Source organism: Butyrivibrio sp. WCD2001 (assembly GCF_000424485.1).
GTDB lineage: Bacteria > Bacillota > Clostridia > Lachnospirales > Lachnospiraceae > Butyrivibrio.
The window spans coordinates 115,343-173,013 of the sequence record NZ_AUJZ01000006.1; the positions used below are offsets into that span (position 1 = coordinate 115,343).

The following is a 57,671-nucleotide window of genomic DNA, read 5'->3' on the forward strand; positions in this document are numbered from 1 at the left end:
GCGATGAGCTTGTTAATACGGGTATGCCGGAGCCTCCGACTGATCTTGATCTTATCCCCGACAGGGATCTCATTCACAATTACAGGAAGATGGTGGGGCACATGACCATCTGGCCTCAGGTTCATGCCTCAAGGGGCTGCCCGCACAACTGCGATTACTGCGCTCTTGTGAGACACTTTGGCCATTGCGTCAGGAAAAGATCCCCGGAAAATGTCGTAGAGGACATCAAATACTCGATCGACTTCTTTCACAAGGGAAAGCTCAGACTTTTAAAGGATCTGTGGATTACGGATGACAATTTCTTTGCTGACAGAGAATGGGCGATAGCTGTTTTAAACAAGATAATCGACAGCGGAATAAAATACCGCTTCAACATACAGGCGAGGTACGAGGTCGGATTTGACGATGAGATGCTTGAACTTCTAAAGAAAGCGGGTTTTTTCGAGCTTGATATGGGAATTGAGTTCATAGACGACGATTCCTTTAAGACATATCACAAGAAGTCGACGAAGACAGAGATAGAAGAGTCGATCAGGAATATTCAGAGACACGGAATGAGCGTCAGAGGACTTTTTATTCTGGGATCTGATAATCAGAAGGTCGGCTGCGGCAAGGAGCTTGCGGATTTTGTTATAAAAAATCATATCCAGGGCGTCCTTATCCAATGCATGTACTTTGTGCCGGGCACTCCGGTCTATGAGAAGAATAAAGACAAGCTTCTTCATACAAGGTGGGATAAGTACAACGGAAATGCGGTACACAGACCAAAGAACATGACTCCGTACGAGCTTCAGCTTGAAAATATCGATGCCAGCAGAAGGATATATTCTCCCAAAAGGCTGTTACAGGCGATATTATTTGAGGATTTTGTTCATAAAATACTTTTTATCGGTGAGTTCTTCTGGCACTGGAGCGTAAGGAGTGACATGAAGAAGGAGCTGCCGTATTTAAAACAGGTGTCGCAGACATCGGTTATGTCGAATTCGGACAATAAAAAATTAGTGGTTTCTTGAAAATAAATCTTATGAAGAAGGGGGAAAGATAAGAAACATGGCTATAGCGGGTAATATCAGCGAGAAAGAGCTCTATGATGCGATTCTCGCCTTTGATGAAAGTGAGGAGGCGCAGGACTTCTATTACAAGATAATGGATACGCCTACCGGTCGAAAAAACAAAAGCGGAAGTGATGAAACAGTAAGGGATAGGATTTTAAAGGCCTATGCAATGCTGTTCTGCGAAGAAGCGGGGCTGGCGCCCGGTGAAAAGGCGGGAGTTGATGAGGTTGCCGATACGGCTGACAGACTCTACATTGGTTCTCTTGGCTATGATCCACAGCACTGGTACCGGATGAAATATCATTTTCCGGTGATTGACGAGGACAACTACGACAGATTTGCAGCACTTGTTCTTTCCGATATGAATGCGGGACCTTTACACGATGCGGCACTAAATGATGGCGAAACACTGGTGGTTGGAGAGGCAGATCCTCTTCATATGACTGCAGAGCAGAGGAAGAGCCAGAGTGTAAAATCGGTTTCAATGACATTGGGGGGTCAGTGATGAACATATTAGCTGTGGATGAGGACAAGGAGTCCCTGAAAAAAATAAAGAAGATTATTGAGACAGTGTCTCCGGATGCGACGCTGTTTTCAAGTGACAGTTCGCTGGCCGCACTCGCTACGGCTCGTGAGACGGAGATGGATGTAGCGGTTTTGGAGACAGAAATGTCTGAACTTGGGGGAATAGATCTTGGCGGATACTTAAAGGAATTGAATCCTTATATCAATCTTATCTATCTCACTAATCACACAGAACAGGCCTATGAAGCCATGAAGCTTCATGCCAGCGGATATATCAAAAAGCCGGGCACTAAGGATCAGGTGAAGAGTGAGCTCGAATCCCTCAGATACCCTGAGATACGAAAGAAATATAAGAGAGTTTTTGCTCAGACTTTTGGCAATTTTGAGTTATTTGTTGACGGGGAACCTGTTGAATTCAAATACAAAAGAACCAAAGAGATAGTAGCGCTTCTCATAAATAACAAGGGTGCGCAGACTACAAATGGAGAAATAATCGCATCCCTTTGGGAGGATGACGGAGATCCCGAAAAGAAGCTGTCCTACCTGTGTAACCTTCGTCAGGACCTTCAGAACACCTTCAAGAAGCTTAAGCTTGACGGAATTATCCTGAAACAGCGAGGAAGCCTTGCCATAGCAAAGGACAGGATTGAATGTGACCTCTATGACTGGCTTGAAAAGAAGAAGGATTCCAAGTATAAGTACATGGGCGACTATATGAACCAGTACAGCTGGTGCGAGTTCTTCCATGCAGAGCTCGATGAGATAAGCTATGACATGGAAGAGGATGAGTAAAAACTGATTAATCCTGTAAAATTGCGGAGAGTTTTCCGTTTGACAGAATCGACAGATGCTGCGTTGCGCGAGACATTGCTGTATAGAGGCAGTGTCTGCCGGATTCGTCATCGGGATACGACTCCGAATCGGCGTCGGGCAGAATTACATGGTCGAATTCCAGACCTTTGGCAAGCGCAAGCTCCAAAAGAAAAGCACCACTTTTAGGCAGGGCATCGTGCCCTGTTATTATTTGCGGAGAATTATCCTTTAGCATAGCTGAAATTTGTTCAAGCCTATATTCGTTTCTGCAGATTATGGCCGTAAGGCCTTCTTTTTTTTCATATTCACTGAGAAGAGCTGTCAGTTCTTTCAGGTATTCCTTATCCGAACTGCATACCTTTACCGAAACCGGCTCGCCGGGGCGTTTTACGGAGGAAATCATCATTTTTTTCTCCGGAGGCAGAATGGAAGCGAACATATCGGTGATCTCGGGTGAGCTTCGATAGCTCGTCATGAGAGGAAGCTCTGTGAAGCGCTTTTTATCTGCTTCTGCCATCTCCTTAAGCTCGGCAAAAGTAACCGTACCTTCACGAATTGCCTGGAATTCATCTCCAAGGAGCATGAAGCGGGCATTCGGGAAATACTTTGCAAAGACCATCATCTGTGCCCTTGTGTAATCCTGCACCTCATCAACCATAACATAACGCATGTTACGATCGCATATGCCGGTAAGTTCCATTCTTGTATAGAGCCATTCTGCGGCTGTTACACGGGTTTTGCCCAGGATGCGTCTCGCAACATGGAGGGCGTTTACCCACCTGCAGCGTCTGATATTGGAGAGTGCTCCGCCAAAATCGTTCTCTGCGCGGTTATCCTCTGCCTGATCGGACTTTGCCATGCTTCCGGAGGCATTTTCGTTATCATTTTTTTCAAGGTGGCGAAGAGAGTTCTTGACCTTGTGCTCAAGTTCATCGGATACGGTCTGGATAAGGCGTATTCCCATGGGGAATTTCCTGAATTTATTTACTACGGACAGGACTTCCTTTTTGGACATAACAAGATTGCCCTTGTGCGTTATTTCATAAAAATCCGCAGCCTCGGGCGTCAGTGTCGGAAGTACGTCGTGTATCTTCTGAAGATTCTCCGCTTCGGTATAGTCGTATTCATCATCGGAAAAAGGAACATGCACCATCTGAAGAAATTCGCGCCAGGTAAGTGTCAGAGGGTTTGTCTCGCCCATATCCGGGAGAACATTGTCAATATACTCACGAAATACCGGGTTCAGTGTCATAAGGCATACCTGGTCGGGGCGGAGAGTGTTTCTTTTTTGATAGAACAGATACGCAATTCTCTGCAGCAAAACAGAGGTCTTTCCGCTTCCGGCGATACCGTTTACAAGGAGCACGGGCACATCGGGATAGCGGATGACGGTATTTTGTTCCTTCTGAATGGTTGCAGTAATAGCCTGCATCTTGTCGGAGTGCGTCTGGGAGAGCGACTGCAGGAGCATGGGGTCCTCAATCGCAATCTGCGTATCAAAATAGGCCAGAAGCTTATTTTTGTGCAGATCAAACTGGCGACGAAGCTTCAGATCAACAGGGATTTCCCTGTCTTCAACGGTGTAGTGAGTGTGGCCGCTCTCCTGATTGTAGTAAACCTCGGCAATTGGAGATCTCCAGTCAACCACCATCTGGTCATAGCCGTTTTCGGAGATGGCAGCACGGCCGATGTAATAGTTTTCAGGTTCCTCGGATGGATCAAACTGCAGCTGGATTTTTGCAAAATAAGGAGACTCAAGGAGCTTGTTCACGCTTGTGAGACGATTTCCAAGAGAATTGCTCTCTACGTTGTAAGTATCGATATAGCGGTTCCATACCTCGATCTCGGCCAGGGTTTCCATCGTGGTCTCGATGTCCGCGTAATCGAAACGTATGTTATCGCGGATATCATTCTTGTCGTCCAGCGCCTTTTCATCGAGGGCTGCGATCTGCTCCTCGAGATCGTTTTTCATCTTGAGAAGCTTGTCGTAGGTCTCCTGTAAATGCTGTTGTTCTTTGTCAAAAATCTCTTTTTCCATTCGTGTTACCTTTAAAATTCATTCAAAATTCTTTATATTTCTGTTTTCGCCTTTTCAATTGCGGCTATTATTTTATCACAAAAAGTGTCAAATTCCGGATCTTCCTCGTATTCCTCAGGATGAGAGAGGACGTAATCAACTGCCAGACGAACTCCCTTATGGAAGGGAATAGTGGTAGTCATTTGCGGAACGAGTCTTTTTAGCTTGCTGTTGTCAAAAACAACGGATACGGCTTTGTCTCCGAGAAGACTTCCTTCGAAATCCATGTCGTATTTTTCACCTACATCACTTAAGAAATCGGATGAAACATGGTAAGCCTTTAGTTCTACGCCCAGAGCATCAGCAATAGTCTGATATATCTGATCCCAGCTAAGGATTTCGTCACCTGTTATCTGGAAAGCCTCGCCTATGGCATGTCTGTTGCCCATGAGACCGGTAAAGCCGATCGCGAAATCGCTGTTAAAGGTAACAGCCCACAGAGATGATCCGTCGCCCTGAATTATGACGGGTTTTCCCTGCTGCATGCGCTTTATAACCTGGTAGAATCCTTTTTTGCCATGCACACCGAGCGGAATATGTCTCTCGTCGTAGGTGTGGCTGGGTCTTACTATGGTTACGGGGAAGCCCTCTTCGCGGTATTTTTTCATGAGAAATTCTTCGCAGGCGATCTTGTTTCTGGAGTATTCCCAATACGGATTCGCCAGAGTTGTTCCTTCGGTTATGATATAGCCTGCTGCGGGTTTATTGTAGGCAGAAGCAGAGCTGATGAAGATGTACTGCTTTGTTTTATCCTTAAAGAGTCTGTAGTCTCGCTCCACGGCCTTAACATCAAAGGCGATGAAATCGCTTACCACATCGAAATCCATGCCGGAGAGCTTCTCTGCGACATCGCTTTCATTATATATATCAGCTGTTATTTGTTTTACTGAAGAAGGGACATCGCTCTTGCGATTTCCCCTGTTTAAGAGGTATACCTCCCATTGAGGATCCTCCGACAGTCTTCTTACTATTCCCATACTGATGGTTCCCGTACCACCGATAAAAAGTGCTTTCATGCTGTAACCCTCCTTTTTATTCATATGAATAGTATAAAACATTTTTGAGGAAAACAAAAAATAATTACCGAATGACAAAATATTTATAGTTTTATGATTGGCATAGTGGTTAAATAACAACTAACGTTTCTATGAAAGGTTGGACTTTAAAGTGAAAAATGCAGATAAAGACTGGCAGTTTCCAAGAACCAGACTTGAGTGGCTCTGGGATAACATGGAGGGATATAAGGCGCTGTATATCGTTTCCGTTGCCGGTACATTTTTATACAACATGATGCAGCTGACGGTTCCGTATTTTTCATCACAGATAGTAGACAAATTCCTCTCGGGACCTGAGGCGAGAGCCAATTTCAGTGCTCATTCCGATGAGTTTTACAGGCTTATTTTCATGATGATATTCTTCACAATTCTAAGGTGTATCATCGTGTACGCGGATTGCGTGGGATACGAAGTGGTGTCCCAGGGAGTCCTTTTCAGAGTGCGAAATTTCATTTATGACAAGATTCAGAGACAGGACATGAAGTTCTACAGCACCTACAGGACCGGTGACCTCATGACCAGAGTTACCGGTGATCTGGATGCCGTAAGGCACATGATCGCCTGGGTTGTGAGAATGCTGGTTGAGGCGTTTTCGCTTATTTTGGCCGTCGGAATCTATTTTGTGTTCATGAACTGGAAAATGGCGCTCTGTCTTCTCGCAGTAGCTCCGCTGATTTTCATTATAATAATGGCTTTTAAACTGCAGGTTGCGCCTATGCATGCGCTCCTTAGGGAAAAACTGGCCAAAATGAACACAATGGCGCAGGAGAATATCTCCGGAAATCGCGTGGTTAAGGCTTTTGCCAGGGAAGACTATGAGATAGAGTCTTTTGATGAATGCAACAGGGACTACCGTGACACCAATAAGAAGACAGCTATGATCTGGCTTAGATATTTCCCGATAGTTGAGACCTTTGCAAACCTGCTTCCCATTATTCTGCTGCTAGTAGGCGGACTTTTCCTTATGGGCAATCAGATGACAATGGGTGAATATGTGGCTTTTTCCGGACTTATCTGGGCCATCGCCAATCCCATGAGACAGCTTGGAAATATCATGAACGAGTTCCAGAGATTTTCGGCGGCGTCTGTAAAGGTCATGGAAATCTACTACTCAGAGCCGGAGATTGTGGACAAGGAATACACGGCCCTTATGCCCAACAGATTTGAGGGCAAGGTCGAGTTCAGGGATGTGAGCTTCCAGTATTCGGACGGTAAGCTTCCTGTTTTGAAAAATATATCATTTACCGCTGAGCCGGGGCAGACTGTGGCCATTATGGGAGAGACGGGCTGCGGAAAAACATCGCTTATACATCTTATTCCCAGATTCTACGAACCGACGGGAGGCCGCGTGCTTGTTGACAGCGTGGATGTGCAGGATATTGCACTTCATCAGCTTCGAAGAAATATCGGACTTGCGACGCAGGATGTTTTGCTCTACTCAGACACTATTGATGGAAATATCGCCTACGGAGATCAGCTGCTAAGTAAAGAGGATGTCATGAAGTACGCGAAATATTCTCAGGCTTCCGATTTTATTGCAAAGATGCCTGAGGGCTATGAGACGATTGTCGGAGAGAGGGGAGTCGGATTGTCGGGCGGACAAAAGCAGAGAATTTCTCTTGCCAGAGCACTGGCGGTGAGACCCTCGATACTTATACTTGATGATACGACCTCGGCGGTTGATCTTGAGACCGAGAAGGCAATTCAGGATAGCTTACGGGATCTTGATTTTAAATGTACGAAGATAATCATTGCCCAAAGAATATCCACGACAAAGGATGCGGATCAGATTCTAATCATGCAAAACGGTGAGATTACTGAGCGGGGCACACATGAGGAACTGATAAAACTTGGCGGATACTACGCGGAGCTTGTAAAGCTTCAGATGGGGGCATAACAGATGGCCAGAAATACATATAAACAGGATGAATTATTAGAGGAGCCTTTTGATATAAAGCATCTCCTTAGGGCATCGGGATATATTAAAAAGCATATTGGTGTGATGCTTGTGGCGTTTTTGCTGTCGGCGATTGCCGGGGTCACAGCCCTTGTGAATCCCGTTATTGTTCGTAATGCACTGGATGTGGCGATTCCTGACGGGAACAGAGTGCTGCTCTTTAGGCTGGTTATAATATCGGCTGCTTTGTATGCACTTAGCATCTTCTTTTCACTGGTGCGCTCAAAAATAATGGTTAATGTGAGCCAGGATATCATCTATCAGATAAGGAGCGATCTGTTTGAGCACCTGCAAAAGCTTCCTTTTCAGTATTACGATGACAGACCGCACGGGAAAATACTGGTAAGGGTGGTCAATTACGTAAATTCGGTTTCGGACATGCTAAGTAACGGTCTTATCAATATCGTACTTGAGATTCTGAACCTCATATTTATTGTAATTTTCATGTTTTACGTCGATGTTCAGCTTAGTCTCGTGGTACTGGCGGGCATTCCGGTGCTCATGATTTTCATGTTCTGGATCAAGAATAAGCAGCGCCGGGCATGGCAGATGGTTTCCAATAAAAACTCGAATCTGAATGCGTATCTTCAGGAAAATATCGTTGGTGCCAGAATTACACAGATATTCGCCAGAGAGGACGAAAATGCAAAGATTTTCAGGGACCTTTCGGATGACTGCAGAAAAACCTGGATGAAGGCCATATACTACAGTACATCAGTATGGCCCGGAATAGATACCATCTCGGTATTTGTAAGAGCAGCCATCTACTTCTTCGGACTTGTGATATTTGCAAACGGTCACCAGAGTCTCGGAACGATTGTTGCCATATCAAGCTATGCGTCCAGATTCTGGCAGCCGATCATGAACCTTGGAAACATTTTTAACGGCTTCATCAATAATATCGCGTATCTGGAGAGAATCTTTGAGACTATGGATGAGCCCGTGACTATTACGGATGAGCCCGGAGCAATCGAGCTTGCGCCTGTAACGGGCAGGGTAGAATTTCAGAATGTCTCATTTTCCTATGAAGAAGGAAAAGAAGTTCTGCATAATGTGTCCTTTACTGTGGAGCCCGGGGAATCCATCGCACTTGTGGGGCCAACCGGCGCAGGCAAGAGCACTATCGTAAGTCTTATATCGAGATTTTATAATGTTGATAGCGGCAGGATTCTTATCGACGGACAGGACATTTCCAAGGTGACATTAAAATCTCTCAGGGAACAGATGGGTATAATGCTGCAGGATAGCTTCATTTTCTCGGGAACTATCGAGGATAACATACGTTACGGAAAACTTGATGCATCTAAGGAAGAGATAATAAAAGCATCGAAGACTGTCTGTGCACACACATTTATCAGCGGCATGAGCCGGGGATATCGCACAGAGGTTAAGGAGAGAGGAGCACTTCTGTCTCAGGGGCAAAAACAGCTTATCTCCTTTGCGCGGACACTTATCTCGGATCCGAGAATTATGGTACTGGATGAGGCCACGTCCAGTATCGATGTTCAGACGGAAAAAGACCTTCAGAGAGGCTTGAATGCTATGCTGGCCGGCAGAACCAGCTTTATAATAGCGCACCGCTTATCGACCATTACAGGTTGTGACAAGATAATGTATATCAATGATGGCGGTATCACCGAGTGCGGTACACATGAGGAACTTATGAAGAAAAAGGGTGATTACTATCACCTGTATACGGCTCAGATACTCTCTGATGCCCGCCCTGCATAGGGCTATTTTGATGGAGTAGGATATTATGAAAAGTAACATAACAGATATGACGACAGGGAATCCGGCAAGACACATCCTAGTGTTTGCCCTCCCTACACTGATTGGAAACATTTTCCAGCAGATATATAATCTCGCCGATTCGATAATTGTCGGAAGATTTGTCGGAGCAGATGCATTTGCCGCTGTCGGTGCCACAAGCTCCATAACTTTCCTGTTTTTTGCGCTTTGCAACGGTATCGGAGGTGGCGGCGGTATTGTTGTGTCACAGTATTACGGAGCCCACATAGACAGCAAGGTGAAAAAATGTATAGTTAACACAGGCCTTATTATGCTCTTGGTTCCGATATTTTTCGGAGCGCTGGGATTCCTTCTTGCACCTCATCTGCTTAAACTTCTGGGAACACCGGAGCTTATCATAGGAGATGCCATATTATATGTGCGCTTTATGTGTATCGGACTTTTGTTTGTATCCTTGTACAACTATTTGTCTTCAATGCTGCGTGCGCTCGGAGACTCCAGAACACCACTGTATTTCCTGATAATATCAACTGTTATAAATATCGTGCTTGATATTGTGTTTGTGTGCGTTTTCAGGCTTGGAATCAAGGGCGCGGCTCTTGCCACTGTTGTGGCGCAGTTTATTTCTGTGGTACTAAGTGCAATATATGCATACAAAACCAACAGATATTTCCGCTTTGAGAAGGAAGACTTCGAGATATCAATGCATATGACCTACAAGATTATTCGCCTTGGAGTGCCCATGTCGATCCAGTTCGGACTCATTGCGATTTCAGCCATGGCGGTTCAGCGAATAGTCAATTCCTACGGAACGACTGTAGTGGCAGCTTTTACAGCCACAAACAGGATAGAGCAGCTTATTCATCAGCCCTATGCAACGCTGGGAGCATCCCTTGCGACCTACAGCGGACAGAACTTCGGAGCAAAAAGAAACGACCGCGTCTATTCGGGTTACAAGAGCGGTCTTGTTATTATGGCCGTATTCACAGCTATTCTGGTATTTACAATGCAATTGTTCGGAAGAGCTATTTGCAGTATGTTTGTGACTGATACGGAGGTTATAACTCTTGGTGCTGACGGACTTAAGATTACAAGTCTGTTCTATCTTGCGCTCGGATTAATTTATGTTGTTCGCGGAGTCCTGACCGGCATAGGAGATGCGTTCTTCTCCCTGTTCAACGGTGTCATAGAGGTCATCGGAAGATTCACCATACCGCTCCTTCTGACCTCATACCTCGGCTTCGGAGCGACCGGTATCTGGCTTTCCTCCGGAATCGTCTGGCTTATCAGCGGCGTCACCGCCTGGCTCCGCTACTACACCTATTTCCAGAGAAAACGTCTCCACACCCACGCCAGCATCCAAACCACCTGAGGTAAATAACTTCGCACGGCAGCCCCCTGGGCCCGGGCCCAAACCATATGCTCAGATGAATCGTCATCTTGGCGAAATTCATCACGCTCTTTGTTTGTCATCATGCGTGGGGCAACATGTTTGAAAGATGTTTGCTTAAAGCCACTAACGTTCTTAAGACTTTTTGCTGCTATATCCATTCGCTTGAATTTTCTAATGCTCACGCAGATTTCTTTTATTGTGCATGCTCGCTATAATCGCTTTTTCAAAGCTCGCTATCTCGCATGCACTTAAAATCTGCCATGTGAGCATAAGAAAATTCAAAGCTCAGAATAAATTGCTAAAAAGTCTTAAGAACGTTAGTGGCTTTTGCAAACAGCCTTGAGTTTTGACCCACGTATGAATTAAAGAAAACAAAGAGCGTGATGAATGTTCTTCGCCAACTGACGATGAAAATGAGCATATGGTTTGGGTCCGGGCCATGGGGTCTGCCGTGCGAAGTTATTGCAGCAGTTTTAGGGAGTATTCGTAGGCGAAGAGGGCGTCCTTGTCATCTAGGCGTATGTCGAAGAGCTGTTTCATCTTGTCGAAGCGGTAGAAGAGGGTGGACTTGTGTATGAAAAGCGCATTTGCTGTGGCAGGTGCGCTTCTATTATTGTCGAAATAAGTTTCCAGAGTGCTGATGTAGTTCGTTCCGTGCTCCTCGTCATGTTTTTTCATGAACTTGATGGAGGGGTGGATTGAGGCACGGACCATTGATTCTTTGTTCACGGAGCTAAGTATGTGTTTTAAGTAGTAATTACGGTAATAAATAATGGGTGATTCGTTAAAAACAGGGAGTCTCTGCGACAAAAGTCCCTGGCACTGGCTGAAATAGGCGGAGCTTTCACTCAATTTGTCATAAAGATAGCTTACGGTTCCTATCATGTGATTCATTGTAAGGAAGGTTTTCAGCCTTTTTTCAGTCTTTGGAGTTATGGCTTCCATTTTTGATGTGGAAACAAGAGTTATAAAACGGTTACCGAAGATACCGGTCACACTGTTTGAAAAGATGGTGGAAAGCTGCTGGATATAGATATGGTAAGCCATAAGCCTTCTGGAGGTGGCGGTAAAGCTGCTGGCAATGATGTAGTAGTATTCCTTCGGCTTTATTCCCAGAAGCGACAGCTGGTTCACAGCGGTTTCTTCATCATAGTGGCGCCCGAAAAGATCCCGCAGGAACATATCATATTTGATGCCCTGGGGATTTCGGTAACTGTCGTCCTTTTGCAGCTGTATTGATACCATCTGGGCGAGGGAGTGAATGAGGTCAAGATCACTTTCTGTGTGTTCGCGTTCATTACATCTTATGCAAATATAGCCCACAACTGCATGTTTTATTCTTATGCTTTCAAATATCCAGTCAAAATCGCTTTCTTCAAGCTTCACGGCGAAGGGATATACCGAGTGGTAGATTCTTTCGGTAACTTTCTTTTGTTCCATATCCTCGGAGTATTTAGCTTTGACGGATAGTCTGTTGTTCTTTATTTCCAGGTTCTTATCCTCGGAAACATCGGGGAAGGATGCCAGAATTCCATAACTACTGTCACAGACCACGACGGGATTATTGAGGTATTTGTATGCCGTCTGAAGGAGGGCGTCGATACCGTAGCCGTTGTGCAGGATACTGAAAAGACTTCGCTTTTGCACATCTATGTTTTGATATGCCAGAATTACATCCTCCATAAGGTTGTACAACTCTAATATGTTCAGCTCTTCTTCTATATAAAGGGAGTCCGAGGCAGGAGTGTTCTGACCGGTTCCTATGAAAAGGATATCGCCGTAAACCTCCGCCTTTCCAAAGGTTTTGTAATCTGCAAGATACAAAATATTCGGCATCAGATGCTCAATGTTGGCATCATTTTCGTTAAAAAAGCGTATTCCGTCAATTGAATGCCTTTTTTGATAGTTTCCATGCACTTTTAAATCGTACTTTTTCTCTATTGCATCCAGAATATCTGAAATATAAGCCATTTTACTGCTATCTCCCGTTTTTTAAGTAAATTTTCGTTGCATCCGACAAACGTCGGAAAAAGTATACATTATTTTGAGATTTTACTCAATGGCTGTTGGATGTAAAGGGAAACTCTGAATGATAAATTCTTAACTATCAGAGCGAATTCTGAATTAAAAGGAAAAAGGGAGAATTTTTATGAGTATCAAAGTAATGGGCGTTACAGCCGGAAGAAAGAACAGCAACAGTGAGATCCTTTTAAAGGAAGCACTCATTGCATGTGAGGAAGCCGGCGCAGAAGTAACTATGATCAATCTTAGGGATTACAACATTCTGGATTGTACCGGATGCACATCCTGCACCATCGGTATGTCACAGGGCAAGAACGTAGGATGCGTACTTGATGATAAGGACGATAAGAAAAAGATCATGGATGTCCTTCTTAGTCAGGATGCGGTTATCTATTCAGTTCCTACATATGATCTTATGCCATCCGCCAATTATCTGACATTTGCACAGAGAAGTCTTAGCTACGAGACAGCATTCCTTGAGACAATCGGTGCCATCGAGCACAGAGACAGGGTTGCAGGTCTTATCTCAGTAGGTGGATCAACAAGAGCATGGCAGTCAATGGCTCTCGAGGGACTTCAGGCAACAATGTTCACAACTGACATGAAGGTTGTAGACATGATCCTTGCAACAAGAGTTCCGGGCCCGGCACAGTGCCTGCTGGATGACGAGCTCATCGCAAGAGCACACAAGATGGGTGAGAACATCATCGAAGCTGTTAAGACTCCCGTAGAGGAGAGAAAATGGCTCGGCGACGAGAACATGGGATGGTGCCCGAACTGCCACTCAAATGCACTTGTTCTCGGTGAACCTCAGTGGGACGGCCTTCACTATCCTATCGAGTGCCAGGTTTGCGGCGCAGGCGGAAACCTCGAGCAGACAGAGGATGGCAAGTGGAAGTTTGTTATTCAGGAGGATGGCCTCTTGAAGGATCGTACAACTGTTGAGGGAAGAGCAAGACACCTTGAGGAGATCGGACATACTCAGGGCGGATTCTTCGGAAATCCCGAGAACAGAGAGATTGTAGGTAAAAAGATCATCAGATATAAAGAGAAGAATTTCAAGGGAATCTAATACTTTTCGGAGGATATGGCAATGAAAAAGAGTTTTAAATATCGCGCAGTGAATGCGCTTATTATGAACATTCCGATAGCACTTGCTATTTCACTTACAGCACAGCTGCTTGCGATTCACACGGTTATACCGCAGTTGCTTTTAATCAATTTCCTTATTGCTTATGTAGTGTCTTTTGTGGTTGGCGTGACACTTCCCTGTGTCGGATGGGGAATCGGATTTGCGAATTTCTGCAAGACAAAGCCGAATACACTTCCCTTTGGTCTTTGCATCAACGCAGTTGTGAACCTTACATATGTTGTGATCAACAGCCTGATTCTTACATATTTTAATGTGGTTATTCTGAATCATGCACCTATCATTGCATATTTTATCGGAATGGCAACGACATTCATTCCGATCTATATCGTCGGATACATTGTTTCCTTCCTTTGGAACCGTCCGGCAGAAAAAATGACAGAAAGTATTTGTGGCAACGAATAATTATTTGGAGGTAAGTAAAAATGAAACAGTTACAGTCAGATGTAATCGTAGTAGCAGCAGGCCTTTCAGGACTTGCAGCAAGTATTGCGGCAGCCGAGAACGGCGCAAGCGTAATCACTTTTGAGAAGTCATCCACCACAGGTGGTGCAGCAAACATGGGTATGGGCCCTCTCGGCGTAGGCTCCAGAATTCAGAAGGATCACATGATTGCTCTTACACCCGGTGAAGCTTTCAGAAAGCACATGTATTTCACTCACTATCGTGTAGACGCAAGAATGGTAAGAGATTACTACTTCAAGTCAGGTGACACAATCGACTGGCTCATGGATATGGGCGTTGAGTTCGTAGGCGTTCAGAGAGCATTCAGTGCTCCTGAGGCTACAAGAGCTTACTCAGACGGTGAGTTCACATGGCACGTTGTAAAGCCTGAGGATGGCGGAATGCCCGGCCCTCGCTGTGCAACAGCTATGACAAAGAAGATGACAGAGAGAGCAAAGGAACTTGGCGTAGACTTCCAGTTCGAGACTCCCGTTAAGAAGATCATCATGGAGGACGGCGCAGCTGTAGGTGTAATCGCAGTTGACAAGAACGGTGAAGAGATCGAAGCAAGAGCAAATGCAGTAATCATCTGCACAGGTGGTTTCGGTGATAACCCGGAGATGATCAAGGAGCAGACAGAGTTCGAGTATGGCAACACAATCTACAACTTCGCTGTTCCCGGAATGAAGGGCGATGGTATCAAGATGGCATGGGAAGCAGGCGCAGGCCACGAGCCTTGCATCATGGAGCTTATGTATCAGCTTCCCGACAACATGAACCACTTCATCCTTGACGGTGCTTTCCGTCAGCCTTGCCTCTGGGTAAACAGAAACGGACAGAGATTCATGCCCGAGGATCAGATTGCAAACACAACCTTCACAGGTAACGCAATCGCAGCACAGCCCGGCAAGGTTGCTTATTCAATCTTCGATAGCAAGATGCTTAAAAAGTATAAGAAAAAGGGTCCCGATATCGTTTCTCACGTACATCCTCATGATCTTTTCGATCACTTCGATGAGCAGTGGAACGCAGACCTTGCAAACGGTTATGAGCCTATCGTACAGGCAGATACAATCGAGGAGCTGGCTGAGAAGGCAGGCATCGATGTAGAGGGCCTTGTAGCACAGATTGAAGAGTACAACGAGATGTGCGCAAACGGCTTTGATGAGATCTTTGAGAAGGATCGTGCATATATGCAGCCCATCGAGAAGGCACCTTTCTATCTTTGCAGAGAGAACGTTGGTGCATACGGCTCACTCGGCGGCGTAAAGATCAACCACAAGACACAAGTTCTCACACAGGATGCAAAGGTTATTCCCGGCCTTTATGCAGCAGGAACAGATGCATGCAACATCTTCGGAGACAGCTATCCCTTCATCCTTTCAGGAAACACAATGGGATTCTGCCTTAACAGTGGACGTATCGCAGGTGAGAATGCATCAGCAGGTTCCGAGAACTTTGATGATTTTGAATAAAAACAGAGGTTACAGGTAGATGAAGATTTTTATTGACGGAAAAGAAATTGAGGCAAGAGAAGGCGCATCCGTTCTTGATGCCGCCCTTGAAGCAGGCGTTTTTATTCCGCACCTTTGCTCCCATCCTGATTTGGAAGCAAAGGGAGGTTGTCGCCTCTGCTCTGTTGAGATTGACGGAGTGGAGGGGGCTGTGCCCTCTTGTAAAACAACTGTGACTGATGGCATGAAGGTCACAGTAAATGGCCCTGAGGCCGAAAAGGTAAGAAAAACTGCCATGGAGCTGATTCTTGCCACTCATCCCGCTGATTGTACAGGATGTCCCAAGTACGGAAAATGTGAGCTTCAGTCAATGTATCAGTACATGGGAGTAAGCCCGGAGCGCTGGAGAAAGAAATCGAGAGCAGTTCCGAATGATGAGAGCAATCCGCTGATTTCGCATCTCTTCACAAGATGCGTAAGATGCGGACGCTGCATCAGAGCATGCCAGGATATGCGTGGTGTTAAGGTTCTTGATTACATCAAGACCGACATGGGTATCAGAGCGGGAATCCCGGAGGGCAAGTCCCTCAAGGAAGCCGGCTGCAGATTCTGCGGCGCATGTATTGAGGTTTGTCCCACAGGTTCAATTGTGGATGCATTCCATTTGATGAAACCCGAGAGAACCTATGATGAAAACGTTGTACCTTGCAGAAGTACCTGCCCTGCACACATCGATATTCCTGAGTATATAAGAGCTGTGAAGGAAGGCAATTTTGATAAGGCGACAGCCATTATTCGTGAAAAGGTGCCTTTCCCGGAGACTCTCGGATCTGTCTGCACAAGAAACTGCGAGAGCCAGTGTAAGAGAGGAGAGCTCAATTCTCCTGTATCTATCTGCAGACTTAAGAGAGCAGCTGCTACGAATGAGAGCGGTGAGTGGAAAAAGAACGTCAGAAAGGATGCTCCCACAGGCAAGAAGGTTGCCGTTATCGGAGCAGGCCCTTCCGGACTTACAGCTGCTTACTACCTTGCAAAGAAAGGCCACGAGGTCACTGTTTTTGAGAAAAATGAGAAGGCAGGCGGACAGTGTCGCTACGGCATCCCCGCATACAGACTTCCCGATGAGCTCTTAGACAGAGAGATTGATACGATTCTTGAAGCAGGAATTACCTTAAAGACAGGCGAAGCCTGTGAAGAGCCCGCAAAGCTTCTTCAGAGCGGTTTTGATGCGGTTCTGGTATCCATAGGAACACATCAGGGAACCAAGCTTCCGATCGAAGGAAATGACCTTGAGGGCGTATATGTGAATGCAGACTTCCTTAAGGCTGCAAGACAGGGCAATCCGCTTCCTGTTGGTGATAAGGTTATGGTTCTCGGCGGCGGTAACGTTGCTTATGACTGTGCCCGCACCGCAATCAGACAGGGTGCTAAGGAAGTGCACATAGCTTGTCTTGAGAATCTTCAGCAGATGACCTCCTCAGAGGAGGAGAGAATGGAAGGTGAGCAGGAAGGCGTAATCCTTCACGCAGCGCATTCCTTCCTTAGGATAACAGGTGATACCAAAGCCACCGGAGTAGAGATCCAGAAGGTAAACAAGTTCTACTTCGATGAAAACAGAAAGGCTATCATCGAGCTCGAAGAAGGTTCAAATCAGATAGTTGAGGTCGACAATGTAATCTTTGCTGTAGGTCAGAAGCCTGAGGGAACAGACAAGATGGGCGTTGAGCTGACACACGGACCTTACATTGCAGCTAAGGACAGTGCAACCAGTGTAGAAGGTGTATTTGCATCAGGCGACGTGGTTACAGGCACAAAGTCTGTTATTGAGGCTATCGCAGGCGGAAGAGATGCCGCTGTGGCAATCGATAAATTCCTTGGCGGAGACGGCGATATCAGCGAAGTTCTGGTGGAAAGACAGGCTCCCGAGAAATACATCGGACAGATTGAGGGCTTTGCGGATCTTACAAGAACTGAAGCTGAGGTTATGGAAGCAGACAAGAGAAAATGCAGTTTTGATGCGATTGAGAAACCTCTTACCTGCGACCAGGCTAAGTGCGAAGCCGGAAGATGTCTGCAGTGTGATCTTAGAACGACAATAACCAAGGTTAAGCTTTGGAACGAGTATTAAGGAGGAAAAGATGAGTAGCGCAGATAAGATCAAAGAATTAAAAGAAGATCAGTGCGTGGTTGATGTCCTTCTTAAGGAAGTCCAGAGCCATCCCTGCCAGAACTGTGGCAAATGTGTTTTTGGATACGAAGGAATCACACAGCTGGAGATGATCTTAAAAGATATTACCGAGAAGAAGGGACGAAGCGGGGACAAGGCTCTTATGGAAGACCTTGCCGAGATGATGAAAACCCAGTCCCTTTGCGAAGATGGCGAAGATATTGCAGATGCAGTAAAGGAGGCACTTGGCAGTTACGGAGAGATTTTTGATGAGCATATCTCCAAGAAGGGCTGCCGCGCAGGTGTCTGCAAGAAGTTCATGACTTACCATATCCTTGCAAGTAAGTGCGTAGGATGCGGCGAGTGTATGGATGTCTGCGAAGACGACGCAATTCTTGGAAAGAATAAGTTCGTTCACGTAATTGTTATGGATGAGTGTTCACTGTGCGGCAAGTGTATGGAGGCCTGTGACGAGGATGCAATAGTTATGGCAGGTGCCCAGAAGCCTAAGTGCCCCACAAAACCCATTCCATGTAAAAGATAATTAACGAGGTTAATAACATGAAAAAATTTGGAAATTATTCAAGAAGCGTGTCCATAATCGGTGTCGGTTGTACACCCTTTATGTACACCGTAGATAATGAAGAAACAAACGGCCTCACAGAAGGCGAATTGTTTGGATATGCCGCACTTAAGGCTATGGAAGATGCCGGAGTTAACCCTCAGGATGTTGATTTCTACTTCCACGGCTGTGCGAGCCCTTTGAACGGTTCAAACTACCTTACCCCCAACGTTCAGATCGCCAACTGGTTCGGAATGAAGGGCAAGGGATCCATTCACCACTCAGAGGCTTGCTGCACAGGCTATCTTGCAATTGAGCAGGCTGTAAATGCGGTTGCATCAGGAAAATATGACTGTGTTCTTACAGGTGCCGTTGAGTTCGGTGATTCTACACCGAGCCCTGCCGATAATGTTGAGACACCCAAGCACCCTTATAAACGTGACAAGATGACAATGGAGAAGTTCCTTAAGACTACTTCATGGCTCTATGACAGAACCTACACCAGAAGCCTTATGGCAGGTCAGGAGCTCATCTATGATGACGCTGCAGAGTGGTATGTCCGCACAAGAGGCATCTCTGCTGAGGATATGAATAACACACTCAATGCAATGTGTATAAATAACAGACGTAATGCATCTGTAAACCCGCTTGCTATCGAGAGAACAACCTATGAGGAGCTCGCTGAAAAAGCCGGCATGACTCTTGATGAATACATGAACTCACCCTACAACCCGAAGATGGGTGATTTCCTCAGAGCAGGCGGACTTGAGCTTAAGTGCGACGGTGCTGCAGCATGTATCGTATGTGCTACAGAAAAGATTCCGGAAATTGCAAAGAACTTAAAGCATAAGCCCATCGAAGTTCTCGGAATCGGAAGTGCTGCCTGTGAGGCAACAACACCTCACTTCGAGGTTCGCGCAACAGAGGAAGCAGTAAAGCAGGTTTATGAGTCAACAGGACTTTCAGGAGACGATCTTGATCTGTTCTTTGCAAATGACTTCATCATCACATCTCACCTTGTATCTGCTGAGATCGCAGGATACCTTCCCTACGGCGAAGGCTGGAAGTACATCTGCGACGGACGTACTGCATGGGACGGTGACAAGCCGATCAACTCAAACGGCGGAAGAACCTCCTTCGGACACGCTCACGCAGCATCCGGACTTGCAGATATGTACGAGGCATGCAAGCAGATGTGGAATGAGTGCGGTGATCGCCAGGTTAAGAAACTGCCGAAAACAACAATGCTCCGTGGATACGGCGGTGCTCAGAACGTAGCCGCTATCATCATTCGGACAATGAATTAATAGGGAGGATGAGACCATGGCTATCAAATTAGAGAAAATAGTTGAGAAATTTTACACATCTTTGGAAGAAGGAAAAATTATGGGCCGTAAGTGCCCCAAGTGCGGACATGTTGAGTTCCCGCCCGTATATGCTTGTAACGAGTGCGGAAGCTATGAGACAGAGTGGTACGAGATAAGCGGAAAGGCTAAGCTTCACTCCATCGTACTTCCTGCAGCACTTTCCTCAAAGCCCGAATACAAGAAAATGGGCAAATTCGCATACGGCGAGGTCGAGCTCGAAGAGGGCACAAGACTTAACGCAGTTGTACGCGGAATCAGTAAAAAGAATCGTGAGGAGCTTTCCAAACAGCTTCCCCTCGATATACATGCAGCAATAATAGATCGTGACGGCGGCTTCAAGACCGTAATCTTCGATCTGGATGAGAAGTACCTCAGCTAAAGCCTTCCCCTTGGGGGCGCTCGACGTCCGGGGTTGCTACTCGTCCGGGGGACGAGTGCTTAGCAACGACCGGAGTGGAACGTAGACCGTCGGTTCAGCTCGGACCGAAGCGGAGCGGAGACAGGTGGCACGAAGTGCCGGATGAGGGGACAAGAAAAAAGGAGAATAAAAATGAGCAGACAGGAAATTTTAGATCAGGTATTAAACATGGTAGCAATGTCCTACAAGAAGGAGGTTTCTGAGCTTTCAGAATCCACATCCTTCAAGACAGACTTAAACGGAGCATCAGTTCAGATGGTAGCTCTCGTTTCAGAGATTGAGAACGAGCTTGACGTAGCTCTTATGCTTGCTGATGCAAGTGCTTGCGAGACAATCTCTGATCTCATCGATCTTATTGAAGAAGAGATGTAAAACATTTTGGGCTCGCTGTAAAGGCGAGCCTATTTATGAGAGGTAGAAAATGAGCGTAATTGATAAGATTTTTGAAAAAGCTAAATTGGATCCCCAGAGAGTAGCATTCCCTGAGGCTCTTAATGAAAAGATGATGCAGGCAGCTTATGAGGCAGGCACCGAAGGATATATCATACCTATCCTGGTGGGTGATGAAGCAGAGATTAAGGCTGCTATCAAGGAGAGAGGCTACAAGGAAGAGGCGTTCAAGATCGTTGACGTAAACAACGAGGAGTACAAGGCCCTTCTTGTTGAGAAATACACAGCGCTTCCCGAGACAAGACTTAAGGAGAAGGCACTCAGACGTCGTATGGAGGATAAGCTCCAGTTTGCAATGGTTATGCAGGCTGCAGGCGAAGCGGATGTTACCTTTGCGGGAATTGACTATACGACAGGTGACGTTCTTCTTGCAGGACAGATGATAATCGGCATTAAGCCCGGTCTTGCAACAGTTTCAAGTATCGGACTCTGCGATATTCCGGGATTTGATGGAAGCGAGGGATCACTTCTTGCAATCGGTGACAGTGCAGTGTGCACCAATCCCAACCCCGAGCAGCTTGCAAGTATCGCTATTTCAGCTTGTGATACTGTTAAGTCACTTCTCGACTGGGAGCCCAGATGCGCATGTGTCAGCTATTCCACCTGCGGAAGCGGCCAGGGCGAGCTGATCGACAAGGTTACCGAGGCAGTAAAAATTGCTAACGAGCTTCGTCCCGACCTTGCAATTGACGGTGAATTCCAGCTTGATGCTGCTATCAACCCGGATGTTGCCAAGAAGAAGGTAAACAGAGAGAGCAAGGTTGCAGGTAAGGCAAATGTTGTTATCTGGCCCGATCTTAACGTAGGTAATGTTGCAGTTAAGCTCATTCAGCAGTTCGGTAAGGCGGATGCTTACGGTCCGATGCTTCAGGGCTTTAACAAGGTTGTATGCGATTGCTCCAGAAGTGCACCGGTATCCGAGATCAAGGGCAATATCGTAATCAGCGCAGTAAGAGCGGCAGGAGAGAAGAAAAAATGAAAGAATACAAGGTTTTCACAATAAATCCGGGCTCTACATCCACCAAAATCGCGCTTTTTAAGGGTGAAGAGTGTCTCTATACCCAGAATGTATCTCACGATGCAGCTGAGCTTGCAAAATACGAGACCATAAGTGATCAGCTTCCCTATAGAAGAAATATGATCCTTGACCTCCTTAAGGAGGCAGGTCAGTCCATCGATGATGTGGATGTGTTTGTAGGCCGCGGCGGCGGACTTTTCGCTATGGAGGGCGGTACCTACGAAGTGGATGATCTGATTTTGGAGCATGCCAGAACCATGGCAAACGGCGTTATCCATCCTGCAGCACTCGGACCGCAGCTAGCTCATGAGTTTGCATCCAAAAACGGCGCTAAAGCGATGGTAGTAAATCCTCCGGATGTTGATGAGTATCAGGATCTTGCGAGAATGACAGGAATCAAGGGCGTTTATCGCCTCGCACACCTCCATTCCCTCAACCTCAAGGAGACTGCAATTCGTCACAGCAAGAACGTTCTTCATAAAAAATATGAGGAAGCAAACTATATCGTATGCCATATCGGCGGCGGAATCTCAGTATCCGCGCACAGACAGGGAAAAATGGTAGACGGTTTTGATATCGTAGGCGGCGAGGGACCGATGGCTCCTACACGCTGCGGAAGCATATCCGTTGCCAATCTCCTTGATTACATGAAGAAGAATAACCTCGGCGTAGCTGATGTAAAGCCGCTTATTACCAAGTCCGGCGGATTTGTAAGCCACGAAGGAATATCAGATGCTATTGAACTTACAAACCGTGCTGCGAACGGTGATAAGTACGCTGAAATGGTCTGGAATTCAATGATTTATCAGATCGAAAAGTGCATCGGATCCATGGCAGCCGTTCTTCACGGCAAAGTGGACGGAATTCTTCTCGGAGGCGGAATGGTGCATAACAAGGATCTTGTACAACAGATTACAGATACCTGTTCCTTTATTGCACCGGTATTTGCTTATCCCGGAGAATTCGAGATGGAAGCTATGGCTGCAGGTGCAATCCGCGCTCTTAACGGAGAAGAGGAGATAAAGCACTATACAGGAAAGCCCTGCTTTACAGGCTTTGATTTTGAATAATCGATAATCTTTATTAGGCTTCGATGCTTTATGAAAATAAGGAGTCGGAGCCTGATTTATTTTAGAACGAAAAGAGAGTTACAAATGAACGAAAAAACAATAAACAAATTGACACTGGCGCTGGGAATAGCGCTGCTTCCGCCTATCTGGGCAGTCCTCTCACCCATGGTTGGTATCACCACCGGTGCGGTAGCTCTTATATGTGCGGGACTCTATGTAGCGAACGGAAACAAGGCATCAGATGCCCTTAAAATAGCTATCGGATTCTTGTGCGGCGATATTTGGGCGGTTATCGCGATTTTTATAATGGAAAAGCTGAGCTTTAATCCCAATGTTGAGCTGTATTGTACATTGTTTGTGATGGGTGGTCTTGCGGTTCTCATCGGCGAGAGTGTGCCAAAGTTCATTTTCACACCGGCATGGCTCTGCGGATGGGCAATAGGTCTTACGATAATGGGACCCATGGCAATAGCTGATATCGGCACACTTCCGCTCCAGATCGGGGCTGCAATGATAGCAGGTGTTGTTTATGTGGGTATCGGAGTGGATGCTTTCCAGAAAAAGCTGATAAGTATTATACTTAAGAAATGATAAAAACGACTAAAATCTCAGAAAAAATATACATACTTGAGGACAGGTTTGAAAGCGGGACCAGCCTTATAATCGGAAGCGAAAAAGCCCTTTTATTCGATACAGGTTGCGGAGTTGATGATATCCATGCAGAAGTGCGAAAGATAACAGATCTGCCGCTCCTTGTAATTTGTAGTCATGGTCATTTTGATCATATTGGCGGAAGCCGCTTTTTTCCTAAGGTTTATCTGTCCCAAAAGGACAGAAATATCCTGGATACCTATAATGAGGAACTGCTGAATAAATGGGTCAGTGAGATGGAAGATAATATACAAGACGATACACAAGGTATTGTATTTGGTTGTGGGGATTGGAAGCAGATTGCAGAGCTTGATTTTGACCGAATTGACCTCGGAGATATTCACGGAGAGATCATTGACCTTCCCGGTCATAGCCACGGTTCGATCGGAATATTACTTCCGGAATTAAAGCTGCTTCTTAGCGGCGATGCGCTCTCTCCGATAATCAGTCTGATTTTCAAGAATCACGGAACTGTGGAGGAGGAGCTCCAAACGGTTAAAAAGGCCTTAGAGCTTGATTTTGACTATTATATCTCATCACATAACGGGAATCTTCTTACAAAAGACGTCTTGAAGAGGATGGCAGAATGTCTGGAAGATACCGAAAATAAAAGATTTTATAAGTATTCCTATCCTAAACCGCCCTACGGCGAGGGATATTTCCACGTCCATTCCCTTGGGGATGAACCGGTGGGACTCATTGTTGAAAAACACATGTAATTTTTAGACGAAAAGAGGATTAAAAATGAATTTAACAAGTCGGAGATGGCTGGTATTAATAGCAAGTTGCCTGATTAACCTTTGTATAGGTGCACTGTATGCCTGGAGCGTTTTTGCATCTCCTATGGCGGAGCATATTTCAGCGGTACAGGGACTTAGCGGAGACAATGCCGTAACAGCAAGTAGTCTTGCCATAGTATTCTCCATAGCAAATGTGGTTGGACCTATAACCATGATAGGCGGCGGAAAGCTTGTAAGGACAATCGGACCGAGATTTGTAATTATGATAGGTGGAATCTGGTTTGGTTTGGGCTTTCTTATCTGCGGTTTTGCGGGATCTGTTCCGGGACTTATTTTCGGATTTGGTATATGCTGCGGACTTGCCATGGGTATGACCTACGGCTGCACAGTCAGCAACTGCGTTAAGTTTTTTCCGGATAAAAGGGGACTGGTCGGTGGTATAGCCACTGCATCTTACGGACTTAGCTCAGTGCTGGTTCCGATCATTGCCAATGCAATCATCTCCAAAATGGATGTAACAATGGCCTTTAAGATACTTGGAATAGCGATTGTTATTATTGTATTTGCTGCATCATTGCTGATTCTTCCCTGTCCGGACGGCTTTGTGCCGGAAGGGTATGTTGCACCTCTTTCCGATAATACAAAAGCATCAAAAGCTAAGGATTATACCTGGAGCGAGATGCTTAAGACCAAGGAATTCTATGTAATGATGGTGCTTATGTGCTGCGGCGCATTTATGGGTATGATGATCATTTCGCAGGCTTCCCCGATTGCGCAGAATCAGGTGCTTATGAGCCCGCAGGCAGCCGCTGTGGTTGTATCTGTTCTGGCTCTTTTCAATACAGGTGGAAGAATTCTCGGAGGATTTATCTCTGACCTTATCGGGCAGATAAATACACTTACAATATTGCTTTTTTGCTCGATCGTTGGACTTTTCATGCTTATAATCACCGGAGAGGGTAGCGCATTTACTCTCTATGCGGGTATTTGCATCATAGGTATATGTTTTGGTGGGTTTATGGGAATATATCCCGGTTTTACCAACGAGAAATTCGGTGCAAAGTATTCAAGCGTAAATTATGGAATTATGTTTATTGGTTTTGCATTTTCAGGATTTTTTGCGCCGATAATCATAGGCAGAATCTACAGTATGCAGGGTACTTATGTGGCAGCTTATTATGCAGCAATGATTTTATCAATTTTGGGAATTGCACTTACATTTATATATCGTATAATGAATAAATAGGCTAAAAAATTTAATAAGAATGCCAGTCAATCTTGAAGCTTTTGATGAGAGAGACTGTATGCATAGCGAGGGGGAAAGCATGCCGGCATATTTTTCATTGGTCTCTGAATGTAACAGAGACCATATATACGATACTATTCTTAGGGACTTTTACAAGGTTTTGCCGACGGCGGGACTGAATCTTCTTGGCGAGTACTGGCCGTTTATGGATATACCTTATGATGAACTCATGGATAGCAATCAGAAGAAGCTGGAAGATAACTATCGGCTTGCTTTTAAGGAACACGCCGGGAATGATTATATACAGATTGTGCATGTCCTGGAAGGTTTTTCCGAAGTCAGAAGCTTTATACTGAATCAGCCGGAGAAGGGGATTTTTACAATAAATATTATTGTTCCCGAGGATGATCTTATAAAGGCGGAGGACCACAAGATAGTATATGACCGTGAAAAGGTTGATAAGCTTATTGCGGTAGCAAAAAAGATCTATGAGCTGCCTTTTGTGGATCTGATACAGACAGATCTTGAGCTTTCCGATGATCCGTATTCACTTGAGGAGATTACGGAAGGAGAGGCTTTGGGAGTAGAACCCTTTGCAATTGTTCCGGACACATTAAAAAACAGTGTACCGGAAAAGTACACTGTTTCAGAAGCATCAGGTAACGGATTGCTTGTAACTATCGACTACTAAATCAGTAGTCGATTTTTTTCGCTCCATGGGCGGGCTCTAACGGGAAATCAAGCCTCCGCCTTAAATACCAGCTGGGCGAAATTGTAGAAGCCCAGATACCAGATGTGAAAATCGTGGCCGCCGTTAAGCTCCTGCCACATGAAGTTCTCACCATCCACAAACTGATCGCAGAGAGCGGGCAGTGATTTTGCGGCCGCTGAAGCGCTTGAATAGGCTGTTCTATCCTGTAATCCGCATATATTGTAGAAATAGTATATGGGATAAGTATTGTCTTTAAGAAGAGAAGCTGTCTGGGCCGCAGTTTTGCTGGTAGGCGCTGCGGAAAAGGCTCCAAAATATCCAAACATATCGAGGCATTCGCCTATTCCGATATTTATTGTCTGCATACCGCCCATTGATAAGCCGGCAATGGCTCTGTGTGCTCTTGCTTCGGACAAATCATAACCTTCACTGTATTCAGCATAGGTGCTGTAGTGTGAATCAATGTAAGGAATCAGATCGTTTCGAAGCTCCTGGCCGAATTTGTAGAATCCGTCTATTCCGGAACCGCCTTCGCCTTCAAGATCACAGGCTCTGCCATTGGGTGTTACAACTATGAAGGGATCAATGTCTCCGTAGTAAGCAAGATTATCCATCAGTGCTTTAACTCTGGAAGTTTTCTTATCCAATCCCCATTCGTTTTCATTGCCGCCGATTCCGTGCAGCAGAATCAGGACATTATATTTTTTATCGCTGCTGTAGTTGGCAGGAAGATAGATATTTGCTTCCTTTGTGATCTCATGGCCGTCTCCTGCATAGTCGTGGGCGGGATATGAGATATGTTCTACGGTACCTGAAGCCTCATCCGTTCTCAAGGCAGTGTACTTGGGAAGTACAAGGTCACCGACTTCAGCTTCGGCGATTCTCTTATCTTCAGTGTCGGTTGCATTCTCATCGGCATCTGCTACGTCAGCTTCCTCGGTATAGGAGGTTTCCTGCTCAATTGCTTCTGCGATTCCGTCGGCAACTTCAGTGTTTTCTTCTGAAGCTTCTTCCTCGGTTTTTTCAGGTTCGGTATCTTCTGAAGATTCATCTGCAATTTCATCAGTTTCAGTATTTTCTTCGGCAGTTGCCTCTGTCTCAGATACAGTTTCTTCTGCAGAAGACGCCTCCTGCGAAGATGCTTCAGCCGGTGCGGCTTCCTTCTCTGCAGCGCTTTGGCCACAACCTGATAAAACAGACAAACTGATTGCCAATAGCCCAATTAAAATACTCTTTTTCATGATAGCTCCCTAATATTTTTATTTTGATTTTTTTCACATGGTAAGTATTGTACCACACATAAATAGTGTATTTATCGCCGGTATACATTGCTAACCATTTATAGGCTTTATCGTGGCAGATATTGCGATGTGATATACTGTTTAAAAAGTTTTGAAAAAGAAGAGGACATTTGGTATGAAAAAAAGATTATTTATTTTGATAGCAGCATGCCTGATCATGTCAGGCTGTGGAAACAGTACAAACACCGAAAGACCGGCTCTGCCCACTCCTTCAGAGACCGAAACGGTTTCAGATCAGAGCGCCGATGAGACGCCGACAATGAATGCCACAGACGATGGCAGCGACAGCAGTGCTCCGGCATCCGATTTTGCACAAGCTCCTTCAAGCGATAATGCATCGGAAGATTTCGGTGATACCGGATCACCGTCTACAAGCTTTGAAAGTGACGCGCCGGACATGAGCGAGCCTGAAAGTATAGGTGATGATTCGTCACCGTCATCATCCGGCGTGGCAACTCCTTCCGGCCAGAGCCCTTCAGGGGTTGAGAGCAATTTTGATAATGATATTGACGAGCCTGTGACAGCTTCTGAAAACGAGACTGAAAGCGATGAAGCCGGTTCTGAGAAGGAAGAGGCTGCTCCCGCAGAGGAAGCACAAAATGAAGCACAAAACGAAGCAACCGAGGCTACTTCCGAGGAGGAGACTCCTAAAGAGGAGAGCACCGGCTATGGCAGAATCTTCTTTGTGGGAGATTCAAGAACAGTTGATATGTTTGATGGAAATGCAGAGGAAATCTACGATTATGATGCCGGCGGAATCAGGGTTTTTGCAAAAGACGGCTGCCACTGTGCATACCTCACTGATGTTATCGGTCGCTATGGCACAGGGGAGTTTGACACGCTGGTATCATGGCTTGGCTGCAATGATAACAACGATGCGGCTTTATACGAGTCTGTATACGAAAGTCTGATAAGCCAGGGAAAAACAGTTGTTATCTGTACAGTAGGCCCTACTGCGGATGAATCCCTCAGCGGCGAATTCGATGTCGCAAACTATCCAAATGAAAAAATGATCGCCTTTAACCAGAGCGTCACCGGATGGGCAAGTGCTCACGGCGTGAAGGTGATAGACGTATATTCCTATGTTAAGAACAACGTAGAGATATCGCCCGACGGAATACATTACAATCCCAAGCCCACAACGGCAATCTGGAACTATATTGTCAGCAATTTGTAATATGACGAAGATAAAGATCTTGTGAAGGAAAGGTTGGTGTAATTATGAAATTATTGCGGTTACCATATGATTTTACAGTATGCAAGGTTAAGGATATTTCTAAGATAGATTTACAGCAGGACTTTTGCTTCGTGGGAAAAACGGATGAGGAGATTTCTCTCGTGTGCCGGACCGAGACGGTTCCCGAAAATACGGTGGAACGAAACGATGGCTGGAAGTGCTTCAGAATACAGGGAGAACTCGATTTTTCACTCATAGGAATTCTCTCGGGGATATCCAAGGTATTGGCCAAGAACAATATAGGAATCTTCGCTGTTTCGACTTTTAATACGGATTATATTCTGGTTAAGGCCGAGAATTTCGAGCTTGCGCAGGAGGTTCTTGATAAGGCAGGCTACAGAATTATTTAAAAAGGGCTACATCAAAAATCACGTAGGAATATCGGAAAATCCGGAGGTCGGACATGGAATTGAAAAGTCAGCAGATGAGAAAAATGGCTCCTGAACTTGATCCGCTAAGGATTGGGACGGGATGGAAGAACGAGGATCTCTCCAAGCCTCAGATTTTTGTTGAGAGCAGCTATGGTGACAGCCATCCGGGAAGCGTACATTTGAAGGTGCTTATGGAGGAAGTTCTTAGAGGTGTATCCGAAAAAGGCGGCCATGGCGCAAGATATTTCTGCACTGATATGTGCGACGGGGAAAGCCAGGGTACAGACGGAATAAACTATAGCCTCGCGAGCCGTGAAATGATGGCGGGAATGATTGAAATCCAGGCAAATGCGACACCTTTTGATGCAGGTGTTTATCTTGCAAGCTGTGATAAATCGGTTCCCGGGAATCTGATGGGAATGCTGCGCGTCGACATTCCCTCTGTTTTTGTGCCCGGAGGCGTTATGAAGGCAGGGCCGGAAATGCTGACACTGGAGCAGCTTGGCATGTACAGCGCGAAGTATGAGAGAGGAGAAATCGGAGAGGATAAGCTTAACTGGGCAAAGGCCAATGCCTGCCCGGGATGCGGCGCTTGCTCATTTATCGGTACAGCATCTACCATGCAGATAATGGCGGAGGCTCTGGGACTTGCACTTCCCGGAAGCGCGCTTCTACCTGCTTCGGGCGAAGAGATACGTGACTGCGCCTACAGATCCGGAATGAGAGCGGCAGAGATGGCGGGTAGCGAAGATATGCGACCTTCGAAGCTTCTTTCTCTGGATAGTTTTGAAAATGCGATCCTTGTGCACGCTGCAATTTCAGGCTCCACGAACTGTCTCATGCATCTTCCCGCAATAGCGCACGAGATCGGAATAGAGATAGACGGGGACACCTTTGACCGTCTTCATCGGGGAGCCCACTATCTTCTTGATATCAGACCTGCCGGAAAATGGCCTGCTGAGTGCTTTTTCTATGCGGGAGGTGTTCCTGCAATAATGGAGGAGATAAAAGACCAGCTTCACCTTGATGCCATGACCGTTACAGGGAAAACTCTTGGCGAGAACCTCATGGAGTTAAAAAATAACGGGTATTATGAAAAGTGTGGGCGCGGACTTTCGGAGTTTAACCGCCGTTATAATGTGCAGGCTACAAGACAGGATATTATCAGATCTTATGACAATGCCATTGGCACTGACGGAAGCATAGCGGTATTAAAAGGCAATCTTGCGCCGGAGGGAGCTGTAATTAAGCATACAGCCTGCCCGGAGGAGATGATGAAGGCCGTTTTGTATGCCCGCCCCTTTGACTCGGAGGAAGAGTGCCTTGAGGCTGTTCTTCACCACAAGGTTCAGAAAAATGATGCGGTTTTTATAAGGTATGAGGGGCCCAAGGGCAGCGGAATGCCGGAGATGTTTTACACTTCGGAAGCCATAAGCTCGGACAAGGAACTCGGAAGATCCATTGCACTTATTACAGACGGCCGCTTTTCAGGTGCTTCCACAGGTCCCGTGATAGGGCACTGTTCTCCGGAAGCCGCTTCGGGAGGGCCTATAGCGCTGGTTGAAGAGGGCGATCTCATCGAGCTTGATGTCAGAGAGAGGAAACTTAATATAATTGGAATAAAAGGCGAAAGGAGGTCTCCGGAGGAGATTGACAGAATCCTTCAGAACAGAAAGGAAAACTGGAAACCACGCAGCGGTAAATACCAAAAAGGTGTGCTGAGACTTTTCAGAGAGCATGTTGTAAGTCCGATGAAAGGTGCATATCTTGACATGGATTAGTGACTGTCGCTAAAAAATCCGTTCATCAAAAATTAATATTTTGTTCGCTTGAAACATTCGTTCGATGGGTATACTATTAATGAACAAAAGTTCGGAACATACATTCGATATTTTGAAAAGGTATGCCTATGGATAGAGAGCAGAGAACATATTTCATAATTGATCTAAAGAGCTTCTATGCCAGTGTGGAGTGCGTGGACAGGGGGCTTGATCCCATGACGGCTCTTCTTGTTGTTGCTGATAAGGAGCGCAGCAAGGGGACTATCTGTCTGGCCATCACGCCCGCCATGAAGGCCCTTGGAATTAAGAACCGCTGCAGGATATATGAGATTCCAAGGAACCTGGAATATATCGTAGCGCCTCCCAGGATGCAGAGATATATAGATGTATCCGCGGATATTTATGGGATATATCTGAGCTATGTCGCTAAGGAAGATATACATGTTTATTCAATCGACGAATCTTTTCTGGATGTGACTGCCTATCTGGAGCTTTACGGACTATCGCCCCATGACCTGGCACTGAGCATCATGAACGACATAAGAGAACAGCTGGGACTAAGGGCTACCTGTGGCATCGGTACTAATTTGTATCTTGCCAAGGTGGCCCTTGATATACTGGCGAAGCATTCTCCGGACTTCATAGCTGAGCTCAACGAGGAATCCTACAGACAGAGGCTCTGGACACACAGGCCGCTCACCGATTTTTGGCGCATCGGCCCCGGAACTGCGCGAAGGCTCAACGCGCTTGGGATGTATACCCAGGGAGATATCGCGGTTTATCCGGAAAACTTGTTGTATAAACAGTTCGGAGTTCTTGCGGAGTACATTATAGACCATGCATGGGGACGGGAATCCTGCACCATGAAGGACATCAAAAACTATAGAACCCGCTCCAAATCTCTTTCCTGCGGTCAGGTGCTGATGAGAGATTACAGTTTTGATGAAGCTGTGATTATAGTGAAGGAGATGGCGGACGAGCTCTCGCTTGATATGGTTGCGGCGCATGTGGTCAGCAATAATGTCTCGCTTTATATAGGCTACAGCGCAGGAACGTATCCATCTACCGGCGGGAATATGACCTTGCAGGTTACGACAAATTCCTACCGGATACTGATGGATGCTTATGTCAGGCTTTACTATAAGACTACCAACAGGATAGTACCGATAAGGAGAGTTATTCTCAGCGCCAATTCCGTACTTGACGAATGCTTTGAGCAGTACAGCTTTTTTGTTGATCCCGAAGTTATGGAGAAGGACAGGAAGGTGACCAGGTCGGTGAACCGGATAAAGTCCCGCTATGGGAAAAATGCCGTCTTAAAGGGGATGGACCTATATGAAGCCGGTAATTCGATAGCCAGAAACGCCCAGATAGGCGGACACAAAAAGTAGGAGGCGCGTTTTATGCCAAGAGCAGACAGGGCAAGCCAGTTCATGCCCTTTTCGGCGCTTAAGGGCTTTGAGGAGGCACTGAGAGAAAAAGAGCGTCTGATCTCGGAAGATGTCCCTTATAAGAACAGAGACCTGATTAAAAGGGAAAATATAGCTGACGGGGATAATCCTATTGATGATTTGATGGATATAGATTCAGGAGATTTTGTTATGAGCAGAGTCATTGATGAAGTGGATGTTATCAGCGAACACAAGGCGGATGGAAGCATCATTCCGCTGCGTCTGCGCTTTATGAATGATGATGGGGAATATGAGACTTATACTATAAAGGCTTACAGAGAGAGCGAGAAAAAGGGCACGCACACAACGGAAGACGGTATTTTTGTGGGAGATTACACCTTCGTTTTTGAGTGCCTGATTGTTGTTATGAATATGAAAAGAGTAATACGACTCTACTATGATCCAAAATCCAATACAAAATGGCGATTAGCTGTATAATAATAGGATCAGGTAGAAAGGTCTGGCATATATGAAAATACCACGAAAGACAGCATTGGTAGTGGGGGGCTTGATTTTTGCGGCACTGATTTGCTTTATGATAGCTGTATCGGCCCCTGTAGCTTCAAAAAGATATTCAATAAAGGGAATAGATGTATCTCATCATCAGGGGAATATTGACTGGCCTAGGGTTTCAGGGCATGGCATTTCTTTTGCTTATATAAAGGCGACCGAGGGAAGCGGTTATGTGGATGAAAAACTGGCAGACAATTATGATGGTGTCTCTAAGACTGATATCAACTACGGATTTTACCATTTCCTAAGTCTTGAAAGCTCATCAGAGACGCAGATGGACAACTTCAGAGAAGCTGTAAAAGAATATAAAATGGAGCTGATCCCAGCAATTGACGTAGAGTGGTACGGTGATATGCGAAAGAATCCACCTCAGAAAGAACTGGTTATATCAAAGCTAAAAGAACTCTCAGCACTCATGGAAGAGGAGTATGGAACAAAGCCCGTAATTTACACCACGCAGACTTTTTATTTCAAGTATTTAAGAGGAGAAATCGGAGAAAATCCGCTGTGGATCAGAAATACCTTCTTTTTCCCAGTGCAGGACTTTGTAATCTGGCAGTATTCCGAGAAGCTCGACCTTGGTGATGCCATTGAGCTTGGAAGGTATGTCGATGTTGATGTCATGACATCAGATGCTCAATTGAAAATGGACATTGACCAGGCAATCTATCGGTAAGGGGGATACAGAAACGTGATAAGAAAAGCAGAACTCAGGGATTTATCCAGGATTGCCGAAATCCTGGTGTTTACAAAGAGAATAAAGTACAGATCAATCTTTCATAACGACGATTACTCTTTTAACGAGTTGCAAGTAGTCAGGGTCGCTGATGAATTCAGAGCTCCTGAACTACTGGATAAAGTCTGGGTATATGATGATGGCATAGTTAAAGGAATGATCCATCTGGAAGGAAAAGAGATCGTTGAATTATACGTGGATTACTTCTTTTGGGGACAAGGCATCGGCTCTAAGCTGCTAGAGTTTGCGGAAGAGAAGTTTGATGTAAAATTTGTGTGGACTTTGGAAAAGAATGTAGATGCCGTCAGGTTTTATGAGACACATGGATTTAAACTCAACGGGAAGAGACAACCAGAGGAAGGAACACCGGAATATATCGTGATGTTGGAAAGGTGAACTCTGGTTTTAGCGAGAATAGTCTTATAAATTACTTGTGCTTGACAAGGTTGTGAAAAAAGAAGAGTCTTCGGAATAGGTAGCAAAATCCGAGATATATAGTGATTTTAAAGAGAATATATATTTTGTTTTTTGGGGGATACCTCAATAAGAATTATGGATTTTATGTAATTTTACGAATGTGCCGCAAAAAGGCATAATATAGTAAGTGGGAAACAGGGGACAATGGAACAAGAAAGAGATTACCCACCCAATGCTGAAATTGTTGTTCCCTGGCCTGATAAGACTTAAATATGACATTACTAAAGGAAAGGAGCTACAAGATATGTGGAATATAATCATCATTCCATTCCTTGGAACGGCGCTTGGCGCTGCCAGTGTATTTTTGTTTAAAAAAGAGATGAGCCAGCAGATGCAACGTGCGCTGACAGGCTTTGCTTCGGGGGTGATGGTGTCCGCATCTTTTTTCAGCCTCCTGCTTCCTGCACTTGATCAGACAGCAGATATGGGAAAGCTTGGGTTTATTCCTGTATCTGTCGGATTCGGGATAGGAATGCTTTTCCTTCTGGTAATGGATATGGTGACGCCTCACATGCATCTGGATAAAAACGAGGAAGGTCCAAAGAGTGGGCTAAAGAGAACAACAAAGCTTGTCCTGGCGGTCACTCTCCATAATCTTCCTGAAGGAATGGCAGTAGGAATAGTATGTGCTGGCTGGCTTTACGGAAACAGCACGATCTCTTTTACAGGAGCTCTGGCGCTGGCAATCGGTATTGCTATACAGAACTTTCCAGAGGGAGCAATTGTTTCAATGCCGCTTTTAGGTGAGGGTGTTCCTAAGGGAAAGACGTTTCTTTATGGCGTTCTGTCCGGAATTGTTGAACCGATAGGTGCGCTTTTGGTCATTGCTGCATCAGGATTTTTTATTCCTCTGATGCCATATCTTTTGAGCTTTGCAGCAGGAGCCATGATATATGTCGTAGTAGAGGAACTAATCCCGGAAATGTCCGAGGGTGAGCATTCGAATATTGGAACAATTTCTTTTGCCCTGGGATTCATACTCATGATGGCGCTGGATGTAGGATTAGGGTGAGAGGGTGGCAGCTGAATAGATGGCGGGGTTCATACAATGCGCGCCAATCATAATATGACATTCATTTTTTCAATGAATTTTTTTATTGATGGTGATAATATCTGATACTTCTTCCATATCAGCTTGCCATGAATCTTAATCTTTGGATTTAGAGGAACAAAGGTAAGTTCCGATTCTCCGGAAGTATTTATCAGCCGGTCAAAAGTGATGGCATAGCCTGGTATTACAGTAATATGGAAGACCTTCAGGATTTGTTTTCTGAAGGCCTTTTTTGTACAACAATTAAGGGTACAAAGAACTTTATACTTTTTTAATAATTTAAGGGTACATTCAAGCAGTAGTTAAGACGATAAAAAATATAAGAAATGGATAAGTGTCTTACTATGCGTTTTTAGATATATATGAATGAAATGGATGTCGGCTTTTTTACAAGGAGGTAGATCAGTATGACAGGAATTAATGGTATTTCTGCATATCAGCAGATAAATCAGAGTGTCTATAACGAGAAATCGGGAGTGTCTAAGACTCCTGATACAGGTAGGGCAGATCAGGCTGGTTCAGCAAAAAATTCTCAGCAGGCTAAAGTAGAAACAAAAGCGTGGAGTCCGATAGATAACACGAGTTCACTTGTGCCCAGAAAAACTGAATATGGGATGACTATTGGAGATGTGCAGCTTTCCGATAAGGCAAAGGACTACTATAATTCGCTGAAATCAAAATATCATAATATGGAGTTCATTGCTGTCAGCAAGGATATGAAAGCACAGGTCCAGCAGAATGCTGCCTCCTATGGCAATGCCAATAAAATGGTAGTTCTTATAGATGAAGAGAAGCTTGAGCGGATGGCGACAGATGAATCATATCGCAAAAAATATGAGGGAATCATTGCCATGGCACAGACAAAGATGTCAGAGGCTAAGATGGGACTTACAAGCAGCGGAGCTAGTGTAAAGAACTTTGGAATGAGTGTTGATTCCAATGGAAAAGAGAATTTCTTTGCTACAGTAAATAAGACTTCTGACCTTCAGAAGAAGCGCACCGAGAAGAAAGCTGCAGAGAAAAAGGCTGCAAAACTGCAGGAAAGGAAGAAAGCAGAGAAGAGAGCTCAGGAAGAACGGATCCAAAAAGCCAGGGACAAAAAGGCAGAAAAAGCAGATACTGATAAAGAAGAAACTGAGATCACAGATAACGAGGAATATGTAACATTCGAAGCAGATTCCATGGATGAACTTCTCTCCAAGGTGCAGACATACTCATACAATAATGCATCCGGAAAAGTTATGACTCAGGCCGAGCAGATGGTAGGAACAAAGATAGATTTCAGAGGCTGATGTTTTATGCACACAGCCGCACGGTGGAAATTGCTGCTATGCAGCGTGCGGCTGGCGCGAGAGGAATCGTATAAATACGATTCCTACATGTTATGAGGTACGGCATGAATATATCATTTATTTCGAATAATCTATATAGTTCACAGTACATGAAGAATGCCCAGGGAAATCTCTATGCTCAGAAAACTGACGGAGCCATGAAAAATACAGTTATGGGAAAGATGCCGGTAAATCCTTTTGTATCAAGCCTTGACAAAAGAACAGACAATGAGGTTGATGATAGAAAAGGATTATCACAGCAGATGCGTCAGATGATACGCTCACTGAAGCAGGATTCTCAGCAAGATCAGAATAATAAAAAAATAAATGATTTTCTGACATCATCCGGTTCCCCGGATGCAGCAGAGGAAGAGACAGCGCCTAAGCCGACCTATAATTATAAAGAGGTTGCATCCAAAATCCAGAGTGCCAAGACATCAAACAGTGCCGGGCAGGCAGTACTGGCAGCAAAAAGAGCTGTGACGCAGATAAAGAGAAAGATTTCTGCGGGGGATGGTGATCCTGAGGAACTACAGTTTGCTTTAACCCATGCAAAGCGCATGGAAATGGTGGCAAGAAAAAAGAAACATCATCTGGAACTGGAAGAGATGGTGGCTCGTGCTCAGAAGCAGGATGAGCGCCTTGACGAACAGGAAGATGCTGTCCGGGGTATTCAGAGTGCCATAACGCAGGCAGAGGAAGAAAAGATCACTGAGAAAGAAGACCAAATCTTTGATGAGCACGAGGAGATGCTGGAGGAAGCTCTCTCGCAGATAGAAGAAAGTGGGGCTGATGTTTCGGATGAAATGATGGCAGACCTGAACAAGATGATCTCTGAATTTGGCGAAGAAGAACTGGAAGAGTTGGAAGAAACCATGGAGATGCTTGAAGATATGGAAGTCGTAGATCCGCATATGAGCAAAGAGGATTTCGAGGATCTTAAGAGAAAGCACCGGGCTTCGGAAAACAAGGCTATAGTAAAAGCAAATATGGAATATCTTAAAGATATGATCAAGCATGAGCTTGGAAAAGCCGGAAGTATTCCCGGTATGGGAGGTGGACAGTCAGCTTCTGCAGCGGTTGGAAGCCCGGTAGTGCAGGGGGTAACCGTATCAATGCCTGCAATGGCAGCTCCGGTTTCAGATGGAGCTTCGATTGATGTTTCAATATGATATGTAGTGGGTTATAAGAAAATAGTTAGCGAAAATACTAAGCTGAACAAAAGAATTTTTTGCCTATTTCGTACAAAAAAGTAAGTGTAAAACAGACCTTTATCAGTGTAATTGATAAGGTCTGTTTTTCTCTGTAGTAGTGTATTTTTTGGAATGGAGGTGACTGAGTTGAAAAAGAGAAAAAAGAAACCTATTGGAGTGATCATTACGACTACTGTGTTGCTGGTAATGGTAGTCTGCGGTCTTGTGTATAGCCATTTTGGAGGATTTAGCACAGGGAAAAGCGCGGATATAGATGAATTTGCAAAGTATGCAGAGAAAATCACAGGTGATAAACTTCCCAGTATAGATGTTCCTGAAGGTACTCGTATTGTTGCGCTTGGTGAAGCAACACACGGTAACAAGGAGTTTCAGGAACTAAAGAAACTTGTATTTCAGGACATGGTAGAAAACAAAGGAATAAGAGCATTTGTTCTGGAGGCAGACACCGGTGGCTGTGAAGCTATAAACCGTTACATCCATGGAGGGGAGGGAACTTTGGAAGAAGCAACCGAAACTCTTGGATTTCAGATTTACAGAACAGATGAGATGGCAGATCTCATATCCTGGATGAGATCTTACAATGAGACGGCTGTAGAAGGACAGGATATACGATTCTATGGATTCGACATGCAGGATAAAGAATATGAGTTTAAATATGTCATTGAAGCGCTGACAGAATGTGGAATCAGTACCACCAAGCTTGAACAGCTAATGGATGGAGCTGAATATTCGGATGAGTTTAGATTGGAAGACAGAGAAAAGATTCTTACAGAAGTACGAGACCTTTTGTTAGAAAATCATTATCAGGCAGCAGCGCATTATGCAGATGTGCTTATACAAAACAGCAGGCTTTTTGATGAATATGAAAAAAATCCTACAGGCTCATTTGGACTTCGTGACAGCTTTATGGCAGAGAATGCGATGTGGATTTTGGATCAGGAAGAACAGCTTGGCAACAGGATGGTCTTCCTGTCCGGACATAACGGACATATGGAACAATTTGGAACATTCCGTGGCGGAGAAGATAAGGTTATGGGAAACATTCTTGCGGATGAGATTGGCAGGGATGCATATTTCAGCATAGGAACAGATTTTTATAAAACAACCTGTAATATGCCAAAGAATGAGAAGCAGCGTACAACCTTCACAGCATATTCGCATGATCCCCTGGCAAAAGCAGCGTATAAGAGTGGGAATGACGTATGTTTGCTTGACTTTTCGAAGGTTCCGGATGATTCAAGCATTGCAGCTCAGATTAATGGATATATATTCTTGGGAAACCTGGGAGATCAGTCCGTTGGAGGACTTAATAGAATAGTAATGAAAGCTATCCCTTATACCTACAGGGAATGGAGAAATCCACATGAATCATATGATGCCATGATATTTGTTTCAAATGCACACCCTACTAAGACAAAACCCAGAACAGGAGACACATTATGAAATTAACAAAGCTTGGTATATGCGGAATAATCAGTCTGCTATCATATACGGCTATGGTCGTGTTTTCGCCCCTTGTCTATCCGGGATATGACTGGCTCAGCATGGCCGTCTGCGTGGCTTCTCAGAATCTTAAGACTAAGGTTTTGAGGCTGGGAATATATTTCTTTGCTGCTATGCAATGGATAATAAAGCAAACAATTATGATATTCTTAAGAGAGACGGAAGTGTGTGGCCAGAAGATATTTGCCCTGCATACACTCCAAGAGAGGATGCAATTCCAAGCTTGAAAGGCTGCTGGTATTGTAAATATGCAGATTTTCATCTGAAGGAAGAAAGAGCTCTTGAGGTGGGAATCTGTAAATGGCCAAAAAAAATAATTGATTAGCATGAATGATCAGGGAGGCTACCATGAAAATAGAAACGGAAAGATTGATCCTCAGAGAATTCACAGTAGATGATTTTGATTCCTGGTATGAAATATTATCTGATCCTGAGACTATGCAGCATTATCCGGCCCCGTTTGATAAAGAGAAGACAATGGGATGGATAACCTGGAATCTTGATAATTACAAAACCTATGGATTTGGCCTTTGGGCAGTCACACTTAAAAATACAGGGGAATTCATAGGCGATTGTGGTATTACAATCCAGAATATTGATGGAGAATTGCTACCTGAAATAGGCTACCACATTAACAAGAAATTCTGGAGACAGGGATTTGCAAAAGAAGCTGCGCGCGCATGCAGAGACTGGGCATTTAAGAATACAGATTATGATAAGATTTACTCTTATATGAAGTATACCAATATTGGCTCCTACTCAACAGCTATGGCCAATGGTATGAAAAAAGTGAAAGAATACCCTGATCCAAAGAATGAAATATCTTACGCATATGCTATTACGCGTACAGAGTGGGAAAAAGAGAAAGGGCTTAAATAATGATCAAGAGTAAAACGAAATATGAAGCAACCCTAGAAGAAATAAAGGAGCTTTTCGCATTCCATAAACTTGGGAATGTGTCAGATATGGCACCACTTGGTAATGGAGAGTTCAATTCTGCATATAAGGTAATGCTTGATGACGGAAAGAGTTCTGCCCTCAAGATAGCTCCTCCGGAGGGGGCTACGGTTCTTTCATATGAGAAAAACATGATGGGATCAGAAGTGTTCTGGTATGAGAAAATGCATGAAAACACAGATATTCTTTGCCCGGAAGTATATGTGTCTGATTTTTCAAAAAGCATCGTAAAGAGTAACTGCTTCATCATGCAGATGATGGAAGGAGAGCCTTTGTGGGCTGTGAATTTCTCGGATCATGAATATGAAAATGTTCAGAAGCAGAAAATAGAAATGCTTGCCAAGATACACAGGATCAAAAATGACAGATTTGGCTACATACAATCCGGACTTCACGATACATGGTATGATGCGCTAAAGTCCATGGCGGGTAATCTTGTTAAGGATTGTAAGGCTCTTGGATACGAGACCCCTGATGGGGAGAAGTTTATTTCATATATTGATAAACATGCAAAGCTCCTTATGAGTATACCTTGCCGAATGGTGAATTTTGATCTGTGGGACAGTAATGTCCTTTATCACGATGGCAAGATCTGCTGGATTGATCCTGAGCGAGGCTTTTGGGGTGATCCTGTAGCAGATTTCATAACCCTTGGTAGCGGGCAAAAAGCACCGTTGTCAACTAAACAGAAAGAGCTGGATATCTATAATGAAACTGCAACAGAAAGGATAGTTCTTTCAAAAGAGACTGAAATACGATATGCATTAGCAGTATGTTACCTGGCTCTTATTGAAGAAGTTGAAAAATATGTCAGATATGAGCCGGATGAGCCAAACTATATAAGAAATACCAATGATGCCAGAGAAATGTATGACATGGCATTTAGTGTTCTGTAAACGTTGAAATAAATATAAGAATTTGAGAGACAATATGCACTGTGGAGCACAACCCACAGTGCATTTTTTTGCAATAAATCAGTGTAAAACTTATATAAATTGGTGAAAAGAGCAAGATACAGCAGTTTGTTTGTTATGCTGTATAAAAATAAGCCATTAGATCAGGAGGAAATTATTTATGGAAAATAAGGCATTGATAGTTATAGACCTTCAGAACGATATCACAAAAAACTACAAATTGATCATAGAGCGTGTAAATGCAGCTATTAACTGGGCATCTGAAAATGACATGCGCGTAATCTATATAAAACATTTTAATCTGTCTGAGAAAACAAGAACCTTTAAACCCGGCAGCAAGGGAGCTGAGCTAGTCCCGGAATTAAATGTTGTGTCAGACAATATTTTTGAAAAATCAAAAGCAAGTGCACTCACCTGTGAGGCGTTTTCGAACTTTATTGAAAATAATGAAATAAAAGAGTTCTATATCGCTGGAGCTGATGCAACGGGGTGTGTGAAATCTACAAGCTATAACCTTGCAAAATGCGGATACACTGTGCATGTAATATCTGATTGTGTGACAAGCTATGATCTGAAGAAGTTGCCTGAGATGTATGATTATTATGCCAAAAAGGGCTGTGATGTATTAACACTTGCAGAGTGCAGGTAAAGTACTGAGAATGGTGGGAGAAATGCATTAGGCAAGTCTTCTGCGTGGGGCATAAGGGTAGGATGAATCGGAAAGAGGAATGCTATCATGAATTATAAGATTTTTGGAAGTAAAACTGTAGATATCGTAATAGAAATGGGCCTTGGAGCATGCATAGCTGAATGGGAAGCGCTTGCAAGAGAGCTTGGAGAGAATCACGGTGTGCTTGTCTATGAAAGAGCCGGGATAAATCACAGTGATAAGAGTGATAAAGAAAGAACGCCTACGAATATTGCTAAAGAATTAATGAATCTCCTAGATGAAATCCCGCATGATGAAAAGCTGGTGATAATAGGACATTCGCAGGGAGGACTGTATGCCAGCGAGTTCTGTGGTCTCTATCCGGAGATGGTAAAGGGACTAATTCTTTTGGACCCATTAACTACAGAAGATAATAGATTTAAGAAGGAATTAACTGCGAAGGAGTTTAAAAAATCCGGAGTAGATAAGAGTAAAAACTTTATTTTTTTAGAAACGCTTACTAAGCTTGGAATGAAAGGCTTTGTAAAGAAAGTGATGTGTCAGGCACCGCCTTTTTATTACGCCAATTTTTCCAAGGAGCAAAATGAGGATATCCTTAATTCGCTTGTAAATACCACGCATCTACGCACATGCAGGGAAGAGAATAGGTTAGCTCACGATGATGCATCGTTAAAAAATATGGTATCTAAGGAAAAATATCCTGATATTCCGATCATTCTTGTGACTCATTCATCTGAGGAAGCAATCAAGGAAAACATGGAATTTGGTGGAAACAGCCGTCCTTTTGCCGCTAGGATCGAACGACTGTGGCAGGAGATCATGAAAGAGTATTTAGGGTATTCGAGAAGAGCAATATGGATCCAGGCTAAGAAAAGCACTCATTATATTCACCTGACGGAACCGGAAATAGTTATAGAGAGCGTCAATACCTTAAATAATTGATATACTTAAGAAAGGATATGTATCTGTTGCAGAATTGCAGGTAAAAAGTAAACACAAAATACATTAAGGATGACGTTATGAGAATAGGAATAATTCAAGCGAGCTCTCAGGCTGAAAAAAATGAGCTTATTTTCAATACTGTAAAAAAATATGCCCCTAAAGATGCTGAAGTCATAAACTTTGGCTGTACTTTAGATGAGCAGGAAAAGTACTCCTATATAGATGTTTCGGTTCTTGTTGGTTTGCTACTTTCAAGCGGCGCTGTTGATTTCATTGTAACCGGTTGTTCGTCCGGCCAGGGAATGATGCTGGCGTGCAACAGCATGCCTGGAGTAATTTGTGGATATGCGCCTACGCCAAAGGACGCTTATCTGTTTGCACAGATCAATAATGGTAATGCTATTTCACTTCCGCTAGGCGAAGACTATACCTGGGCAGGCGAAGATAACTTTGAAAAGACAATAGAAGCGCTTTTTTCTGAGCCATTTGGACAGGGATATCCAAAGAGTGAAGCAGAAAGAAAGCGGAAAGACACTGAGAAACTCAAGGAAATAAGAAGAAAGTCGCAGATTCAGTTTGAGGATTTATTGGGTTCATTAGATACGTCAATAATTGAGAAGATAAATAAAAAGAATGATGTGATCAAGTATGTGAACGAATACGGAAAGTAACAACATTCGGTAAAGGAAATTCAGTGATCGGCAAAATCTGTTGGATTGATCCTGAGCGAGGATTTTGGGGTGATTCGGTAGCTGATTTCATAACCTTAGGTACAGGACAAAAAGCTCCGTTATCAACAAAGCACAAAATCTGGCGCGAGAGGACGATCCTCGAAAGAATTATCTTGCTTATGTGATTGAAGATACAATAACAGGTTCGCCTGCCGGAGCTGTCGGATGTACATTTTATGAAGATTTGGAGAAAGTGGGCATTACTTATTTTATCGGAGCAGATTTTCGAAATAATGGATACGCTTCAGAAGCAATAAAGCTATACCGTTTCTATTTGGCACAAAGAAATCAGCAATTTTAAGTTAATCGGACTGAAAATAGGACAGATTTGAACAGAAAATGACAGGATGAGTACTTACTGACCAGATATACTAATTGTGTCAGGGTAAAGGGAAGGCTGTTTCGAGTCGTTGGTGTATGTTTAGCAACGGCCGGAACGGAGTAGGAGATTGTATAAGATGGAGTGGCTTACCAGCATTCGCACAGCAATTGATTATATGGAAGAACATCTGAAAGACAACATCAGTGCGCAGGATGTGGCAGATCAGGTGTATATTTCTCCGTTCTTTCTTCAGAAGGGATTCTCCTTGATGACCGGATACGGAATCGGGGAGTATATCAGAAACCGCAGGCTGTATCAGGCAGCATTGGATCTGAAGAATACGGATGATAAGGTAATCGATATTGCATACGCTTATTGCTATGAGACGCCTGAGAGCTTCACAAAGGCATTTTCTCGCTTTCACGGTGTAACACCATCACAGGTCCGTGATGGGGCGGCTGTGAGGACGTTCCTTCCACTGACTGTAAAACTACAGGTTCAAGGAGGCAATCAAATGAATTGTAAAATTACAAAAATGTTCCAGTTTAAGGTTATCGGTTTTCAAAAGATATTTGATAATGATACTGCTTATCAGGAGATTCCAAAGTTCTGGGATGAGATTTGCGAGAAGTATGCAGCAAATGTTTATGCCGGGAATGCTCCGGCCAATCCTTATGAGAAGGCTATCGTAGAGAACTGCATTGGAGAGTATGGAGTCTGCATCGATGATATCGGAGAGGGAAAGTTTAGGTATCTTGTGGCTGGGAAGTATGCCGGAGGGGAAGTTCCTGAAGGAATGGTGGTCTATGAGTTTCCGATGGGTGACTGGGCAGTATTTGACTGCATCGGCCCTATTCCTGAGGCACTGCAGAGCCTGAATACACAGATTTTCAATGAGTGGCTTCCGGGTAATCCGGACTATGAACTTTGCGGGAATGCATCTGCAGAATGGTATGACTGTGTAAATGGCGAAATGACGGATAAGGATTATCACAGTGCAATCTGGATCCCCGTGAAGAAGAAAGATGGAAATAACTGATGCATGTCTTGGAGAGAAGAATCGGGCGACCGATTCTTCTCTCATTAACAAACATGATACCAGTTTCGCAATCACTTTATAGCTAATAAGCAACCAGGGAGGTTTAATCAGGCTGTTCTTGAATTTTTGAAAGGTTAAAACAGAAGATAATTAGGTTGTGAAGAAGGAACAAATATGAGGATGATAATTCATGATCTTGACGAGAATTTTCATAAGCAAGTCAGCACAAAGCTTTCGGATGTGATATGGGCTGATGGTAAGTATGCACCTTGCCAGGGGTGCTTTGACTGCTGGACAAGACACCCGGCAACCTGTGGCATGATGGATTCTCTTCATCAAATGTGCAGGGTGATCGGACAGGCTGATGACCTTGTGATCATCACTGAGAATTGCTACGGCGGATACAGCCCGGAGGTTAAGAACATTCTTGACAGGTCAATTGGGACATCAACTCCCATGAGCACATATCGCGGAGGGGAGATGCATCATACTTTAAGGTACGGAAGAAAGGACACATGGAAGGTAATAGTCTACGGTGATATTAGTGATAATGAAAAGAGTACGTGGGAATTGATGGTGGAGAGAAACAGGATCAACCACGGATATCAGTCTGCTGAAATTATATTTATGGATGATATCACTGACCTGGAGGTATCGAAGATATGAAGACGGTTTTTATTGATTGCAGCCCCAAGAATAGACTTTCTGCATCAGGTTTTATCGTCGGCATGACAAGCATTTTTGTTTCCGGAACAAAAAAGAGAATGAAGCTCCGTACAAAGGCTGATTATGAGAATATCTTAAAAGAACTTGAGGATGCGGATGCAGTTGTTTTTGCAATGCCGCTTTATGTGGACGGCGTCCCATCTCATGTACTTCCATTTCTAAGGGAGATGGAAGTCTGGTGCAAAAGCAATAACCCGAAGATCAGGGTATATACAATTGCAAATAATGGCTTTATAGAGGGCAGACAGAATGAGCCACTTATGCAGATCATGGAGAACTTCTGTATAAGGAGTAAAATTAAGTGGTGCGGTGGCTTAGGAATAGGCGGCGGAGTCATGATGAATGTGATGCGGATCATGATTGTTGTAGTTTTTGCAGTCACGATACTGAACCTTATTCTTACAGGGATTGATTCAGGAAACTTTTTAGACAGAAATATTTTGCTGAATTTTCTAAAGAATGTAGCAGAGGTTCTGTTCTTTGGATGTGGAATTATTACCTTTGATATCTGGATAGCCTCCTATATTAATCGAGGGAAGGAATATGGAAAGCATTACACGAGAATAATGCTGCCTTCGTTCCTGTTCATTCTGGCTGCGGATATATTCTTTACAGTGATTTCCATAGTAAAGGGTGGAATATTCCGTGGATGGTTTTCAAAGAAAAAGCCGGAGGAAAGGATGAAGTAAATGAATTGTTGCGGTGATTAACGGAGGATACGGTGTATATGGTGATAAAAGAAATATTTGGAAAAGTCAAAATATATCAGCTTCATTGCCTGGGCTGGCACAACAGAAACAGAACTTCAGGAAAAGAAAACTATTCAGCAATGGTAATAAAGAATTTTTGATGATAGGCTAAGACAAATTAGAACTTGATGGTGGGACAACAAAATGATTAGAGCTATGAAGAACATTGACTTAGCACAATGTGGCATGATTTATGCAAAAGCATTCCCCATGGAACATTGGGGAATAGATTGGACAGTAGAAAATGCAACAGAATATCTTCGCGATTTTTTTGAACAGAAAAGATTTGTTGGATATGTTTATGAAGAAAATGATGAAGTGTTAGGTTGTATATTCGCACTTTGTAAGATTTCCGGAAGCAAAGAAGAGATATACATTAATGAGATGGCGGTACTTCCCGAACGACAAGGGCATGGAATAGGTAAACAATTATTAAATGCGGTCAAAAATTACAGTAAAGAAAAAGGACTTGCAGGCATTGTTCTTTATACAAGCGAGTATGCACCAGCGGCTAAGTTTTACGAAAAGAACGGATTTAAGTTATCAAATGGAACAATATGTATGTATTGCGAATAATTGAAAAGAGAAAATTATAAAGGACATTAAACTTGATCTGCGGGAATAGGGAGAAAATCCTTATGCCCACTTTTTTGGTTGACAAAACTAACAATGTTAGTATAATGATAACTAACATTGTTAGTAAAATGGGATGGGAGTAAATATGCCAAGAACAGGATTGTCTAAGGAAGAAATAATAGAAAAAGCTGCTGAATTAGCAAATGAAAAGGGTCTACAATATTTGACCGTTACAACACTTTCGGATTATTTAGGTATCAAAAAACCCTCTTTATATAACCACGTAAAGACGATAGATGATGTGCATCGTAAGCTTATGATTTATGGTTGGAAGAAGGTTTCCGAGGAGGTTGTGGCAGGAATTGATTCGGATGATCCAAGAGAAAACATCGCGAATTTCGGAAGGGCATTTCATAAGTTTGCTTTGGAGAATCCCGGCGTATTCGAGGCAATGCTTTGGTATAACAAGTATTTGGATGAGTCCTTACTTGAAGCTACAGAAGGTTTGTATTCATTTTTCTTTAGGCAGACAGATAGCATGGGAATTGAAAGAGATGTGGCCAATCATCTGCTTAGAACCTACAGAGCTTTCCTTGAGGGGTTTGTTATGCTTCAGATCCACAATTCTTTTGGCAATCCGATTTCTATAGATGAAAGCCTGGAGATATCAATGAATGTACTGATAGCAGGTATGGATCAGTATATAGTTTAATGCAATTCATAGTGAAAGGGGGGATTTTTGTGGCGGATGTTTTGTCAAATCCAGACACATTAACAATAGCTATGAAAGAGCATATTGCTGTTTTAGAAAATATCATGCAACAGGACAGGGTTATGCGTCATGACAGAAGACATTTTGAGACTCTTCTGCAAACTCTTTTGCAGGAAGGTAATACACAGGAAGCCCTTAAATGTCTTAATGAAAGGCTAAGTCAAGAACCGCATGGAGTAAAAAAATATTGTGAAAATACCACGCTTAATGCAGCAATAACACACTATGTAGCAGTTGCTGAAGAAAAGAGCATTAAAGTAAATATATCTGCTACTATACCTGCTGATTTGAATGTGGATGAGATGCAGCTTGCCATAGTGATCAGCAACCTTATTGAAAACGCCATTCATGCTTGCGAAAAAGTGCCAGAGAATGAGAGAAGGATCAATATTATAGCCAGATATAAGAGTCAGCTTTTGTTTGAAATCAGCAACTCATGTGCAGATAAAATCGTCCTGGATGCAGAAGGACACCCATTTAGTAATGAGGAGAATCATGGAATAGGAACCAGAAGTGTTCTTAGTTTCATAGATCAGACTGATAGCGAGATAAGATATATAGCTGAAGAAAAGACCTTCAAAGTCAGAATGTTGGTCAGTTAAGGAGTCAATATGAGTTTACAGTTATTAAAGGCAAGTACTTCTGATGCGCTTTCACTGAATGGAATATCGAAGCGCGCATTTGACAGTGATGTACTGATCGGTGCGGAATCACCGGGAGGACCTCCCGGATATATGTCATTACAATTTCATACGAAAATGGCACGGCAGGGGCATTTGTATAAATTGACAGATGATGGACTCATTGTTGGCGGAGCAATCCTTTTTTTGGAAAATGATGTTTTAAATGTTGGCAGGATATTCGTTGCACCGGAGCATTTTCGAAAAGGGTATGGGCTCTTTATTATGCGGGAAGTGGAGAATATGTTCCCGGAAGTAAAGGAGTATACACTGGATACTCCTGTTTGGAATGTCAGGACAAATAGCTTTTATACTAAGCTTGGCTATAAAGAAATAAAGCGCGATAAGGAGTTTGTATTCTATTCAAAACATAGAGGAGAACTGACCTGGACAAGTGGGGAGGATTAGAATGCACGAGACATTTATGCTATTTTTGAATGATATACCTGCTGAATATCAGGAGTTTGTTTTGGAACTCGATAAATATCTCACTGAGAAAGGCAGTAATCGGACAATAAAATCTGCAAAGAGCGGCTTTGTGACATCATACAACTCTCCAAAAAACGGAAAAGCACTGCTGAATTACGTATTCAGAAAAACCGGTGTGAAAATGCGAATCTATGCAGCAGGCATCGGTGAATACACCGAGATTCTTGCTGATTTTCCTGACAATATGAAAAAAGACATCGTTAATGCCGGAGAATGTAAAAAATTAAACGGATTGAAATGTTCTCCGACATGTACCGGTGGATATTCATTCCAGATGGATGGCGCCTCTTATAAGAAATGCAAGAATATGGCTTTTTTTTATACTCTAGAGGAACGAAATTTTTCAGCCATCAGAAAAATAGTTGAAACAGAAATCAATCATGTTGATTGAACATATGAGAGCAAATTAATAGAAAGATTATATAGAGGTTGAAAAATTAGTAAATGACTTTTGATGGTTCTCAAATAATTATTGGTAAAGGTGCCCAGGCAGAGGTTTTTCTGTATTATGGTTTTGCTTACAAGGTTTATAAGCAATCCTATCCTGCTGAATGGATTGCTTTTGAAAAACAACAGCAGCAGGCCGTGAATAGGGCTGGCATTTGTCAGGTAAAATATTACGACACAGATGATCCACATATAATCAAGATGGATTTGGTTGAAGGCGAGCCGTTGGAAAAATCTGCTAAAAATGCTCCGGAGCAGGGCTTTATGCTTTTAGCAAAAGCCTTCCGCTTTGTACACGAAGCAGATATCAGCGATACAACAATTCTTCCTCTTAGCGTTACGGCAGACCACATGCTTTCTGGCGAAGAAAGATCACAAGCGCTTTCTGTAATTGAATACCTGTCTAAAAAATACAAAAGCTGCATCTGTCATCTTGATATGCATTTCTTGAATATCATGATTCCAAATAACACCGAGCTTGTCGCAGATAAAAACAATTTCATAATTATAGATTGGATGAACACAAGAGTTGCTCCTCCGGTTTTCGACTACGCCAGAACCTATGCGCTTTTCAATGAGTTTGTAAAAGAAGCACTGGGGTTCTACAAAAACGCAGTCTGGCCAGATATTCATGCGCTTGGGATTTCAGAAGAAGATTTTTTTGAAGCTGTAAAAGTATGTACACTGCTACGCAGTAATGGATTTTAGCAATCATGGATCAATAGAGCAAAATCCGTGTAAAAAGCAAAATAATCAGTGTAATCCATGTTTTCTTTTTTTCAAAGGGTATAGTTACTATACAGTTTATGTTTTACACATTTGGAGGATATTGAATGAAAACTTTGTATTTCAGCTCAACTGGAAATTGCTTGCATGTGGCCAAGTGCTTGGGAGGAGAGTGTTTATCTATTCCCAAGCTGATCAAACAGGGAACCTATGAGATAAAAGATGATGTTGTAGGTATAGTATTTCCGGTTTACGGGCTTTGTATACCACCATATATTGAGGAGTTTTTGCAGAAACTGAAGGTGGAGTGCAACTATCTCTTCGCCATAGCAACCTACGGATGTTTTGCCGGATCTGTTTGCAACGATGTAAACAAGATTACTCTGGCAAATGGAAGAAAGTTCGACTATATTAATTCTGTTTTAATGGGCGAGAACTGCATTACTTTTGCTGACATGAAAAAACAGGAAGGCGATAGCAAAAAGCAGCAGGACGCAATTGACCAGATAGTGGGCGATATAGTTGAAAAGAAAAAGTACGTTAAAAGGAATTCGCTTTTAAGCAAACTTATTACAAGCAGTCACAAGAAAAAGTATGAGTTTCCTATAGGAATTGGTATTACAGAAGAAGTTACCGTGAACGATGCGTGTACGGGATGTGGCACATGTTCAAGACTTTGTCCAATGGGAAATATACATATTGAAAATGGTCGTCCACTCTTTTCAAAGAGCTGTATAAGCTGCGGAGCATGTATCCAAAACTGCCCTAATAATGCTATCCACCATAATAGAGAGAAAAGTTCTGCCAGATATAGGAACCCCCATATAGAAATTGGTGAGCTTTTAATTTCTTAACGATGAAATAGAGGAGAAAACAATGAGTAATTACATAATCAGATTAGAAGAAAAGAAAGATTATAGAGAAGTTGAAAATTTAGTAAGAGAATCATTTTGGAACGTGTATCGTCCCGGGTGCAGTGAGCACTATGTAATTCATGTGCTCAGAGATGATCCAGCATTTATTCCTGAACTCGATTTTGTTATGGAGCAGGATGGAAAGCTGATAGGACAGAACATGTTCATGAAAACTTTCATTGAGGCTGATGATGGAAGGACTATTGATGTGCTTACCATGGGGCCAATTGGAATAACACCAGAATTAAAGAGAAAAGGTTATGGTAAGGCTATCTTGGATTATTCTCTTGAAAAGGCTGCAGAGATGGGATTTGGAGCAGTTCTTTTTGAAGGAAATATCGGATTCTACAGCCACTGCGGATTTGACTATGCAGGCAAGTTTGGAATCAGATACCATGACCTTCCGGAGGGCGAGGATGCGTCATTTTTCCTGTGTAGAGAATTGATCCCGGGATATCTTGATGGCATCACAGGGGTATATCAGACCCCTAAGGGATACTATGTCGAAGATGCAGATGTTGAGGAGTTTGACAAGACATTCCCTCCGAAGGAGAAATTAAAGCTTCCCGGACAGATTTTTGATTGATGACAGGAGAATTAAGATGGAAACAGATAGAATAAGGGTTTATCCTGCCAGCAGAGAGCAGATGGAGAGCAGCATCCTGTTGTTCTTCTGAGGAAACGATAAACTTCTATTCCGCTATGGGTTTCCGTCTCAGTTCTGACCCAATTTCATCTTATGTGGAAGATGAGCCTTATGATCTTCAGATGGAATGTATTATATTATAGCTGATCAGGAACACATTGGTTTTCTGCCTGATGGAGCAGATGCTTGTGAGGAAACATGGATTGTTTGATTCTGAAGCTGTGGATTACAGATTTGATGGAGTGAATGGAGATGCGGCGGCTTTGTGCAAGTTGCTTCAAGATAGAATCGCCGTATAAGAGCTTAAAAGGAGACAGCATAAATGAGAAAGCTGTATGAAAAGAACAGCAGTAGCTATAATTGTTTCTTCACTTACTTTTGGTATGGGGCACATTATTAACCTTTTTACAGGACAGACAAGCTTTGAAACTATACTTCAGGTGATCTTTGCGGTTTCCTGGGGATTTATTCTTACATTAGTTTTTTACAAGAGTGGAAGCATTTTCCCATGCATAATCGCTCACTCAATGATAGATGCCTTTTCAATGTTTGGTGCTGACAACGCACTTGTGGATCAGATCTATGTGGTGGTTACAATTGTTGTAGCAATTGTCTATTGCATTTACCTTGGAAAGATCAAAGAGGATGTAAAAAAGAATGAGAACTGATATTAAATTCAAGAACTACACAGATGACAAGTATGATGCATTATGTGGTTTTCTCATTGCATTAAATGAGAAAGATGATAGCCACATTAACTGGAACTGGGCGAGACTTGAATGGATGATTGAACATCCTGAATTTGATAAGAGCTTAAAGAACTCCATTGGCCTTTGGATTGTGGATGACAAAATTGTTGGCGCTGCAATTTACGATATGTATTTTGGCGAGGGTTTTAGCGGAGTTCTTCCGGAGTATAAAGATTTATATCAGGCCGTTCTGGAATATGCCTGCAATGAGCTTAAAGACGATTCCGGTTTTGGAATGGCAATCTGTGATGAAAATCCCACTGAGATAGAGATGGTTCAAGAACGGGGATTTAAAATTGCCGATCAGGATGAGATCATAATGGAGAGAAAGCTTGATGATGCGCTTGAAGCGAAACTTCCGGACGGGCTTAAATTCTTTTGCCCGGATCCGATGGAAAATGCTTATGAACTTCAATGGCTCTTCTGGCAGGGATTTGACCATGGAGATGATAAAGTTGAATTCGAGCGTGAAGAAGAAATCATTCCAAGGATCAGGAAGCATTTTAACAAGGATTTAGGTGTTGTTGCGGTCAATGAAAAGGGAGAAATGGTGGCATGTTGTCTGCTATGGTATATGGCAGGGACTGACTATGTTTATGTTGAGCCTGTATGTACTATTCCCCCATATAGAGAAAAAGGCGTTGCTAAGGCTGTTATCTTTGAAGCGCTGGGCAGAGCCAAAAAGCTTGGAGCAAAAAGAGCTTACGTCATTTCCGATATGGAATTCTATGAGAGGCTCGGCTTTAGAAAGAAGCATCATTATTCATTTTGGTTTAAGAAGGAAGGCAAAAAAGAAAGAATATGATAAAAATCGAGACTGAAAGGCTAGCGAGAAAACCCCTTCCGACGAGTCGGTAGGGGATGAATCGCACATCACCGCTTGGATTTGCTGTATTTTCCGGATAGTCCATGGTATTATGTATCGGTATGAAAAATTTTAATTGGAGGGAAAACACATGGGGAAAAATATCAAACAAGTACTTCAGAAAAATCTAAAAAGACTGATTGCGTGTACTATTGCAGCAGCCATATCGCTATCATTACCAACAGGTAAAATAGATGGCACCGGAAAGGTATCCGCCAAGGACGGAGTTTATTCAACACTTCCGACTGACGGAAAGTGGGTAAACGGCCACGTTCCGGAAAGCACAAAGGACTACTACAAGGTTGTTTTAAATTCCGCCGGATTTTTAACAGTAACATATCAGTCTCTTACAATCAGGCAGTCTTCCTACTATATCACCAGCTATGATAATACAAAAATGTACAGCGATATCGGAGTGACAGGCGCATCAAAGAACAATCCTAAAACACATACCACCACGCTTGCACTGGAGAAGGGTACCTACTGGGTTAAGGTTGCAGGATGGTACGACTATAATCCCGGAGATTATCTCCTTAAGGCCAACTTTGTTCCTGCTGAAAATAACGAAGCTGAACCGAACAATAAATTCGAAGCAGCCATGAATCTCCAGGAAAAAGCACTTGTTACAGGCTTCTTTTCAGTTGATGATGCATTAGATTTTTATAAGTTTAATGCCTCTAAGGATATGACGATCAGAGTTACCTTCACAACAAAAATTGCAAACTCAGAATTTTCAGTATGGGATTCAACCCCCAGCTGCGTTCGCGAAGTAAGCATGCTCTCCGCATCTGAAGCTGCACCAAGAACCACAACAGCTGATGTCGCTGTAAAGGCCGGCGTGAATTATATCAAAGTAATGCCCTGCAGCTGGACAGATCAGGAGGGAAAAGGTCATCATCATACCGGAAGATATCAGGTAAAATGGGAAGAAGTGCCTTCTTCAAATGAAACCTCAGCAAAGACTGTTGATAGTGCCGCTCCGTCTTCTGCAAATGTTAAAAAGATTGGGAAGCTCAAGGCGAACTCTTTAGGAAACAAAAAGGTTGCTATCAGCTGGAAAAAGCAGACTGAGGCTTCAGGCTATGAAATTCAGATTTCCACAAGTAAGAAGTTTTCAAAGAATCTGGTTACCAAAACCGTGAAAGCCGGAAAGCATAATTACAAACTTAAATTCAACAAAACCGGCAAGGCTTATATCAGAGTACGAGCTCTTGACAGCAACGGCCTCTCCGGTGATTGGAGTAAAGTAAAGAAAGTCATTGTGAGATGATGATACCGAATTGATAGTCTCAGTTAAATATTCTGATGCTATTACACCGCGACTTATATCCCTCAGAGGAAAACGTCGCGGTGTTTTTATTTATGCACTTTTAGAATAATAAATGATGTTGGGGTCAAACGCCCCTTGAATCTAAAACTATAGTTGCTAATCCCTAATGGGATTTACATATATCTGTCCCTTGAAAAGTTAATACAAACCGCATAAACACTGGGAGACATTCAAGAATTATGGCAGGATCCGTAATGGTGCTGAGACAGTTCCGTCAATCCTGAACTTTTTAATTGACGTTTACATTAATAATACCACCATTCCTGCCTTGCATTATTTAGCTTTATAATTCAAGCCACGTATTATATAATTGAGGCTTGAGGGAAAAAAGTATTTATTTAGGGGAAATAATCATGAAAAAAATCAAAGAAAATCTTTTACTTGTCATCACATCCTTGATGTGTTTTGTTTTCATACTTGGATGTTTGTCTTTCAGCTCTAAAGCTGCAACTCCACAAGGAACTTTAATTCGCGGTCCTGAATTCAATGTAGCACTTAAGAGTTTTACCATGAATGCTACTTTAAACTGGATCAATGAAGAAAAAACTATAAAAAGAATTGAATTCACCTCCCAAAAACCAAGTCTATCCACTTCAAAAAGTGTTGGAGAAAATGTAACAGCTTACTATGATCCCGCTAAGGCATCAATTTATGTCTACTGCCCAACAAAGATAATCTTTCCTAAACAGTCCAGCAATATACTCAGTTATTTCACTGCTGTAGAAGCCGTAGAATTTAATACAGATATTGATACATCAAATGTAGAAGACTTTTATGCAATGTTTAATGGTTGCTATAAACTGAAAAAGCTTGATGTACGCAAATTTAATACATCAAAGGCAGTCTCTATGATGCAAATGTTTAGTCAATGCAGAAGTCTTCAGGAAATCGATGTAACCGGGTTTAATACATCTAATGTTACAGACATGTTTCATATGTTTGGTGGTTGCACATCATTGAAAAAGCTTGACCTTAGAAACTTTAATACATCAAAGGTAAATCGCATGGCATCGATGTTTTATGGTTGTATGAGTTTAGAAACTTTGAATTTGCGCTCATTCGATACCTCTCAGGTTAGGAATTTTTCATCAATGTTTAGTGGCTGTCATTCTTTTAGAACACTGGACCTGAGTAACTTTAATACAAGTAGCGCAACAAAAATGTCAAGAATGTTCTTCGGGTGTATCCGTCTTGAATCAGTCAATTTAAATAGTTTTAACACTTCAAAAGTAACAGAAATGTATGAAATGTTTAGACTCTGTTGTACCCTCAAACGCCTGGACCTTAGCAAATTTGATACTTCTAATGTCACGAAATTTAATATGATGTTTCATGAGTGTGATAGTCTAGAGTCTCTTGACCTTAGTTCTTTTGTCATAAAAAAGGGCAGCAACTGTAAAAAGATGGTTTACTGTTACACCATAAGGGAAATAAAGTCACCCAGGATCACAGAAGTAGCCGTACCTCTGAATAATTTCAGTACCGGAGATGGCGCATTTGCTCTTGATGATAATAATGATGGTGTTCCTGATAACGCAAGCATAGTAAAAGAATTACCCGTAGCATCGGGGAGCAGTCGATATATTCCTTATAATACTACATGTGAAATAAGATATATTCCTAATGCGGCAAGTACATACACCACTATAGCCAGGGTTAACCGTGGAGCCAATTATACACTGCCTTCCTTCAACTACGTTGTGCCTGAAGGAAAAGAATTTGACAGATGGAATGAGGGTACACCCGGTACCTCCATCAAGATGACCAGAAATATCATTCTAAGGCCAATATGGAAGGATAAAACAACTGAACAGCCTAATCCGTCAGACTCTTCTGAACCTGCCGTAAATGACCCGGTAACAGCTGTTCCCGCAGATACAAAAAAGGCAGAAAACATCGACCTGAATCAAAAAACAACAAAGCTTTCAAAACTGACAGCAGGAAAGAAAAGCGTTACCGTTACATGGAAAAAACAGTCCCAGAATATAAAGGGCTATGAAATCCAGTACAGCACGGATAAAAACTTCAAAAAGAATATTAAGTCAGTAACAATTAACAAGGCAAAGGCTACTTCAAAAACTATCAAAAAACTAAAGACACATAAAAAATACTATTTCAGAATCCGAACCTTCAGGAAAACAGGCTCTAAAATAGTATATTCAAAATGGAGTAAATCCAAAAATATCAAAATAAAGTAATTGGTACCTGTAAATAAGGCAATCTTAGCAGGTTTCATAATAATAGGAGATTACTAAAACATGAAAAAAATCAAAACCACAATGAAGTGCAGATCCCTACTGGCAGGGGGATACAGGGAGTCTATGGGCGGGTTTAGTGTGACAACCGCGAGCCAGTTAGGCGCAAGCTGAAAAGAAAGCACTTATAGTTAGAGGGGCATCGCCTAGATGATCAATCATCTAGAGCGCCAGCCCCTTATTTTTTCAGGGATGTGTGAGGTAGATGATTTTGATCAGCCGCATGGCGGTCAGATAACTCCTATCAGTCACTTATGTATATGTTCAGTAAGAGTGAGTATCCTGAAGCGCTCCGGATAGCTTATGAAAAATACCATCTTGATAATAATAAAATGTTCCGATATGCCAGAAGAAGAGGCAAACTGCCTGAGATACAGTCAGCAATGGCTGAAGGAGGAATAGTAACTTTATAATATACTATTTTGAAAACGATGAATAATCGGTAAAGAATATGTTGACTTGATTAAGGGGCAGTTATACGATATAAGTGTAAAAACCTATTACATGCAAACGACAGGAGGAACACTTTTCATGGTTGATATGAATATGATGATTGCAGGCAATATACTTGCACTGCTTAAGAAACAGAATAAAAAACAGACAGATCTTGCAGAAGCACTTGGGACAAATAAGCAGACGGTGAATAAGATGCTGAATGGTGCACGCATGATTAATGCCATTGAACTTAAGTCTATAGCTGAATATCTTGGCGTAAGGATGGAGGAGCTAACAAGGATAACCCCTGGATACGAGGATACTGATATTGTCCATGCTTTTATGGGCAAAGTTCAGTCTGAAGAGGCAAGACAGGCACTGAAAATAGCTGATGAACTTTCAGATATGATTCTTTTCCACAAGAGAGTACGTGAAAATGGAAATGCCATGATGCAGCCTTGGGGGAATGACTAATGGGGAATATATTGGAAGAAAGCCTGTTTGGCAAGCAGCCTAAACAGTTTGAGAGCATGAATGCTTTGTCAAAAGCTTTTTCTGTAAATTATTGTGGAAGCACGATTATCCGTGATTCCATATTTAGCATTGCTGAAAACTATGCCAGAAAAAGGGAATTAACGCTGGAAGTGCTCAGATATCCTTTTAAGGATGATGAATT

At 43.2% G+C, this 57,671-nt stretch carries 61 protein-coding genes (2 of these 61 running past the window's edge); 57 read left to right on the forward strand and 4 right to left on the reverse strand.

Features of this window, described 5'->3' with window-relative positions:
* The 3 genes in view from G630_RS0107020 to G630_RS0107030 are tightly spaced (at most 37 nt apart) and all read left to right on the forward strand, a layout consistent with a single transcriptional unit that may run on beyond the window.
* Nucleotides 1-1,013, forward strand: partial view of a B12-binding domain-containing radical SAM protein gene (locus G630_RS0107020; RefSeq protein WP_044958947.1) — the 3' portion only. 445 nt of this gene lie to the left of the window's left edge; 1,013 of the gene's 1,458 nt are visible here — the last part of the coding sequence; its start codon lies beyond the left edge, outside the window; the stop codon is at nt 1,011-1,013.
* A gap of 37 nt (nt 1,014-1,050) precedes the next feature.
* Nucleotides 1,051-1,560: a hypothetical protein gene (locus G630_RS0107025; protein WP_022761255.1), complete on the forward strand. Its 510-nt coding sequence runs from the start codon at nt 1,051-1,053 to the stop codon at nt 1,558-1,560.
* The gene (locus G630_RS0107030) at nt 1,560-2,372 is read left to right on the forward strand and encodes a response regulator (RefSeq protein WP_026498169.1); all 813 of its coding nucleotides are present in this window, start codon (nt 1,560-1,562) and stop codon (nt 2,370-2,372) included. The genes G630_RS0107025 and G630_RS0107030 overlap by 1 nt, the downstream gene beginning before the upstream one ends.
* Nucleotides 2,373-2,379: 7 nt before the next feature.
* Here the strand turns inward: G630_RS0107030 and G630_RS0107035 are convergent, their stop codons facing one another.
* Entirely contained in the window at nt 2,380-4,431 is a 2,052-nt protein-coding gene (locus G630_RS0107035) for a HelD family protein (protein WP_026498170.1), read from the reverse strand.
* A 32-nt stretch (nt 4,432-4,463) separates the two neighbouring features.
* Nucleotides 4,464-5,486, reverse strand: a complete 1,023-nt coding sequence (locus G630_RS0107040) for an NAD-dependent epimerase/dehydratase family protein (protein ID WP_026498171.1) — start codon at nt 5,484-5,486, stop codon at nt 4,464-4,466.
* Nucleotides 5,487-5,637: 151 nt separating this feature from the next.
* Between G630_RS0107040 and G630_RS0107045 the strand changes: the two genes are divergently transcribed.
* From G630_RS0107045 to G630_RS0107055, 3 genes are read left to right on the forward strand one after another with little or no spacing between them, the layout of a single operon-like run.
* A complete protein-coding gene (locus G630_RS0107045; protein WP_196805767.1) occupies nt 5,638-7,422 on the forward strand; it encodes an ABC transporter ATP-binding protein in 1,785 nt (594 codons plus the stop codon).
* Between the two features lie 3 nt (nt 7,423-7,425).
* Entirely contained in the window at nt 7,426-9,213 is a 1,788-nt protein-coding gene (locus G630_RS0107050) for an ABC transporter ATP-binding protein (protein ID WP_026498173.1), read from the forward strand.
* A 25-nt stretch (nt 9,214-9,238) separates the two neighbouring features.
* Nucleotides 9,239-10,603, forward strand: a complete 1,365-nt coding sequence (locus G630_RS0107055) for an MATE family efflux transporter (RefSeq protein ID WP_022761261.1) — start codon at nt 9,239-9,241, stop codon at nt 10,601-10,603.
* Nucleotides 10,604-11,083: 480 nt separating this feature from the next.
* On the opposite strand, the gene G630_RS0107060 is transcribed toward G630_RS0107055, so the two are convergent.
* A complete protein-coding gene (locus G630_RS0107060; RefSeq protein WP_026498175.1) occupies nt 11,084-12,595 on the reverse strand; it encodes a PucR family transcriptional regulator in 1,512 nt (503 codons plus the stop codon).
* 178 nt (nt 12,596-12,773) lie between these two features.
* Between G630_RS0107060 and G630_RS0107065 the strand changes: the two genes are divergently transcribed.
* The 14 genes from G630_RS0107065 (at nt 12,774) to G630_RS21070 (ending at nt 26,074) form a co-directional block, all read left to right on the forward strand.
* Entirely contained in the window at nt 12,774-13,718 is a 945-nt protein-coding gene (locus G630_RS0107065) for a flavodoxin family protein (protein ID WP_022761263.1), read from the forward strand.
* A gap of 21 nt (nt 13,719-13,739) precedes the next feature.
* The gene (locus tag G630_RS0107070) at nt 13,740-14,201 is read left to right on the forward strand and encodes a hypothetical protein (RefSeq protein ID WP_022761264.1); all 462 of its coding nucleotides are present in this window, start codon (nt 13,740-13,742) and stop codon (nt 14,199-14,201) included.
* Nucleotides 14,202-14,221: 20 nt separating this feature from the next.
* Nucleotides 14,222-15,715 (forward strand): FAD-dependent oxidoreductase, encoded by a 1,494-nt coding sequence (locus tag G630_RS0107075; protein WP_022761265.1) that lies wholly within the window; start codon nt 14,222-14,224, stop codon nt 15,713-15,715.
* Between the two features lie 19 nt (nt 15,716-15,734).
* Nucleotides 15,735-17,822 (forward strand): FAD-dependent oxidoreductase, encoded by a 2,088-nt coding sequence (locus G630_RS0107080; protein ID WP_022761266.1) that lies wholly within the window; start codon nt 15,735-15,737, stop codon nt 17,820-17,822.
* A gap of 10 nt (nt 17,823-17,832) precedes the next feature.
* Nucleotides 17,833-18,405, forward strand: coding sequence for an NADH-ubiquinone oxidoreductase-F iron-sulfur binding region domain-containing protein (locus G630_RS0107085; RefSeq protein WP_022761267.1), 573 nt, complete (start codon nt 17,833-17,835; stop codon nt 18,403-18,405).
* Between the two features lie 17 nt (nt 18,406-18,422).
* Entirely contained in the window at nt 18,423-19,730 is a 1,308-nt protein-coding gene (locus G630_RS0107090) for a thiolase family protein (protein ID WP_022761268.1), read from the forward strand.
* 16 nt (nt 19,731-19,746) lie between these two features.
* Nucleotides 19,747-20,169, forward strand: a complete 423-nt coding sequence (locus G630_RS0107095) for a Zn-ribbon domain-containing OB-fold protein (protein ID WP_022761269.1) — start codon at nt 19,747-19,749, stop codon at nt 20,167-20,169.
* A 171-nt stretch (nt 20,170-20,340) separates the two neighbouring features.
* The gene (locus G630_RS0107100; RefSeq protein ID WP_022763357.1) at nt 20,341-20,580 is read left to right on the forward strand and encodes an acyl carrier protein; all 240 of its coding nucleotides are present in this window, start codon (nt 20,341-20,343) and stop codon (nt 20,578-20,580) included.
* A gap of 49 nt (nt 20,581-20,629) precedes the next feature.
* Nucleotides 20,630-21,637, forward strand: a complete 1,008-nt coding sequence (locus G630_RS0107105; protein ID WP_022763356.1) for a phosphate acyltransferase — start codon at nt 20,630-20,632, stop codon at nt 21,635-21,637.
* Entirely contained in the window at nt 21,634-22,746 is a 1,113-nt protein-coding gene (gene buk, locus G630_RS0107110) for a butyrate kinase (protein WP_022763355.1), read from the forward strand. Before G630_RS0107105 ends, buk begins: the two co-directional genes overlap by 4 nt.
* 84 nt (nt 22,747-22,830) lie before the next feature.
* Nucleotides 22,831-23,337, forward strand: coding sequence for a DUF1097 domain-containing protein (locus G630_RS0107115; RefSeq protein ID WP_026498176.1), 507 nt, complete (start codon nt 22,831-22,833; stop codon nt 23,335-23,337).
* Complete coding sequence (locus tag G630_RS0107120; RefSeq protein WP_026498177.1) at nt 23,334-24,116, forward strand: MBL fold metallo-hydrolase; 783 nt, start codon at nt 23,334-23,336, stop codon at nt 24,114-24,116. The genes G630_RS0107115 and G630_RS0107120 overlap by 4 nt, the downstream gene beginning before the upstream one ends.
* 25 nt (nt 24,117-24,141) lie before the next feature.
* Nucleotides 24,142-25,383 (forward strand): L-lactate MFS transporter, encoded by a 1,242-nt coding sequence (locus G630_RS0107125; RefSeq protein ID WP_026498178.1) that lies wholly within the window; start codon nt 24,142-24,144, stop codon nt 25,381-25,383.
* A gap of 79 nt (nt 25,384-25,462) precedes the next feature.
* Nucleotides 25,463-26,074 (forward strand): hypothetical protein, encoded by a 612-nt coding sequence (locus tag G630_RS21070; RefSeq protein WP_022763351.1) that lies wholly within the window; start codon nt 25,463-25,465, stop codon nt 26,072-26,074.
* A gap of 47 nt (nt 26,075-26,121) precedes the next feature.
* On the opposite strand, the gene G630_RS0107135 is transcribed toward G630_RS21070, so the two are convergent.
* On the reverse strand, nt 26,122-27,336 hold the full coding sequence (locus tag G630_RS0107135) for an alpha/beta hydrolase-fold protein (RefSeq protein ID WP_026498179.1): 1,215 nt from the start codon (nt 27,334-27,336) through the stop codon (nt 26,122-26,124).
* A gap of 175 nt (nt 27,337-27,511) precedes the next feature.
* Between G630_RS0107135 and G630_RS0107140 the strand changes: the two genes are divergently transcribed.
* The 37 genes from G630_RS0107140 to G630_RS0107340 all read left to right on the forward strand — a co-directional run.
* Nucleotides 27,512-28,573, forward strand: a complete 1,062-nt coding sequence (locus tag G630_RS0107140; RefSeq protein WP_026498180.1) for an SGNH/GDSL hydrolase family protein — start codon at nt 27,512-27,514, stop codon at nt 28,571-28,573.
* A 44-nt stretch (nt 28,574-28,617) separates the two neighbouring features.
* Nucleotides 28,618-28,983 carry an ACT domain-containing protein gene (locus tag G630_RS0107145; protein ID WP_022763348.1) on the forward strand — a complete coding sequence of 122 codons (366 nt, stop codon included), beginning with the start codon at nt 28,618-28,620 and terminating at the stop codon, nt 28,981-28,983.
* 53 nt (nt 28,984-29,036) lie between these two features.
* The gene (gene ilvD, locus G630_RS0107150; protein WP_026498181.1) at nt 29,037-30,785 is read left to right on the forward strand and encodes a dihydroxy-acid dehydratase; all 1,749 of its coding nucleotides are present in this window, start codon (nt 29,037-29,039) and stop codon (nt 30,783-30,785) included.
* Between the two features lie 128 nt (nt 30,786-30,913).
* Nucleotides 30,914-32,176 (forward strand): Y-family DNA polymerase, encoded by a 1,263-nt coding sequence (locus G630_RS0107155; RefSeq protein ID WP_026498182.1) that lies wholly within the window; start codon nt 30,914-30,916, stop codon nt 32,174-32,176.
* A gap of 12 nt (nt 32,177-32,188) precedes the next feature.
* A complete protein-coding gene (locus G630_RS25325) occupies nt 32,189-32,674 on the forward strand; it encodes a hypothetical protein (protein WP_044929133.1) in 486 nt (161 codons plus the stop codon).
* Nucleotides 32,675-32,705: 31 nt separating this feature from the next.
* Nucleotides 32,706-33,425: a GH25 family lysozyme gene (locus tag G630_RS21080; protein ID WP_081667829.1), complete on the forward strand. Its 720-nt coding sequence runs from the start codon at nt 32,706-32,708 to the stop codon at nt 33,423-33,425.
* A 15-nt stretch (nt 33,426-33,440) separates the two neighbouring features.
* Nucleotides 33,441-33,881 (forward strand): GNAT family N-acetyltransferase, encoded by a 441-nt coding sequence (locus G630_RS0107170; protein WP_026498183.1) that lies wholly within the window; start codon nt 33,441-33,443, stop codon nt 33,879-33,881.
* 325 nt (nt 33,882-34,206) lie between these two features.
* A complete protein-coding gene (locus G630_RS0107175; RefSeq protein ID WP_026498184.1) occupies nt 34,207-34,974 on the forward strand; it encodes a ZIP family metal transporter in 768 nt (255 codons plus the stop codon).
* A gap of 446 nt (nt 34,975-35,420) precedes the next feature.
* Nucleotides 35,421-36,305 carry a DUF6033 family protein gene (locus G630_RS0107180; protein ID WP_044958909.1) on the forward strand — a complete coding sequence of 295 codons (885 nt, stop codon included), beginning with the start codon at nt 35,421-35,423 and terminating at the stop codon, nt 36,303-36,305.
* 104 nt (nt 36,306-36,409) lie between these two features.
* A complete protein-coding gene (locus G630_RS0107185; RefSeq protein WP_026498186.1) occupies nt 36,410-37,516 on the forward strand; it encodes a hypothetical protein in 1,107 nt (368 codons plus the stop codon).
* A gap of 159 nt (nt 37,517-37,675) precedes the next feature.
* Nucleotides 37,676-39,001: an erythromycin esterase family protein gene (locus G630_RS0107190; RefSeq protein WP_242829914.1), complete on the forward strand. Its 1,326-nt coding sequence runs from the start codon at nt 37,676-37,678 to the stop codon at nt 38,999-39,001.
* A 178-nt stretch (nt 39,002-39,179) separates the two neighbouring features.
* The gene (locus tag G630_RS25010) at nt 39,180-39,386 is read left to right on the forward strand and encodes a hypothetical protein (protein ID WP_022763339.1); all 207 of its coding nucleotides are present in this window, start codon (nt 39,180-39,182) and stop codon (nt 39,384-39,386) included.
* A 23-nt stretch (nt 39,387-39,409) separates the two neighbouring features.
* Nucleotides 39,410-39,940 (forward strand): GNAT family N-acetyltransferase, encoded by a 531-nt coding sequence (locus G630_RS0107200; protein ID WP_026498188.1) that lies wholly within the window; start codon nt 39,410-39,412, stop codon nt 39,938-39,940.
* Entirely contained in the window at nt 39,940-40,914 is a 975-nt protein-coding gene (locus tag G630_RS0107205; protein WP_022763338.1) for a phosphotransferase, read from the forward strand. The genes G630_RS0107200 and G630_RS0107205 overlap by 1 nt, the downstream gene beginning before the upstream one ends.
* Nucleotides 40,915-41,092: 178 nt before the next feature.
* Complete coding sequence (locus tag G630_RS0107210) at nt 41,093-41,581, forward strand: isochorismatase family cysteine hydrolase (protein ID WP_022763337.1); 489 nt, start codon at nt 41,093-41,095, stop codon at nt 41,579-41,581.
* Between the two features lie 87 nt (nt 41,582-41,668).
* The gene (locus G630_RS0107215) at nt 41,669-42,544 is read left to right on the forward strand and encodes an alpha/beta fold hydrolase (RefSeq protein ID WP_026498189.1); all 876 of its coding nucleotides are present in this window, start codon (nt 41,669-41,671) and stop codon (nt 42,542-42,544) included.
* 77 nt (nt 42,545-42,621) lie between these two features.
* Nucleotides 42,622-43,215 carry an RpiB/LacA/LacB family sugar-phosphate isomerase gene (locus G630_RS0107220; RefSeq protein WP_022763335.1) on the forward strand — a complete coding sequence of 198 codons (594 nt, stop codon included), beginning with the start codon at nt 42,622-42,624 and terminating at the stop codon, nt 43,213-43,215.
* 139 nt (nt 43,216-43,354) lie between these two features.
* On the forward strand, nt 43,355-43,576 hold the full coding sequence (locus G630_RS0107225; protein ID WP_256379745.1) for a GNAT family N-acetyltransferase: 222 nt from the start codon (nt 43,355-43,357) through the stop codon (nt 43,574-43,576).
* Between the two features lie 157 nt (nt 43,577-43,733).
* Nucleotides 43,734-44,636, forward strand: a complete 903-nt coding sequence (locus G630_RS0107230) for an AraC family transcriptional regulator (RefSeq protein WP_022763333.1) — start codon at nt 43,734-43,736, stop codon at nt 44,634-44,636.
* Between the two features lie 174 nt (nt 44,637-44,810).
* Nucleotides 44,811-45,302, forward strand: coding sequence for an iron-sulfur flavoprotein (locus G630_RS0107235; protein WP_022763332.1), 492 nt, complete (start codon nt 44,811-44,813; stop codon nt 45,300-45,302).
* On the forward strand, nt 45,299-46,051 hold the full coding sequence (locus G630_RS23445; RefSeq protein WP_049946133.1) for a hypothetical protein: 753 nt from the start codon (nt 45,299-45,301) through the stop codon (nt 46,049-46,051). Before G630_RS0107235 ends, G630_RS23445 begins: the two co-directional genes overlap by 4 nt.
* Nucleotides 46,052-46,089: 38 nt before the next feature.
* Entirely contained in the window at nt 46,090-46,212 is a 123-nt protein-coding gene (locus G630_RS25590; RefSeq protein WP_022763210.1) for a hypothetical protein, read from the forward strand.
* Nucleotides 46,213-46,267: 55 nt separating this feature from the next.
* A complete protein-coding gene (locus G630_RS23450; RefSeq protein WP_196805256.1) occupies nt 46,268-46,687 on the forward strand; it encodes a GNAT family N-acetyltransferase in 420 nt (139 codons plus the stop codon).
* Between the two features lie 145 nt (nt 46,688-46,832).
* Complete coding sequence (locus G630_RS0107260; RefSeq protein ID WP_022763208.1) at nt 46,833-47,399, forward strand: TetR/AcrR family transcriptional regulator; 567 nt, start codon at nt 46,833-46,835, stop codon at nt 47,397-47,399.
* Nucleotides 47,400-47,428: 29 nt separating this feature from the next.
* Complete coding sequence (locus tag G630_RS21105) at nt 47,429-48,061, forward strand: sensor histidine kinase (protein ID WP_022763207.1); 633 nt, start codon at nt 47,429-47,431, stop codon at nt 48,059-48,061.
* A gap of 9 nt (nt 48,062-48,070) precedes the next feature.
* Entirely contained in the window at nt 48,071-48,547 is a 477-nt protein-coding gene (locus G630_RS21110; protein WP_022763206.1) for a GNAT family N-acetyltransferase, read from the forward strand.
* A gap of 1 nt (nt 48,548) precedes the next feature.
* Nucleotides 48,549-49,019, forward strand: coding sequence for a hypothetical protein (locus tag G630_RS0107275; RefSeq protein ID WP_022763205.1), 471 nt, complete (start codon nt 48,549-48,551; stop codon nt 49,017-49,019).
* 53 nt (nt 49,020-49,072) lie between these two features.
* Nucleotides 49,073-49,783 carry a phosphotransferase gene (locus G630_RS0107280; RefSeq protein WP_022763204.1) on the forward strand — a complete coding sequence of 237 codons (711 nt, stop codon included), beginning with the start codon at nt 49,073-49,075 and terminating at the stop codon, nt 49,781-49,783.
* A gap of 125 nt (nt 49,784-49,908) precedes the next feature.
* On the forward strand, nt 49,909-50,655 hold the full coding sequence (locus G630_RS0107285; RefSeq protein ID WP_022763203.1) for an EFR1 family ferrodoxin: 747 nt from the start codon (nt 49,909-49,911) through the stop codon (nt 50,653-50,655).
* 22 nt (nt 50,656-50,677) lie between these two features.
* Nucleotides 50,678-51,301 (forward strand): GNAT family N-acetyltransferase, encoded by a 624-nt coding sequence (locus G630_RS0107290; protein WP_026498190.1) that lies wholly within the window; start codon nt 50,678-50,680, stop codon nt 51,299-51,301.
* 395 nt (nt 51,302-51,696) lie between these two features.
* A complete protein-coding gene (locus tag G630_RS21115; protein WP_049946134.1) occupies nt 51,697-52,029 on the forward strand; it encodes a CPBP family intramembrane glutamic endopeptidase in 333 nt (110 codons plus the stop codon).
* Entirely contained in the window at nt 52,019-52,915 is an 897-nt protein-coding gene (locus G630_RS0107310; RefSeq protein ID WP_026498191.1) for a GNAT family N-acetyltransferase, read from the forward strand. The genes G630_RS21115 and G630_RS0107310 overlap by 11 nt, the downstream gene beginning before the upstream one ends.
* 151 nt (nt 52,916-53,066) lie before the next feature.
* Entirely contained in the window at nt 53,067-54,245 is a 1,179-nt protein-coding gene (locus tag G630_RS0107315) for a hypothetical protein (protein ID WP_026498192.1), read from the forward strand.
* 413 nt (nt 54,246-54,658) lie between these two features.
* Nucleotides 54,659-56,503 carry a BspA family leucine-rich repeat surface protein gene (locus G630_RS23455; RefSeq protein ID WP_049946135.1) on the forward strand — a complete coding sequence of 615 codons (1,845 nt, stop codon included), beginning with the start codon at nt 54,659-54,661 and terminating at the stop codon, nt 56,501-56,503.
* Between the two features lie 311 nt (nt 56,504-56,814).
* Complete coding sequence (locus G630_RS25015; protein ID WP_022763195.1) at nt 56,815-56,973, forward strand: DUF6577 family protein; 159 nt, start codon at nt 56,815-56,817, stop codon at nt 56,971-56,973.
* A 118-nt stretch (nt 56,974-57,091) separates the two neighbouring features.
* Nucleotides 57,092-57,469: a helix-turn-helix domain-containing protein gene (locus G630_RS0107335; RefSeq protein WP_022763194.1), complete on the forward strand. Its 378-nt coding sequence runs from the start codon at nt 57,092-57,094 to the stop codon at nt 57,467-57,469.
* Nucleotides 57,469-57,671, forward strand: partial view of an ImmA/IrrE family metallo-endopeptidase gene (locus tag G630_RS0107340; RefSeq protein ID WP_026498193.1) — the 5' portion only. It continues 619 nt past the right edge of the window; 203 of the gene's 822 nt are visible here — the first part of the coding sequence; its start codon is at nt 57,469-57,471; its stop codon lies off the right edge, out of view. The genes G630_RS0107335 and G630_RS0107340 overlap by 1 nt, the downstream gene beginning before the upstream one ends.

Excerpts from the sequence above, each read along its gene's own strand:
- G630_RS0107025 (WP_022761255.1), top strand. The coding sequence starts at position 1,051 with ATGGCTATAGCGGGTAATATCAGCGAGAAAGAGCTCTATGATGCGATT.
- G630_RS0107030 (WP_026498169.1), top strand. The coding sequence starts at position 1,560 with ATGAACATATTAGCTGTGGATGAGGACAAGGAGTCCCTGAAAAAAATA.
- G630_RS0107035 (WP_026498170.1), bottom strand. The coding sequence starts at position 4,431 with ATGGAAAAAGAGATTTTTGACAAAGAACAACAGCATTTACAGGAGACC.
- G630_RS0107040 (WP_026498171.1), bottom strand. The coding sequence starts at position 5,486 with ATGAAAGCACTTTTTATCGGTGGTACGGGAACCATCAGTATGGGAATA.
- G630_RS0107050 (WP_026498173.1), top strand. The coding sequence starts at position 7,426 with ATGGCCAGAAATACATATAAACAGGATGAATTATTAGAGGAGCCTTTT.
- G630_RS0107055 (WP_022761261.1), top strand. The coding sequence starts at position 9,239 with ATGAAAAGTAACATAACAGATATGACGACAGGGAATCCGGCAAGACAC.
- G630_RS0107060 (WP_026498175.1), bottom strand. The coding sequence starts at position 12,595 with ATGGCTTATATTTCAGATATTCTGGATGCAATAGAGAAAAAGTACGAT.
- G630_RS0107065 (WP_022761263.1), top strand. The coding sequence starts at position 12,774 with ATGAGTATCAAAGTAATGGGCGTTACAGCCGGAAGAAAGAACAGCAAC.
- G630_RS0107070 (WP_022761264.1), top strand. The coding sequence starts at position 13,740 with ATGAAAAAGAGTTTTAAATATCGCGCAGTGAATGCGCTTATTATGAAC.
- G630_RS0107075 (WP_022761265.1), top strand. The coding sequence starts at position 14,222 with ATGAAACAGTTACAGTCAGATGTAATCGTAGTAGCAGCAGGCCTTTCA.
- G630_RS0107080 (WP_022761266.1), top strand. The coding sequence starts at position 15,735 with ATGAAGATTTTTATTGACGGAAAAGAAATTGAGGCAAGAGAAGGCGCA.
- G630_RS0107085 (WP_022761267.1), top strand. The coding sequence starts at position 17,833 with ATGAGTAGCGCAGATAAGATCAAAGAATTAAAAGAAGATCAGTGCGTG.
- G630_RS0107090 (WP_022761268.1), top strand. The coding sequence starts at position 18,423 with ATGAAAAAATTTGGAAATTATTCAAGAAGCGTGTCCATAATCGGTGTC.
- G630_RS0107095 (WP_022761269.1), top strand. The coding sequence starts at position 19,747 with ATGGCTATCAAATTAGAGAAAATAGTTGAGAAATTTTACACATCTTTG.
- G630_RS0107100 (WP_022763357.1), top strand. The coding sequence starts at position 20,341 with ATGAGCAGACAGGAAATTTTAGATCAGGTATTAAACATGGTAGCAATG.
- G630_RS0107105 (WP_022763356.1), top strand. The coding sequence starts at position 20,630 with ATGAGCGTAATTGATAAGATTTTTGAAAAAGCTAAATTGGATCCCCAG.
- buk (WP_022763355.1), top strand. The coding sequence starts at position 21,634 with ATGAAAGAATACAAGGTTTTCACAATAAATCCGGGCTCTACATCCACC.
- G630_RS0107115 (WP_026498176.1), top strand. The coding sequence starts at position 22,831 with ATGAACGAAAAAACAATAAACAAATTGACACTGGCGCTGGGAATAGCG.
- G630_RS0107120 (WP_026498177.1), top strand. The coding sequence starts at position 23,334 with ATGATAAAAACGACTAAAATCTCAGAAAAAATATACATACTTGAGGAC.
- G630_RS0107125 (WP_026498178.1), top strand. The coding sequence starts at position 24,142 with ATGAATTTAACAAGTCGGAGATGGCTGGTATTAATAGCAAGTTGCCTG.
- G630_RS21070 (WP_022763351.1), top strand. The coding sequence starts at position 25,463 with ATGCCGGCATATTTTTCATTGGTCTCTGAATGTAACAGAGACCATATA.
- G630_RS0107135 (WP_026498179.1), bottom strand. The coding sequence starts at position 27,336 with ATGAAAAAGAGTATTTTAATTGGGCTATTGGCAATCAGTTTGTCTGTT.
- G630_RS0107140 (WP_026498180.1), top strand. The coding sequence starts at position 27,512 with ATGAAAAAAAGATTATTTATTTTGATAGCAGCATGCCTGATCATGTCA.
- G630_RS0107145 (WP_022763348.1), top strand. The coding sequence starts at position 28,618 with ATGAAATTATTGCGGTTACCATATGATTTTACAGTATGCAAGGTTAAG.
- ilvD (WP_026498181.1), top strand. The coding sequence starts at position 29,037 with ATGGAATTGAAAAGTCAGCAGATGAGAAAAATGGCTCCTGAACTTGAT.
- G630_RS0107155 (WP_026498182.1), top strand. The coding sequence starts at position 30,914 with ATGGATAGAGAGCAGAGAACATATTTCATAATTGATCTAAAGAGCTTC.
- G630_RS25325 (WP_044929133.1), top strand. The coding sequence starts at position 32,189 with ATGCCAAGAGCAGACAGGGCAAGCCAGTTCATGCCCTTTTCGGCGCTT.
- G630_RS21080 (WP_081667829.1), top strand. The coding sequence starts at position 32,706 with ATGAAAATACCACGAAAGACAGCATTGGTAGTGGGGGGCTTGATTTTT.
- G630_RS0107175 (WP_026498184.1), top strand. The coding sequence starts at position 34,207 with ATGTGGAATATAATCATCATTCCATTCCTTGGAACGGCGCTTGGCGCT.
- G630_RS0107180 (WP_044958909.1), top strand. The coding sequence starts at position 35,421 with ATGACAGGAATTAATGGTATTTCTGCATATCAGCAGATAAATCAGAGT.
- G630_RS0107185 (WP_026498186.1), top strand. The coding sequence starts at position 36,410 with ATGAATATATCATTTATTTCGAATAATCTATATAGTTCACAGTACATG.
- G630_RS25010 (WP_022763339.1), top strand. The coding sequence starts at position 39,180 with ATGGATAATAAAGCAAACAATTATGATATTCTTAAGAGAGACGGAAGT.
- G630_RS0107200 (WP_026498188.1), top strand. The coding sequence starts at position 39,410 with ATGAAAATAGAAACGGAAAGATTGATCCTCAGAGAATTCACAGTAGAT.
- G630_RS0107205 (WP_022763338.1), top strand. The coding sequence starts at position 39,940 with ATGATCAAGAGTAAAACGAAATATGAAGCAACCCTAGAAGAAATAAAG.
- G630_RS0107210 (WP_022763337.1), top strand. The coding sequence starts at position 41,093 with ATGGAAAATAAGGCATTGATAGTTATAGACCTTCAGAACGATATCACA.
- G630_RS0107215 (WP_026498189.1), top strand. The coding sequence starts at position 41,669 with ATGAATTATAAGATTTTTGGAAGTAAAACTGTAGATATCGTAATAGAA.
- G630_RS0107220 (WP_022763335.1), top strand. The coding sequence starts at position 42,622 with ATGAGAATAGGAATAATTCAAGCGAGCTCTCAGGCTGAAAAAAATGAG.
- G630_RS0107230 (WP_022763333.1), top strand. The coding sequence starts at position 43,734 with ATGGAGTGGCTTACCAGCATTCGCACAGCAATTGATTATATGGAAGAA.
- G630_RS0107235 (WP_022763332.1), top strand. The coding sequence starts at position 44,811 with ATGAGGATGATAATTCATGATCTTGACGAGAATTTTCATAAGCAAGTC.
- G630_RS23445 (WP_049946133.1), top strand. The coding sequence starts at position 45,299 with ATGAAGACGGTTTTTATTGATTGCAGCCCCAAGAATAGACTTTCTGCA.
- G630_RS25590 (WP_022763210.1), top strand. The coding sequence starts at position 46,090 with ATGGTGATAAAAGAAATATTTGGAAAAGTCAAAATATATCAGCTTCAT.
- G630_RS23450 (WP_196805256.1), top strand. The coding sequence starts at position 46,268 with ATGAAGAACATTGACTTAGCACAATGTGGCATGATTTATGCAAAAGCA.
- G630_RS0107260 (WP_022763208.1), top strand. The coding sequence starts at position 46,833 with ATGCCAAGAACAGGATTGTCTAAGGAAGAAATAATAGAAAAAGCTGCT.
- G630_RS21110 (WP_022763206.1), top strand. The coding sequence starts at position 48,071 with ATGAGTTTACAGTTATTAAAGGCAAGTACTTCTGATGCGCTTTCACTG.
- G630_RS0107275 (WP_022763205.1), top strand. The coding sequence starts at position 48,549 with ATGCACGAGACATTTATGCTATTTTTGAATGATATACCTGCTGAATAT.
- G630_RS0107280 (WP_022763204.1), top strand. The coding sequence starts at position 49,073 with ATGACTTTTGATGGTTCTCAAATAATTATTGGTAAAGGTGCCCAGGCA.
- G630_RS0107285 (WP_022763203.1), top strand. The coding sequence starts at position 49,909 with ATGAAAACTTTGTATTTCAGCTCAACTGGAAATTGCTTGCATGTGGCC.
- G630_RS0107290 (WP_026498190.1), top strand. The coding sequence starts at position 50,678 with ATGAGTAATTACATAATCAGATTAGAAGAAAAGAAAGATTATAGAGAA.
- G630_RS21115 (WP_049946134.1), top strand. The coding sequence starts at position 51,697 with ATGAAAAGAACAGCAGTAGCTATAATTGTTTCTTCACTTACTTTTGGT.
- G630_RS0107310 (WP_026498191.1), top strand. The coding sequence starts at position 52,019 with ATGAGAACTGATATTAAATTCAAGAACTACACAGATGACAAGTATGAT.
- G630_RS0107315 (WP_026498192.1), top strand. The coding sequence starts at position 53,067 with ATGGGGAAAAATATCAAACAAGTACTTCAGAAAAATCTAAAAAGACTG.
- G630_RS23455 (WP_049946135.1), top strand. The coding sequence starts at position 54,659 with ATGAAAAAAATCAAAGAAAATCTTTTACTTGTCATCACATCCTTGATG.
- G630_RS25015 (WP_022763195.1), top strand. The coding sequence starts at position 56,815 with ATGTATATGTTCAGTAAGAGTGAGTATCCTGAAGCGCTCCGGATAGCT.
- G630_RS0107335 (WP_022763194.1), top strand. The coding sequence starts at position 57,092 with ATGGTTGATATGAATATGATGATTGCAGGCAATATACTTGCACTGCTT.